Raw genomic sequence first — 56,235 nt, forward strand, 5'->3', positions numbered from 1 at the left:
GGATAGGTGGTAGGCTTTGAAACCGTGACGCCAGTCGCGGTGGAGCCATCCTTGAGATACCACCCTTGCTTTGCTTGATGTCTAACCGCGGTCCGTCATCCGGATCCGGGACCCTGTGTGGCGGGTAGTTTGACTGGGGCGGTCGCCTCCCAAACAGTAACGGAGGCGTGCGAAGGTTGGCTCAGAGCGGTCGGAAATCGCTCGTTGAGTGCAATGGCAGAAGCCAGCCTGACTGCGAGACTGACAAGTCGAGCAGAGTCGAAAGACGGCCATAGTGATCCGGTGGTCCCGCGTGGAAGGGCCATCGCTCAACGGATAAAAGGTACGCCGGGGATAACAGGCTGATGGTGCCCAAGAGTCCATATCGACGGCACCGTTTGGCACCTCGATGTCGGCTCATCTCATCCTGGGGCTGGAGCAGGTCCCAAGGGTACGGCTGTTCGCCGTTTAAAGAGGTACGTGAGCTGGGTTTAGAACGTCGTGAGACAGTTCGGTCCCTATCTGCCGTGGGTGTAGGATACTTGAGAGGAGTTGCCCCTAGTACGAGAGGACCGGGGTGAACGATCCACTGGTGGACCAGTTGTCATGCCAATGGCAGTGCTGGGTAGCTATGATCGGAAAGGATAACCGCTGAAAGCATCTAAGCGGGAAGCCCCCCTCGAAACAAGGTATCCCTGAGGACCGTGGTAGACCACCACGTCGATAGGCCGGAGATGTAAGCGCAGCAATGCGTTCAGTTGACCGGTACTAATTGTCCGATAGGCTTGATTTGATCCAGTAGTAGACATGCAAGACCATGTCACACTCGGACCAAAAGCATACACCACGTGAACTTGACTTGGAAAACTGATGTATCCGCGAGGTTTATTCGGTTTGGTGGTCACAGCACGAGCAAAACACCCGATCCCATTCCGAACTCGGCAGTTAAGTGCCGTTGCGCCAATGGTACTGCGTCTCAAGACGTGGGAGAGTAGGTCGCCGCCAAACCTAATAAGCCTCGCTCAAAAATATCTCTCAAAACGATGACAAAACGATACGAAAATTGCCGCGGGATGGAGCAGTCCGGTAGCTCGTCAGGCTCATAACCTGAAGGTCGTAGGTTCAAATCCTACTCCCGCAACCAACTTTAGCGAAGACGCCGCTCCCGAAAGGGCAGCGGCGTTTTTGCTGTCCGCCAAGCTTAACAATCCCAACAGCTTGCCACGGATTCCCAGCATGTGGAGGACCGCCTCCGCGTCCCACGAGACGATGACCTGCTCTCCTTGGAGTCCGCGCTTATAGGTTAGCCCTGTTCAGAGTTTCGCGTTCTCGGCTTCCAGCGCCTTCCGCCGCCGCGCATCCGACACCTCCATGCCGTCGTATCTCGAGCGCCACTTGCAGATGGTCGCGTCACTGATGCCGTGCTTGCGCCACAGCTCTCTCGCGCCCAGCCCGGCCCGGTGCTCCTTCAGACTGCCAATGATCCGCTCTTCGCCGAACCCGCTTCTTTCCATCGTCTGTCTCCTCGTTCGGAGAACAGGCTGACCTCAAAACAAGGACGCTTCAGGGGAGCAGGGCGCCGATGCGCCAGGCCAACGACGCGGGGGCGGTCTACGCCATTTGTAGGCCGCCGGCGCAGTTTCGGATGGCGGCCAGAGCAGGCATTGAAAATATGGGCTCTCAATCTACCCGAGGTCAGGCTTGGATAATTTCAGCGCAATACGAGCGATGGAAAATCCGTCTAGCGCCAGTGTGTCCGATCCGTCCATGAGTTGGTCGAAGTAGGTTGGGCGGCTGGCCGCAGATTGAAACGTTGCCGCATCAAGGACCGCAACCTCGGCGCCAGCGGTAAGGCCGATCTCCGCGGGCTCCGGCCCCATATTGGCGATCCAGAATTCCACTCCGTCTTGCGTCGTCGCGCAGAGCCCGCTGATGGGCGCGGCCGGAGCCAAGTCCAGCGGGGCCAGCTCGGCGCCTTTCAGCCGCGCGAGACCGCGCAGCACGTGAAAGACAGGGAACAACCCGCCGTGCTCATCGAACCAGGGTTGCGGAAAATCGGCCGGCGCATGGATTGCCCCAAAGGGCCCAGTCGCTCCGCCAAGAGCGATGGATGATGCGCCGCCGGTCGCGAAATCAGCGAAGTAGGACAGCGCCCAGGCGGCGCCGAAGAGGCCGCGCTGACGCGGATCGTTCCAGTTCATCGCTTGCCGTATATTTCGAGGATTGTCTTTCGCCGCCTCGCCGTAGGGATTGTCGCGCACGCCGATGGCCGAGGGACCGACGGCCCAGGGTGTGCCGTCCGCGATCTGCGTCACCGATCTGACGATGGCCGGATGGGCCTCGCGCGTCTCCATCACCGACCGGTCGTCGCCCGCATGGACCATGGGCGAGGTGGTGAAGCTGACGAGATCCAGCGCATCGACCGGCGGACGCTTGCGATTGAGTTCGGTGAAGTAGCTGAACATGCCACCACCGATGCGCGCGCCCGGGAAAGCCTCGCGCGTGGCTCTGTAGAGAGCGGCGGCATCCGGCGTCTCGGGCCATTCAGACCCGGGAAGCGTGCATTTCAGATCCGGCGCGGGCGAGACGAGGACGATCTTGAACGGCTGCCCGAACCGCGCGGCGATGTCACCCAAGGCCGCGATCTCGTCCGCTGCGGCCACATCCGTGACCGAGGCGATCACAGCCTCCAGCCAGGGCGCGGCGCCTACGTCTTCCGCGATAGCCAGCATGGCGCGCAAGGTGTCCGCATCGTGGCCCGCGCGGGCGTCGTGGTGCAGCACCAAATAGGCGGGCCCGAGCTGGCGAAGCGCGTCGAACCGGTCACGTGTCCGGTCGATATCCTCTGGGCGTAGGCCGAGGCCCAGCGGAGGGACTTGTCCCGTTGGGCGCCCGGGCGACAGAGCGATGTCACCCGCGTCGCGCGCGCCCGTCGTCTCTCCCGTGATCGTCACCGTGATGGTCTGGTCGATAACCTCTCCCGGCTCGATCCGATAGGGCCAGGGCAGGGCCAGAGGGCGGACATAGGTCTTGTAGGAAGCATCGGTCCAGTTGCGCTGATCCTCCATCTCGAACGTGTCGCCCTGCATCAGGGTCTTTACCGTCAGCCCGCCGGGCGTCCGGTGGGTCAGAGCGCGGAGATCCATCATTGGTTGCAGCGGGTCGATGATGACCGGGAAGGTGCCGTCCACCTCGCTGCCGTCGGTATGCTCAATGGTGACCGGCTCGCCCGCGACCCCGTCGATCGGGTGCAGAATGACGAAACCGGTGCGATTGGTCAGGAAGCCTCCCGCGCTTTCGCCGCGGCCCTGGAAGATCAGCGTGCCGTCGGCTCGGCCTTCGATGCTGGCGGCATAGGCGAAGCTCTGGTCACCGTCGCCCGCCACCGCGGTCAGGGACACGCGAAAGCTGTTGTCGTCTTCGTGCACCTCGAGGTCCGATATCTCGGGATTGTAGGTGCCCCAATCCTTATCGCGCACGATGAAAGACACCGCGCGCAGCACCTCTTCACCGTCCCAGCGAAGGTAGCGCAGATTGCCGGCCTCGAGTTCGGCTGAAAGCTTGCCTGCCCGCAGCACGCGGGGCGGAGGGACCTCTTCGTCGGTTCCGTAAAGGGCGATGGCACGGCTGGGATCGGACATGGGAACCTCAATCAATTACGGTTGGAACGCCAGTTGATCAGGCGCTCGGCCAAAAGGGCGATGATGATGATCGAGCCGATGGCAGTTCCCTGCCAGAAGGGCGACACGCCCATCAGGTTCAATCCGTTTCGGATCATCACCATGATGAGCACGCCCAGAAGCGTGCCGATGATCGAGCCGCGACCGCCGTAGAGGCTGGCTCCTCCGATCACCACAGCGGCGATGGCGTCGAGCTCCATCTGGTTGCCGGCCAGGGGATCGGCCGACATGATCTGCGCCAGGCTGAAGGTGACGGCGACGGCGCTGAGCGCGCCCGCAACCACGTAGGGCAGGATCGAGTAGAACATGGTCGACAGGCCCGCCGCGCGGGCCGCCTCCTTGTTCGACCCGATGGCGTAGATCGTCCGCCCGCCCTTGGTGTAGGTCAGGTAGACCCAGGCCAGCAGATAGAGGCCCAGCAGGAACAGCACGTTGGCGGGAATGCCGAGGAAGGTGGAATAGACAATGGCATCCAGCTCGGGTGGCAGTCCCGAAATGCTGCGCTGCCCCGACAGGATGAAGGAGAGACTTCGGCCAATTGCCATCACGCCCAATGTCACGACGAAGGGCGCGAGACCGAAGACGGCGATCAACAGTCCCGAAAACAGCCCGATCCCGGCGCCTGTCGCCACTGCCGCCGGGATCGCCAGCGGGATCGGCATGACTTGCAGCGCCTGCGCCAGGATAATGCCGGTCAGCCCGAAGACCGCGCCAACGGATAGGTCGATACCGCCTGTCAGGATGACGAAGGTCATGCCGACGGCAACGATGCCGATGACCACCGACTGGTCGAGAATGTTGAAGATGTTGCGTTCAGTCAGGAAGAAGGGCGACAGCAGCGACAGGATCACCGCCAGGAGCAGCGCAAGGCCCAGCATCCGGATTTCAAGCGATCGCAGGATGCGGCCAACAAGGCCGATGCTGCCGGACGCGCGCTGATCTGTCGCCGCGGCGTCGCGGTCTTCGGGGGCGCCCTGCACGGTGTCGGTCATGTCATGGTTCCTTGGTCTCGTCGGTCAGGGCTTGCAGCTCGACTCGGATATCGCCGGGATCGGGAGGGACCGCATCGCCCGCGATGGTCAGCCCGATCCAGCCCATGTCGTGACCGCGCTTGTCCGTCATCTGGACCAGAAGGGTCTGGCGGCTGCCATCGGGCTCGGCAACGAAGCTCGGTTCTCGAGTGCGCAGTGCCTGTTCAATCATTGTCTGCGAAAAATCCATCGCCTCCCCCGCCGCAAGGCCTGATTTCGGCGCATCGGGATGGCCCGCATGCGCCAGACAAATCAGCCCATCGTCGTCGAGAAGGGTCCAGAACGCGTCCGCCCGATGAAGCCGCGACAGATCGGCCAGCAACGCCTGATTGCGGGCGGTCGAAGTGCGTGGGGCGGCGAGCAGGGTCAGTTTTTCCTCGTCCAGCCGATCGGCGGGAAGATCGGCGATGGTCACGCCGTCGCTGATGACGACCACGCGTTCGGCGAGGCCCAGCAGTTCCTCGAAATCCGAGCTGATGACGATCACCGCCAGACCGTCGTCGGCGGCGGCCTGCAACATCCGGTAGATCGAAGAACGGGTGCCAATATCGACGCCCTTGGTCGGCTCATCCATGATCAGGATGTCGGGCTCGGTCAGCAGCCAGCGGGCTATGATGATCTTTTGCTGCATCCCGCCGGAATAGTTCAGCAGGCTGGTGTCCAGCCGGTCGGCGGGCAGGCCAAGGTCGCTGATCAGGCGGGCGACACGATCGGCGCGCTTGCCATAGCCGCGGCCGAACCCGCGATGCTGCCCCATCTGCGCGACCATCAGGTTCTCGCGCACCGACAGGTCGGGAATGATGTTCTGAGCCCGGCGGTCCTCGGCAACAAATCCAAGGCCGGCCCGCACCGCATCGGCGGGTTGGCGCAGCTTGGCCGGCTTTCCTCCCACCAGGATCTCCCCGCCCTGACGCGGGCGCAGGCCCCAGATCGCCTCGGCCGCCTCGGACCGGCCCGCGCCGACCAGGCCCCCGAGGCCCAGGATCTCGCCCCGGCGGACCGAGAAGCTTATGTCGCCCACCCATGGCAGGGCGCGCAGATGGCGCACTTCGAAAATCCGGTCGCCGATATCGTCCGATGCGACCTCGCGCTTGGCATAGATCGCGCCGATGTCGCGACCCACCATATGCTGAATGATGTCTCCCTGGCTGAGGGACGATGTTTTCACATCCTCGGCGACGACACGTCCTTCGCGCAGAATCGTGACCCGGTCGGTGATGGCGAAGACCTCTTCCAGACGATGGGACACGAAGGCCAGCGCGCGGCCGCCGTCGCGAAGCCGGGACATGACGTCGAAGAGCAGATTCACCTCGGTCGTCGAGAGCGATGCCGTCGGTTCGTCGAAGATGATCAGCTGTGCGTCCAGCGCCAGCGCCTTGGCAATCTCGACAAGCTGGCGCTGTGCGGCTGAAAGCGTTCGCACCTCGGCATCCAGCGGAAGTGCATGGTCGTGGCCAAGTTCAGACAGGATCTCGCGCGCTCTGACGCGCATCCCGCCGTAGGACAGACGACCCGGCGTAGCGAGGTCCGGCAGAAAGATGTTTTCCAGCACGCTCATGTCGGGGGCGAGCGACGTCTCCTGGGCCACCAGGGCGATCCCCCGGCGCAACGCGTCGCGGGTCGATGTCAGACGCAGGGGTGCATCGCGAAACCGCACCTCTCCGCCCGAGGGTTGAATGTGACCCGAAACGATACGCGAGAGGGTCGACTTGCCGGCCCCGTTAGCACCCAGCAGCCCGACGATCTCGCCCGGGCGCAGGGTCAGCGCCGCGTCGACAAGCGCCTGTGTGCTGCCAAAGGATTTCGACACGCCCTGGGCGTCCAGAAGCGGCGCAGCGCGGCTGTCGCGATGTGTGTCCAGCATGATCCCGAGCCTCCCCGATCGCGAACCGGGACGCGCAACCGCGCGCCCCGGCCTCAGAGCTTACTCGATCTCGTTGGCGAAGACCGTTTCCTTGATCGTTGGAAGCATATCCTCGATGTTCTCCGAGGTAACGATCAGGATCGGGACGGTGATCTCCTTCTCGGGGGTCGCGCCATCCAGATGCGCGACCATCGCCTCGGCGGACCGCACACCCATGAGGTATGGCTGCTGCATGCCCGACACGACCAGGTCGCCCGATTGCAGCAGCGGGACGAATTCCGGAATGCCGTCGAAAGCCGCGACAAGCACGTCACCGTCCATTCGCGCTGCCTTGATCGCGCGGAGAGCACCCAGTGTGGGCGCGTCGGTCTGGACGAACATCCCGCCCATATCGGGGTTCGAGGTGATCATGTCCTGGGTGAAGCGGAAGGTCTCGTCGGCGGTGTAAGCCTGCATCTGCTGCATGCCGGCGTCGCCCTCGACCCCGCCCTCGGCCATGGCGTCCTTGAACCCTTTGGTCCGGGCCTGGCCGTTCAGACGGGATTGGCTGATTGCGACGATGCCGACGCTGGCATCCTCTTTGCCCGCATCGACCATGGCCGCGGACAGCGCTTCGCCCACGCCATGGGCGCCTTCGTAGTTATTGGACCCGATCACGGAGACGAACTCGCCGCTGTCGGTGCCGATATCGGCGATGACGACGGGAATGTCGTTCTCCTGCGCAAGACTCAGGACGGCGGGGGCGGTGGAACTGTCGGTGGGCGACAGCACGATGCCGGCCACGCCCCGGGCGACCGCATCCTGCGCGTTCTGCAATTGGGTCTGCGGGTCATTGGTGCTGTCGAGCGCTGCGAAGCCGTAGCCATTCTCCTCGGCTACCGATTTCACGCCCTCTGAGACATACCGCCAAAAGGCCAGGTCGAGGCCGGGGGTCATATAGACAAGCTCGCCCTTGTCCTGGGCCGTGGCAGTGCCCCAGCCGGTGGTGGCCGCAACTGAGGCGGCAAGCGCCAGTTTGATGAATGGTCTGCGCATGGTCATTAAAGGTCTCCTCCCTAAAATGCGACGTGTCCGACTTCGCGGCTCGCGTCGAGTGGTCTGGAAATCAGACCATGTTCCACGGTATAAGGCCCACTGGTCTTGTCAATAGACCACTGTAAAATGGCGTTTCGTGCCTGTATGGATGATCGTGTGAAGGTGCAGGTGCGCAAGGGATGGCGATCATGACGGATCAGACTCAGCCAATCGCGGCCACGCAATTGATCGGGGACCTTCCGCGGCGAACGGTCCGCGATCTGGTCGCCGAGAAGATCGCGACTCTGATTTCTTCAGGCGTTCTGGCTCCTGGGGATGAACTGCCAGGAGAGCGCGAATTGGCGGCGTCTCTGTCGGTCAGCCGCGAGACCGTGCGTGGCGCCATCGGCATCCTCGCCGGGCACGGCATTCTGCGCGTGACCCATGGCGCACGCACCGCTGTCGCGAGTGCGGATACGGGCGCCTTCGCGGCGGGGCGAACTGTTCCAGCGATCGGGATGCATAACGATCTGAGCAGCGTCTACGAGGCCCGTTTGCTGATAGAAAGATATCTGGCCCGTCGCGCGGCAAATCTGGTAGACGCGGCGCTTCTGAATGAACTCCAGGGATCGCTGGATGCACAGCGCGCCTGCGGGGGCGATGCGGTCCGGTTTCTGCTATGCGACCGGGATTTTCATTCCCTGATTTACCAAGCAGGCGGCAATGAGATCCTCTCTGACACGGCCATGATCCTCTACAATCACCTGCTGGAGTTTCGTCGTCGCATCGTCTCGTCGCCCGGCGCTATCCAGCAGAGCATAGCCGAGCATACAGCCATCGTGGATGCCTTGGGCCAGCGCGATGCCGACGCGGTCGAACGCGCCGTCACTGCGCATACCAATCGCATCCATGAGACGACCAGGGCGTTTCTGAAAGCGAAGATGACCTGAGGATCATAACCGAATTTAGATGCCGCTTTTCACAGATGGCACCAGAAGGCTCGCCCGCTTTGAGGTCGCTTCCCGCAGTCTGTACCACCTGACAGGCTTGGGAAGTGGGCTGGCTGCGCGAGAATAGACCCGAATATCGGCGTGCGGGTCGGAGTAGTCTTCGGAAGACTGGACCCCCGTCGTCATATCCATGACCTCGCGCACCGTGTCGGTGGCGAAAGCGCTGTCGCCGATCTCGGGGATGACATCTGCGACCGTCGGGGTATCGTCCAGCACGCCTTCTGCCACCAGAATTTTACCGAGCCGGCCCGTGATCGACGTGGTCATCGACCCGATGGCGTGCTTGCCGTCCTTTTCGAGGCAGCCGGAATAGCACGCGTAGACGACTGCGCCCGCGTGGCTGATCAGCATCTCGTCGGTGCAGTTGGCCCAGAGCGAGTCCTCCCAGGTCATCTCCGCCTCGCTGTCCCTCGGCATGAATGTCAATGCGTCGATCTCGCGGGCAAGCTCGGCAAGCCTGCCGCACCGCCATAAGTCAGCTCCGAGCCTCTTCTGCTCATTGGCCGACAGCGCAGCATTAGACACGAAGGGCGGGATGCGGTCATTCGCTGCGCACCGTCTGCGGACTGCACTGGCCCGCCACGGTCTCAAGCAACGAGCACGCATCAGACCTCATTATGGTCCGTCAATGGCCCTATGAGCTTTTCCAGTAGCGGATGCGGAAAGGTTCGGGGCGCGGTGACAGCGTAGAAGCTTTCGACGATGTCGAGCGGAAAAGGTGCGCTCGCAAGCAGGCCCTGCTCCAGTTCGTCCGCGAGCACAACGGCCGGCGTGATCGCGAGGCCAAGATCGCTGCGTGCGAGAAGCCTGACCATCGCCATGTCATCCACGGTCGCGGCGATCCGCGGCACCACGCCAAGCCGCGTGACGAGACTGTCAAACCCCGTGCGAATTGAGCTCTCGGTCGGCAGGATGACTGGCTCGGATGCGAGAAGGTCCGCGGGCGTGGCATGCCCCAGGCGGTGGGCGGTGCCGTGGATGCCGACCGGCTGCTCGGCGATCCGGTGCGCGACGAGGCCGGGAAAGCTGTCCCTCGGCGGCGGATCGGTCAAGAGCACCACGTCGAGCGCGAGATCCTCCAGCGCCCGCAGCAGGGAGAGACTGTTGCCCGAGGACAGGACCAGCTCGGCATCGGCCGCCAGCGCTGGGTGCAGGAACCGAAGCTGGAAGTTGCGCGACAGCGTCGAGAGCGCGCCGACCCGCAGTGGCGACTGCGCTGCGCCGCCCCCGGTGAGCGTGGCCACGAGGTCGTCGCCGACGGCGAAGATGCGCTCGGCATGATCGAGCGCGATCCGTCCTGCCTCGGTCAGCAGCATAGCCCGGCCGGTGCGATCGAACAGCGCATGGCCCAGCCGATCCTCCAGCAGGCGGATTTGCGTCGACAGGGCGGATTGGGACAGATTCAGCCCGGCCGCCGCGCGGGTGAGGTTCCCCTCCCGGGCAACCTCCTGGAAATAGCGCAGGTGGTGATAGTTGAGCCGCATACCGTTCTGATAAACAGAACGTTTTGATCCATACAATGTATTTTTATTTAGGTCCTTGGCGCTTTACCCCGACCGAAATTCCACCGTGGAGGATTTCTATGAGTTTCCTGCTCCTGCTGCCCCCACTCGCGTTGGCCGCCGCTGCCCTCGCGATGAGACGTTCCTCACCCCCCCGTGGGAGCTGGCGCCTGCGCCTGCCCGAGACCGCCGCCCTCGTCGCGCTGGCGGTGGCGGTCCTCGCCGCGATTCAGCTCGCAGTGGCGGGCCAGTCGACCAGCCCGGTTGTCGGCATTGCCGCGATCGGCCTCTCGGCGCGCAGCGATATCGTCAGCGTGGCAATGACGCTGACGGTCGCCTTCGTCGGGTGGGCCGTGCTGCGCTTCTCGCGTGTGGCGCTCGATGGTGAGGCGCGGCAGACGGCGTTCATGGGCTGGATGGCCGCAACCGTTGCCTGCGTCCTGTTGCTGGTCGGCGCGGGAAATATCGTGCAGCTGGCCATCGGTTGGGTCGCCACCGGCTTCGCCCTGCACCGATTGCTCCTGTTCTACCCCGAGCGGCCGAGGGCGCGCCGGGCGGCGCGGAAGAAGGCGCTGAGCGGGATCGTGGCGAGCGCGGCGCTGCTGCTCGCCTGCGGTATCCTCGTCGCGGGTTACGGCACCTCCGACATCGCCGCGATCAATGCCGCCGCGCAGGCGGGCAAAGGTCCGTCCCTGCTGTGGCTGGCCGCGTTGCTGATCGCGTTGGCGGCGATCTTCAAATCGGCGCTGGTGCCGACCCATGGCTGGCTGACCGAGGTCATGGAGGCGCCCACCCCCGTCTCGGCCCTTCTGCACGCAGGCGTGGTGAACGCGGGTGGCTTCCTCCTGATCCGCTTCGCGGATGTGCTGGTCGCCGCGCCGGGGGTGCTGGCGATGCTGGCGCTGGTGGGCGGCTTTAGCGCGCTTATGGGCGCGGCGGTGGCGCTGACGCAGCCGGCGGTGAAGACCTCGCTGGCCTGGTCCACCTGCGCGCAAATGGGGTTCATGGTGCTGCAATGCGGGCTGGCGCTGTTCCCGCTGGCCCTGCTGCACATCGGGGCGCATTCACTCTACAAGGCGCATGCCTTCCTCGCCTCCGGCGGGGCGGTGGCCGAAGTAGTGGCCAGCCGACGGCCCGGCCCGGTCGCGGTACCCGACCTCGCCGCCGTGGTGCGGGCCTTCGGCCTCGCCCTCGCGCTCTATCTCGTTGTTGGGCTGGCCTTCGGCATCACCGACAAGCCGCCACAGACCGTGGCTCTTGGCGCGATCCTGATCTTCGGCGTGGTCTATCTGGTCGCGCAAGGCCTGGCCGACCGGGCGCCCCGTGCGCTGACCTGGCGGACTGTCGGTCTGTCAGTGCTCGCTACGGTTGCCTATTTCGCCCTGCAACAGGGGGCAAGCTGGGTTGCCGTAGGCACCCTGCCAGCCCCGCCGCCGCCCGACGGGCTGATCTGGGCGGCGATCACCCTTACGCTGGCGAGCTTCGCCGTCTCCGCAGTGGCGCAGACGACCTTCCCGCTCTGGGCCGGGCACCCCGCAGCTGCCGGTTTCCGCGTGCACCTGATGAACGGCCTCTATCTTAACGCCATCCTCGAGCGGCTGTCCGGCCGCTGGACCTTCAAGACCGGAGCGACGCAATGAACGCGCCTATGAACTGGCCCGGCCAGACCCTCGAACTCTTCGCCTCTGCGGAAGAGGCCATGCGGCAGATCCCCCCGGCCTTCCCGCTCGATGCAACGGTCGCGGTCAATCCCTGGCTGGGCCAGGCAGGCGAGGATCGTCGCTTGGCAGCCGTCCGGCTGGCCCGCGTCGGCGGAGGCCGCATGTTCCTGCCGCGCGAGGCCGTGGCCGCGATGATCGCGGCGGGCGACATTACGGCCGAGGACATCGGCGCAGCCGCCACGGCGCATCGTCTCGCGCCCGATGATCTGCGCCGCGCCGCGACCGCCCGGGCGCCAGCCCCCAGGGTGTTGGCCACAGTGGCGGACCTTGCGCAAAGGGCCGACGGTGTCGACTGGCCGGCGCTGGTGGAGGAGCGGATCGGCCTCTGGGCCGCGGCGCAGTTCGACCAAGGCCAGGCTTTCTGGCCAGCCCCCGACTGCGGCGCCTGGGCGGGCTGGCGCGCATTTGCCAGCCGCGACCTGACGCCTGAGATCGCGGGGCTGCCGGGCTTCGCGGCGCGGGTAGCAGCGATGCCATCCGATCCGCGCGCGGCCTTTGCCGAAGCCTGCGCGTCATTGGGCCTCACAGCGGAGGCCGCGCCGCTCTACTTCCACCGGCTGCTCGTCACGCTCTCCGGCTGGGCGCAATATGCCCGTCATCTTCACTGGACGGCAGAGCGCGACGGTAACCGCGACAACACGCTGTTCGAGCTTCTGACCGTCCGCCTGACTTGGGAGGCCCTGCTGCTGGAGACGGGCAAGGCCCCCTTGGAGGAATGGGAGCAGGCCCGCGCCGAATGCGTCCTGCCAGTGACACTCGACCGGGAAATGGCCCTCGATGCCGCGCTTCAGGAGGCTTATGACCGCAGCGTGGAGCGTCGGCTCTCCTGCCAACTCTCGCGGGAGGCAGAGAGGGGCCCTGAGACCTCCCCGGCGGTTCAGGCGGCATTCTGTATCGACGTGCGCTCCGAGCGGCTGCGCCGCGCGCTCGAAGCGTCCGATCCGCAGATCCGCACCATCGGCTTCGCTGGCTTCTTCGGCCTCCCACTCGGCCATCGCGGCCACGCCTCGGACATCGTCGAAGCGCGCGCCCCGGTGCTATTGAGCCCCGGAATCGAGACCCGCGCCGCAGACGAGGCGGGGCGCGACGCCGGTGACCGTGTCAGGCTGCGGACCAGCCGCGCCTGGGGCCGGTTCAAGCGCGCCGCAGTCTCGGCCTTCGCCTTCGTGGAGGCGGCGGGGCCGCTTTACGTGGCCAAGCTCGTGCGCGACAGCCTTTGCCTCGCGATGCCCTCGCGACCCGATCCGGCGCCGGTGCTGGACCTGCCGCTGTCGGAGCGTGTCGCGGCCACCGAAGGCGCGCTTCGGGCGATGTCGCTGACCGAAGGCTTCTCTCCTCTGGTGCTGGTCTGCGGTCACGGCGCGACGGTGACCAACGCTCCCCATGCCAGCGCGCTGCAATGCGGCGCTTGTGGGGGCCATGCCGGTGACGTCAATGCGCGGCTTCTGGCGGCTTTGCTGAACGAGACCGACGTGCGGGCCGGGCTACGGGCAAAGGGGATCACGATCCCCGAGGAAACATATTTCCTCGCCGGTCTGCACGACACGGTGTCCGACACGGTGCGGCTGTTCGACGAGGCGCTGCCGGCGCGCCGCCGGGCCGAGGTGGAGCGGCTGCGCACCGCTCTGGCTAAAGCAGGCCTCCTGACCCGGACGGAGCGCGCTCAGAGCTTGCCCCACGGGTCGGAAGCGGGTCTGGTCAGCCGGGGTCGGGACTGGTCCGAGGTGCGGCCGGAATGGGGGCTGGCCGGTTGTCGCGGCTTTGTCGCCGCGCCGCGGGCGCGGACGGCCGGGCAGGATCTCGGCGGCACCGTCTTTCTGCATGATTACGACTGGCGGCAGGACGAGGGCGCCGCGACGGTGGAGCTGATCCTCAGCGCCCCGGTCGTCGTCGCGAGCTGGATCGCCCTGCAATACCACGGCTCGGCCATTGCGCCCGAGACCTTCGGCGCCGGCAACAAGCTTCTGCATAACGTTGTTGGGGGCATCGGGGTGCTGGAAGGCAACAATGGGCCGCTGCGCGCGGGACTACCCTGGCAATCGGTGCACGATGGGCAGGCTTTGCGGCACGTGCCGAGCCGGCTTGTGGTGGCGGTGGAGGCACCTGAAGAAATGATCTCGTGCGTGCTCGACCGTCGGCCTGACGTCCGGGCGCTCTTCGACAACGGCTGGCTGACATTGCTGTCTCTGAACACCGCCGGGTCCGGCGTTCGCCGCTACCAGGATGGGGCCTGGGTGGCCAAGCCGCTGGACGAGGCGACGCTTCGGGCCGCGGCATGAGAGCGGCGGGTTTTTCAGGACGATCTGTCGTCCTGGCGACCATGAATGACAGGGGCGCTTCTTCGGCACGGTCGTGAGTGACCTTTTTCAGCAACGTCGGATTAAAGACGATGTGGTAGACGCGCAGGCGCAGCAACCTCAAGCAATTCTGCGCTCAGCGCGGCCAGCTCATTCAGGAGCGGACGCTCGCCGCGGGTGCTACGAATGGCCGATATGGGATAGAAGCGTTCGACCATCAGCAGGCACCATGCCTGGGCGCCCATAAATTGCCGTTCGGGTGTCTGAAAGTCTCGACAGCCAAGACCTTGGGGGTGTCAGGCTCCCGCAACCAGATTACCACTCGTCATTAATCTCTTGATCGCCGCCTTACCGGGCGGCGCTCGTGTTTGCGCGACCCGTGTCCGCACGATGCCTTGGGAGGAGGACCGAAAATTTTGACGGTCTTGGAAATGGCTGGTCTCGCCCTGTGTTACCGCACACGGCTGAGTACGACCTGCCAACAATCCTTGATCCGGCGGCGACCGGATGGCCGCGTTGCCCGGCAGACCACAGCGATCAATCCGGCTGGGTCCGCTCCGTGACGCGATGGGGGAAACGATGACGCTGCGACGGCTTCAGGCCCTTTCCGGACTGTCAGCAGCACTGCATGGGACGGCCCGGCAGGAGTGCGATCGCGCTGGGTTCCACATCCCACCCACCGCAGCGGGCTGGTCGTGAAGAGCGTCAGGCGCTCAAACAGCTGTCGCTATTCATCGAGGCTGATATCGCTGAGCTGCAAGGGCTCAAGTCGTTGCGTGCTGTCGACGATCTTCTCCATGGCCGTGCTGAAGGTGCTGGCCAGGCCCAGGAACAGGATACCAGCGGCAACCTTGGCGAGCGCCCGCAAACGACCGGTGGTCGGTCGCGTCGCGACGCGATCAGCCTTCAACGGCGGCTTGAGCATCAACCAGATATTCACGACGGGAACGTAGGCCAGGAAGAACCGGCCAGGATGGCCCCATCCGTCACGTGAGCGGCGCATCGCAACGATGCCGAAAACATACCCGATCCCGATCGGAGAGATCAGGTCCCAGATCACAAGGGCTTCGATCACGCCAGAGGACGCAGAAGAGTCCACCAGGAACCACGGCAGCTGCGCCGCAACGACCGCGATGAAGAACAGGCCCGTACAAGCAATGTAGTACGAGCGGCCGATGGCTGCGCTTGTCTTGCTTTCACGGGGAAGCGCGATGAGACCGCCGACATAGGCAAGGCCCAGGGCCAGGAATCACGTCCCTTCCCTCGGCAAATCCAGATACCACCAAGCCAATTCTTCGAACACGTCGGGTCCTTGCTGTTATTCCTCGAAACGCCAACACAAATTGGCGATCGAATTGGGTCCAATCGTTCACGTCGCCGCCGACCCGCGCATACCTCGATGCAGCGTCCGGTGCGGGTTTCGAGACTTCGTCACGCCGGAGCGTCGCACCGGATTGTTGCAAGTCGGCGGCGCAAACGGGGCATCAAAGCGGTAATGCAGGCATCCCGCCATGCGTCCCGGCCCTTGCAACACGGGATGGCGAGGCGTCTCGCGGACGGTTTTGCCGCAAAGACGCCCATTCTTCGCATTGCCGTGTGAAAGGGCGGCGTCGCGTGGAACCGCATCGCGGGGTTACGCGCTGTTTTGTCGCACGTCCTGTTTATGAGGAGGCACGCGATGACCAATCGTTTCTCAGGCCGGAGGCGCCTCGGCTCGAGCATCACCGCGATTGCGGCGCTGTCTGCCGCGCTATTCGCCTTCAATCTTTACGTGACGCCGCTGACCGGTGTCACCGGAACATCCGGTGCGCTGCTGGTGATGCTCGGCTGTATCCTAATCGCTGTTGGGGCGCTGTTCATGGCGGTCACGGGGCGTAGAGGATGGCGCTGGCTCACTATTCTCGGCGTGCTCGGCACGGCCGTCGCCGCGTTCTTCCTACACGGCTGGTGGATCCTTCTCTTGCTGGCGGTCGCCTTCGTCGGCATCGCAATCGACGCTGTCGGCGCGGGCATGGAACGCACGGAGGTGACGGCATGACCTTTACTGGAAACTTGAACCGAGTGATGTCGCTTTCGGTGGTTTGCCTGGCGACCGCTGCCCAGGCGCAGCAGACCACGACGGACGGCTCGACGGCGCAAGATGCGGCTCCTTCCACCCAGTCGCAATCCCAGGCCGCCGAAAGGCAACCCGTTCCGCTGGTCCCGGATGAGCCGACATGGACCGGCTTCCACGGACAGCTCAACGCGCAGAAATATTCGCCGCTGGACCAGATCACGACCGAGAACGTGGGGCGGCTCGAGAAGGCGTGGGAGGTCTTCACCGGCGACGTGTCCGATGGAACGGGCGACCTGCCGGGGACCGTCTGGTCGGCCACGCCGATCTATGCCAACGGGATGCTTTATATCGGCACGCCCTTCTACCGCGTGCTGGCGCTCGACCCGGCGACGGGCGAGGAGGTCTGGAGCTTCGACTCCCAAAGCACGCTCGAGGCCCTGACGCAGCCCGCGCTGAAGAACCGGGGTGTGTCCTACTGGGAGGCCGAGAATCCGGTGGATGGCGAGGCGTGCCAGAAGATCATCTATCTCGGCACCATGGACGCCCAGCTTTTCGCGATGGACGCGGATACCGGCGCCTTGTGCGAAAGCTTCGGCGACGGCGGCGCGCTTGACGTCAACCAGTGGAACGACACCAACGATCGCTGGCCCCTGTCGCTGCTCCAGCCGCCCACCATCGTCGGCGACCATGTCGTGATCGGCTGGGCCGGCATGGATTGGGAGTGGTCCGAAGCGCCGCCCGGAACGGTCTTTTCCGTAGATCCGCAGACGGGCGAGCTGCAATGGACCGTGGACCTGTTGCCGGAAGAGGTGCGCCTGCGCACCGGCACGGCGAATGTCTGGACCGCGATGAGCGCCGACGAGGAACTGGGCCTCGTCTACCTTCCCGTCTCGTCGCCCTCGCCGAACTACTGGGGCGGCAACCGGGTCGAGGAGATCCCGCTTGCCACGTCCACAACGGCCGTCGATGTCGAGACCGGCGAAGTTGTCTGGTCCTATCAATACGTCAAGCACGACGTCTGGGACTACGACACCAACTCCGCCCCCACGCTGATGGACATCACCGTCGACGGCGAGGAGATCCCCGCGCTGCTGCAGGCCAGCAAGATGGGACTTCTCTGGGCGCTCAACCGCGAGACCGGCGAGCCGATCTGGCCCGTGGAGGAGCTGGAGGTTCCGACCGACACAGATATCGAGGGTGAGGTCCTGCCCGCGACGCAACCGGTGCCGACCCGGCCCGAGCCGGTCGTCGACCTGCGCAACCGCCCGGATGTCTGGTGGATCGCGGATCTCGTCTCACTCGGAAACTGCTCGCGCATTTTCGACAATGCCCGCTACGACGGGATCTACACACCGATGACGACCGAGGGCACCGGGACGCTGGTCTACCCGGCGACCTTCGGCGGCCAGCAATGGGGTGGCATCGGGTATGATCCTGAAAATCAGGTTGCCATCGTGAACTCGTCGCGCGCCGTGCAGATGCTCAAGATGTACCCCCGCGAGGAATACGAGCGTATCGCGGGCAGCTCGGGCAACGAGACGGGGTTCTACCCGCAGCACAACGCGCCCTACGGGTTCGAGCTCTACATCCCGCTCAACTGGCTTGGCATGCCATGTTGGGAGCCGCCTTACGGCGATATCCGCGCGATCGACATGACCACGGGCGAAACGCTGTGGTCCCGCCCCATGGGGGCATCGCAGAAATACGGGTTCTACATGCCCGAGTTCATGGGCTCGCCAACCATCGGCGGGCCGGCGGTCACGGCCGGCGGGCTGATCTTCATCGGCGCCTCCATGGACGCCAAGGTGCGCGCCTACTCGGTCGAGACGGGCGAAGAGCTGTGGGAGGATACCGTCATGGCGCCGGCCGTCTCGAACCCGGCCGTCTACGAGCACGAGGGCCGCCAATACGTGGCTTTCACCGCCGGCGGCAACTCGATCATCAAGGACCAGGTCGGTGACCACCTCGCGGTCTACGCCCTTCCCGAAGAATGAGCGTTAGCCCGGACGACCGTGCCAACGCGGGGAAGGTCGCGCTCGTCACCGGGGCGTCTCGCGGGCTCGGGGCCGAGATCGCACGGACGCTGGGTCGCGACGGCTGGTCGGTCGCCGTGAACTATCGCAGCGACGGCGCGGGCGCGGACGCCGTCGCGGCGGATATCAGGTCAGACGGCGGCAGCGCGTCGAAGGTGCAGTTCGACGTGCTCGATCCCGACGCGATCGAGACTGGCCTGGCCGAGATCGCCGGGACGCTCGGACCTGTGGACCTGCTAGTGAACAACGCGACCGGCCCGCAGCCCGAGAAACCGATCGAGGAGCAGGAGTGGTCTGACTACGAGGCGCAACTTGCCTTCTTCGTCCACGCGCCTCTGCTTTTGATGCAGGCGTGTCTGGGCGACTGGAGGCGGCGCGGCAGCGGACGCATCGTCAATATCGGGTCGGAGGCGGCGCATGTGGGCCCACCCGAGCTTGCGCATTATGCCACGGCGAAAAGCGCGATGATCGGCCTGAGCCGCTCGTGGGCCAACGCGCTCGGAGGCGACGGAATAACCGTGAACCTCGTCGAGCCGGGCTTCGCGCCGGTCGAGCGTCACGCCGATGTGTCCGAAGCCGAACGCGCGGCCCACGCCGAGCAAATTCCGCTTGGTCGGCTGGCCAAGCCCTCCGACATCGCCGGCGTGGTCGCGTTCCTCGCCTCGCCCCGCGCGGATTTCGTGACCGGCCAGCGCATCCTCGTGGATGGCGGATTGCGGTTCACATGAGGGTGCGGGGTGAGGCGCATCGCACGATGGTTCGATTTTTAGGCGCGCCTGCCAAGGACATTCCCGTGGATCCGCATCGCGGCGTCCACGACCCGGTCAGACGCGGTAGGCCGCGGCGTCAATGATGACGGGGAACCAACATTGCCCCGGGGCTGTTGGCCATCGGGTGGCCGGACCAGATCCGAGCGCTCGCGCCCGAGAGCGGAGTCATTCATGGTCGTAGCAGAGTGCTACCCTTCATCCTGCGCTGGCGCTTCGTGAAGCGGCTGTTTGCAGGCCTCGTTCCGGTCGTGGCGCTCTCGGGGTGCAGCGGCCGTCAGTCCATCCTGGACCCGGCCGGACAGGACTCCGCCTCGCTGCTGACCCTGTTCTGGGTCATGCTGGCCGGCTTGGTTGTCATCTGGTTGCTCATCAACGGGATGATGTTCTTCTTCCACCACCTGAGCCCGCGGAAATACGACGAGTCCATCGCCCGCAAACTGATCGTGGGCGGGGGCATCGTATTTCCGACGGTCGTTATCGCGGCCCTGCTTGCATGGGGCCTGTCGATGATGCCCGATCAGCGGGCGCCGGGCGACGGCCTGCGCGTCGAGATCGTCGGCGAACAATGGTGGTGGCGGGTCGCCTACTGGCCCGACGGCGCGGACGAGCCGATCGTCTCGGCCAACGAGATCAGGCTTCCCGTCGGACGCAGGTCCACCTTCGAGCTGAGCAGCGCCGCCGTCATCCACTCGCTGTGGATCCCGGCGTTGGGCGGCAAGATGGATATGTTCCCGGGCCGCGAGACCTTCCTGACGCTGGAGCCCACCGAGGCCGGGACCTTTCGCGGCCAATGCGCGGAGTTCTGCGGCGCCTCCCACGCCCTGATGGCCTTCGAGGTGGTCACCATGGACCCCGAGGAGTTCGAGACCTGGCTTGCGGAGGAGGCCGGCCCCGCGCAGTCGCCCGAGGGCGAGGCCGCCATCGAAGGCGCGGATGTCTTCTCAGCACAGGGCTGCGGCGCGTGCCACACCGTGCGCGGGACCGAAGCGGTGGGGCAGGTCGGCCCCGACCTCACCCACGTGGGCAGCCGGATGAGCCTCGGCGCGGGCATACTCGCTCCCACGGTCGATAACTTCATCGCCTGGATCGACCATACCGGCGATCTGAAACCGGAGGTCGAGATGCCGGCCTACGACGACCTGCCCGAGGACGACCTCCTGGCGCTGGCGACCTACCTTGTGGGGCTGAAATGACCGAGGATCCCTTCGCGAAATATTCCGGCACCAACCGGCCCGAACCGGAAGGCACGTTCCCCCCCACCGACGAGATGCTGGCGCGCCCGGTCGACACGGAAGAGGAAGCGCGCCGCGCCGACCGCCTGCGCAGGGCCTGGGACGAGCCAAAGGGATGGGCGTATTTCAGCGCGGTCAACAACGACAAGGTCGGCGCGTGGTATTCGCTGACGGCGCTGTTCTTCATGCTGGCCGCGGGGGTGCTGGCGCTGTTGATGCGGATCCAGCTCGCCGTGCCCGAGAACGACTTCCTCGACGCTGACCGCTTCAACCAGTTCTTTACCATGCACGGCTCGGCGATGATGTTCCTCTTCGCCGTGCCCATGTTCGAGGCCATCAGCATCCTCCTGCTTCCGGCGTTCCTGGGGGCGCGCGATCTGCCGTTCCCCCGCCTGTCGTCCTACGGCTTCTGGTGCTTCGTCATCGGCGGCTGCTTCGTCATGGGCTCGGTCCTGTTCGACGTGGCCCCGCGCGGCGGCTGGTTCATGTACCCGCCGCTCTCGACCGAGGACATGGGCATCGGGGCCGATATCTGGCTGCTCGGCCTGTCGTTCATCGAGGTGGCCAGCATCGCGGCTGCGGTCGAACTGATCGTCGGCGTGCTCAAGTGCCGCCCGCCGGGGATGCGAGTGAACCTTATGCCGCTTTACGCGTGGTACGTGCTGGTCGTGGGGGGGATGATCCTCTTCGCCTTTCCGCCCCTCATCGCGGGCGACTTCCTGTTCGAGATGGAGCGCTCGTTCGACTGGCCCTTCTTCGACCCCACACGCGGCGGCGACCCGATGCTGTGGCAGCACCTGTTCTGGATCTTCGGTCACCCCGAGGTCTACATCGTCTTCCTGCCCTCCATCGCCATCGCCGCGATGGTCATCCCGACCGTCGCCCAGCGGCCGATCGTCGGCTATTCCTGGATCGTGCTGAGCGCGGTGGGCGTCGGCTTCCTGTCCTTCGGCCTGTGGGTCCACCACATGTTCACCACGGGACTGCCGAACATATCGCTGGGCTTCTTTTCCGCCGCGTCCGAAGCGGTCGTCATCCCGACCGGCATTCAGCTTTTCGTCTTCGCCGCCACGCTGATGGTGGGCAAGGTGAAGCGATCGCTGCCGATGCTCTGGATCGCGGGGGCGCTGGCGATCTTCGTGCTGGGCGGATTGACCGGGGTGATGCTGGCCATCGCGCCCTTCAACTGGGCGGTGCACGACACCTATTTCATCGTCGCGCACCTGCACTACACGCTGTTCGGAGGGATGATCTTTCCGGTGATGGCGGGGGTCTACTACTTCTACCCGTTCTTCCGCAAAGGCCGGATGATGTCCGAGACGCTGGGGCGCTGGTCCTTCTGGCTGATTTTCATCGGCTTCAACCTGACCTTCCTGCCGATGCACTACACAGGCCTGATCGGCATGCCGCGCCGCGTCTTCACCTACGGCGAGGAGATGGGCTGGGGCTGGCTGAACATGCTCTCCACGGTCGCCAGCTTCGTGATCGCCGCCGGCTTCGCGGTCTTCGTGTGGGACCTGCTGCGGCCCAAGCGCAACGAGGGCGCATCCCGGCGCAACCCGTGGAATGCCGGCACGCTCGAGTGGTCGCACAATGTCCCCGAAGAGCAATGGGGCGTGCGGTCGATCCCGTTCATCACCTCGCGCTACCCGCTCTGGGACCAGCCGAAGATCGTCGAGCGAATGGATGCGGGCCGCTTCTACCTGAGCGACACGAAATACGGCTATCGCGAGACGATCGTCACCTCGGTGCTGGACGCCCGGCCCCAGCATGTCCAGCGGGTCACCGGACCCGCCTGGATCACGATGATGGCGGCCGCGTTCACCGGCGGGGCGTTCATCTTTCCCACCTTCTCGATGTACGTGCCCGCCATCATCTCGGGGGCCTTCGCTATCGTCTGCGTCCTATACTGGCTTTGGACGGCAACCGCGCAGGTCCCGGAAGAGCCGACCAGCGACGTGGGGCTCGGCCTGCGCTTGCCGCGCTATGCGTCGGGGCCCAACGCGCCGGGATGGTGGGCGGTCTGGATCACCATGCTGGGTGATGCGACGGCGTTCACCAGCCTCGTCTTCGGCTTCTTCTTCTACTGGACGGCCAGCCCGGACTTCCCGCCCATGGGCGCGGACCACGCCGGCGGCGCGGCGTTGCTGGCCGCCGCCGTGCTTCTGAGCCTGTCGTGGCTGGCGACGCGCAGCGCGAAGGCCACCAACCGGCACGGCAACGTGCGGCAGGCACGGATCCTCCTCGCGGTGGGGATGGCCTGCACCGTCGCGGGGGGCGCGGGGCTCTATTTGGCCGTGGCCGACCTCGCGCCCACCAGCCACGCTTACCCCGCGATCGTCTGTGCGCTCGCGGTCTGGCTGGGCGCGCATCTCGGCCTCGGGCTGATCGCCCAGGGCTATTCTCTCGCGCGCAGCCTCGCGGGGCACACGACGCCGATCTATGACGCCGACCTGACGAACACGACGCTGCTGTGGCACTTCATCGTGGTGCAGGCCCTCATCACCTCGGCCGTCATCGGCCTGCTGCCGGGGTGGATGACATGACCGAGCCCAACGAATTCGGCGTCGGCGTCGGTATCCTGCTGAAGATCACCATCGCGCCGTGGATCTGGGCGTTCCACTTCGTCATCTCGTACGGGGCGGCAGCGGTTTGGTGCGCGAAGATCGCGCCGGATGCCGATCCCCGCGCGCTGCAACTCGCGCTGATCGCCCTCACGGTCCTTGCGCTGGTCGGGATCGGGCTCAGCGGCTGGCTGGGCTGGCGCAACTGGACCAAGGGCGGCTACGGCGAGGACGGCGCGGTCCCGGGCATCGACGACGTGGAAAGCCGCGACCGTTTCCTGGGGCATGTCTCCGTGCTTCTCGCGGTCGTCTCGGCCATTGGCGTGGTCTATGTCGTCCTGCCGGTGCTGCTGGCCGGGTCGTGCCGATGAATGTCGCGGCCATCCTCTCCTGCGCGCTTCTGCTGGCGATCTGGGGCCTGCCATGGTCCGACTGGCTGGGCCATTTCCCGGCGCACATGATCCGGCACATGGGGCTTGTCGCCGTCGTGGCCCCGCTGATCGTTTTGGGGTTTCCACGGCTGGCGGACCCGCTGGCCCTGTCTCCGCTCGCGGGGGCCGTCCTGGAATTTCTCGTGGTGTGGGGCTTCCACCTTCCCGTCCTGCACGAGGCCGCCATGGCGAGCCCCGTCGCCTTCCTCATCGAACAGGCGCTGTTCCTGATCGTCGGGGTCGTCGTCTGGGCGGGATGCGTGCGGACCGGCGGACTGGCCGGGGCGGGCGGGCTGCTGCTTACCTCCATGCACATGACGTTGCTGGGCGCGCTGCTGACGCTGTCGCCGCGCGTGATCTATGCGTTGGACCACGCCGGCGCGCTGCAGGAACAACAACTCGGCGGCATGCTGATGCTGGCCATCGGCACGCCGATCTACCTGATCGCGGGGCTGTGGCTGGTCGCCCGATCCCTTGAAGACACGAAGGACGAGATGGCATGAAACGCGTCCTCCAGACCCTCGCGACCCTGGCGGTCCTGGCCGCCATTGCCGGAGCCGCGATCGTCTTCGGCGGCCTGTTCAACGTCTCGGCGCGCGCGGGGCACTGGGCGATCACGCCGTGGCTGCTGCACACCACGTTTCGCAACTCGGTCGAGCTGCGCGCGCCGGCGCAAAGCGAGGTGCCCGACCTGTCGCGGGACGGCATGGTCGCCCTTGGCGCCGGGCATTTCGACGAGGGCTGCCGGACCTGCCACGCGGCACCGGGACACCGGCAATCGGCGGTCGCCGCCGCTATGGTGCCGCGGCCGCCCCACGTGTCCGAGATAGACCCGTCGTGGAAGCCGAACGAGCTGCACTGGATCGTCGACGAGGGCGTGAAGATGTCGGGCATGCCGCACTGGCCCGCCACGCGCACGGACGATGTCTGGCCGGTCGTGGCGTTCCTGATCGAGGTTCGCGACATGACCGGCGCGGAATACGACGATCTCACCGCGCGCCCCGAAGTCCCCGACGATGCGCCCGATGGCCTCGCCTATTGCGCGATGTGCCACGGACTGGACGGCCGGAGCGGCAATCAATGGATCCCCCGGCTGGACATCCAGCCGCGGGCCTACCTTGAACGGACGTTGCTGGCCTATGCCGACGGCGCGCGCAGCAGCGGCATCATGCACATGGCGGCGTCCCGGTTTCCCGAGACCGACCTCGTGGAACTGGCCGCGTGGTTCGCCGATCGCGACCCCGTGGCCGACCCGGCGACGCGAAACCTCGACGCGGCCCTGGTCGAGAAGGGCGCGGACCTGGCGTCGCGGGGCACGCGGGATGTTCCCGCCTGCACGTCGTGTCACGGTCCGAAAGCCGGTCCACGCGCCGAAGATTTCCCCCGGCTCGCCGGCCAGAGCGAGCGCTACCTCGCCCAGCAACTGCGCCTTTGGCGTGACGGGGATCGGGGTGGTGCCGCGCGGGCGAACCTGATGGCAAAGTCCGCACAGGATCTGTCCGACGCCGATATTGCGGCCCTCGCTGCCTACTTCGCCTCTCTATCCGCAGGGGGGGCTGAGGCGGAAGGCGATTGAGCGCTGCGGTTTGCTGCGACGCGAGAACCGGACTGGCGCATGAGGATCAGGTCCTGCGCGACGCGCGCTCAGACCTGGTGGTAATCGCGATACCATTCGACGAAGCGGGCGACGCCCTCGCGCACCGTGGTGCGCGGCTGGTAGCCGGTCAGCCGGTGCAGCAGCGACGCGTCCGCCCATGTGGCGGGCACGTCGCCGGGCTGCATGGGCATCATGTTCCGCTCTGCCTTGCGGCAGGTGGCGTCCTCGATCGCCTCGATGAAATCGATCAGCTGGACGGCCTGTGAATTGCCGATATTGACGACCCGGAAGGGCGCGACCGGCGACAGGCTGTCGCCCTCCGGGATCTGGTCCCGCTCGGCGCGCTGCGGCACGGCATCCATCAGCAGGCGGATGCCCTGCACCAGATCCTCGATATAGGTAAAGTCGCGCCGCATGTTGCCGTGGTTGTAGACCTCGATCGGCTCCCCGGCGAGGATCGCGCGGGTGAACTTGAACAGCGCCATGTCGGGCCGCCCCCACGGCCCGTAGACCGTGAAGAAGCGGAACATGGTGGTCGGGATATCGTAGAGATGCGCATAGCTGTGGGCCATCGCCTCGTTCGCCTTCTTGGTCGCGGCGTAGAACGACATCTGGTGGTCGGCGCGGTCGGTCTCGACATACGGCATCCTGTCGTTGGCCCCGAACGCGGACGAGGTCGAGGCCATGAGCAGATGATCGGGCGGGAACGCCCGCGCGGCCTCGAGCAGTTCGAAGCTGCCGACAAGGTTGCTTTCAAGATAGGAACGGGGATTTTCGATCGAGTATCGGACCCCGGCCTGGGCGGCGAGGTGGATCACGGCGGACGGCCGACGCTCGCGCATCAGGTCCATCAGAACGCCGGGCGTCTCGAGCCGCTCGATGACCGGGGTAAAGCTGTCGAAACGAGACAGGATGCCATGGCGATCCCGCTTTAGCCCGACATCGTAATAATCCGACAGAGCATCCAGTCCGACGACGGTCCAGCCTTCCTCCAGAAGGCGCTGCGCCAAGTGGAAGCCGATGAACCCGGCCGAGCCGGTGACCAAGGCCGTGCGCGGCTTGCTCATGACGTCGTCTTTCCTTTCATCGCGCGTCCGGCAATTCGAACATCCCAACGCGGATCGCGCGGGCGCTGGTCAGAATGCACGAAGACCCTGCCGCCGGTGCGCGGCCATCCGAAACCTCCGGATCGGTATACAGGCTGCGGACGAATTTCAACAAATTAGGGACATTGGTCGGGCCTTGAGATCGTTCTCTCTGCTCGCACGGTTGTTGTCATGCGCGTTCAATCCGTCGGCGAACAGATCCGGCTCCCGGCTCCCGGCTTCGGGGCAGAATCCGACCGGCGCGAGTATTTGGAAGTGACGGCTCAGTTGCCCTCGACCGGCTTGCGCGCGTCGTCCTGTGGAGTGTCGTAGGTGGCCCACCGGCCGCCCGTCGGCGGGGGCGGGGGGCTCTTCTGCGAGCTCCGTCCATGGAGGTGGACCTTGGCGATGAAGTTCGCCGTGATCGGTGCGGTGACGAACAGGAACGCCAGGATCAGCACCTGGTGCAGCGATCCCTCGCCCCGCGCGAAGGCCGCCAGCATGGAGCCGAGCAGAAGCGACCCGACCCCCAGCGTGCTGGCCTTGGTGGGCGCGTGCAGGCGCGACATGGGCGTGTCCACCTTCAGCAGGCCGATGGACCCGACCAGCGTGAAGAATCCGCCGATGAACAGGCTGATCGCGGCGGCGATTTCCAGATACTCGGTCATTCGATGATGTCCCCGCGCAGCACGAACCGCGCCAGCGCCACGGTCGAGATGAAGCCCAGCATGGCGATGATCATGCCGCTTTCGAAATACATCTGCGTGCCCCACTGCACGCCGATCAGCACGATCAGCGCGATGGCGTTGATCACCATGGTGTCCAGCGCGAGGATGCGGTCGCCGATATGGGGGCCGCGCATCAGCCGGATCATGGCCATGACCTGCGCGGCGCCCACGGTGACGAAGGCGAAGACAAGGGCGATGTCGATCATTCGAAGATCTCCTTCAGCCGGGATTCGTATCGGGACTTGATGTCGTCGCGCACGCCGTCGGGGTCGGGCGCGTCGAGCGCATGCACCAGAAGCGACCGGCCGTCCTCGGACAGGTCGACGCTGACCGTGCCGGGCGTCAGGGTGATCGTGCCGGCCAGCACCGTGATCGCCTCGGGCGATTTCAGCTCCAGCGGGATCGGCACCCAGGCGGGCCGGCGCGCGGCATTGGACTTGAACAGGATGATCGCCGCGACGACCACGTTCGCGACGATGATGTCGTAGATCACGATCACGATGTAGACGAGCAGCTTGAACGGGTTCGAGATCTTCGGCCGGTCGGGCCAGAAGGCGGCGGTCACGAAGGGGATGATGATCCCGAGGATCGTGCCGAAGACCACGGTGCCCAGCGTGAAGGCCTGCGACAGCAGGCACCACACCAAGATCAGCGTCAGTGTCAGGAACGGGTGGGGGAACAGCCGTGTCATCTCAGTGGCCCTCCGGATCCGACGTATCGTCCGCGCTGCCGCCATGGGCACCGTCATCACCCTTGCTTTCGCCGTCGCCGTAGCCCTCGTCCCCATGGCCATAGCCCGACAGGTCCTTGCCTTCGGTGGACATCACCGTGGTGATATAAGGCTCGGGCGCGAAAAGTTGCGCCGCGGTGGCGTCCAGTGTCCGCTTGACCGGCCCCGCCGCCACAGTCAGGGCCACCAGCCCCGCGATCAGCGCGCCGATGGCCACCATGGGCAGCGCGGCGGGCGACGGCTCGGGGTCGGGGGCGTTGTCCAGGTCGGCCTCGGCGTCGCGCTCGGTCCCGTCGGCGCGGGTCGCGGCGACCTGGTGGGCCTTCCAGAACACCTGGCTGCCCGCGCGGCCGAAGCCCACGATCGCCACCAGCGATGTCGACAGCACCACCGCCCAGACCCAGACGGCCAGCGCGTTGTCCCGCGCCGCGTCCAGCACCAGCAGCTTGCCCACGAAGCCCGACAGCGGAGGCAGCCCGCACATGGCGATGGCCGCGGCGAAGAACAGGCCTGCGACCAGCGGCCCGCCCATGATCGGTGTGGCGTCCTGCAGGCGCGCGCCGATGCCGCCGCGCCGCTCGCGCACCGTGTCGACCAGCAGGAACAGCGCCGCGGTCGCCAGGGTCGAATGCAGGGCATAGTAGAGCGCCGCCGAAATGCCGGTCTCGGTGAAGACCGACACCGCGATCAGCAGCATCCCCATGGAGCCGATGACCGAGAACGCCACCAGCCGGTCCAGCCGCCGCGCGCCCAGCACGCCCACCATGCCCACGGTCAGGGTCAGCAGAGCGGCGGGCAGAAGCCACGTGCCGAACAGGCCCTGCGTGATCTCGAGGTCGGGCGGGAAAACCAGCGTGTAGAAGCGGATGATCGAATAGGCGCCAACCTTCGTCATGATGGCAAACAGTGCCGCCACCGGACCCGGCGCCTCGGAATAGCTGGCCGGCAGCCAGAAATGCAGCGGCAGCACCGCCGCCTTCACCGCGAAGACCAGGATCAGCAGAACCGATGCCACCCGGATCCCGGCCGTGGCGTCGGGGCCCATCATCGACACCCGTTCGGCCAGGTCGGCCATGTTCAGCGTGCCGGTCTCGGCGTAGAGCGTGCCCAGCGCGAACAGGAACAGGGTCGAGCCCAGCAGGTTGTAGAGAACGTACTGCACGCCCGCGCGCAACCGCTCGGCCCCGCCCGCGTGGATCATCAGGCCATAGCTGGCGATCAGCAGCACCTCGAAGAACACGAACAGGTTGAACGCGTCGCCGGTCAGGAAGGCGCCGTTGATGCCCATCAGCTGGAACTGGAACAGCGCGTGGAAGTGCCAACCGCGTTTGTCCCAGCCCGACCCGATGGCGTACAGCAGGACCGGCAGCGCCAGCAGCGATGTGAGCAGCAGCATCAGCGTCGATAGCCGGTCGGTCACCAGCACGATGCCGAAGGGTGCCGTCCAATTGCCCAAAGCGTAGACGTCGATGGTCCCGTCGCTCGCCCGCCAGAACAGCCCGGCGGCCACCAGGGTCAGCGCGACGGTTCCCGCGACCGAGAACGTCCGTGCCAAATTCATGTGGAATCGGGCGGACAGCACGATGATCGCCGCCAGCATGGCGGGCAGCACGACGGGCAGGGTCATCCAGTGGCTCATGCCGCGTCCTGTCCGCGCGGGGCCCGATCGGCGCTTTTGGTGCGCGGATCATGCTGCTCCACCGCCTCGACGAAATCGTCGTCACAGGCCAGCCACGATCCCAGAGCGATGATGACCACGACGGCCGTCATCCCGAACGAGATCACGATTGCCGTCAGCACCAGCGCCTGCGGCAGCGGATCGGTGTAGTTCTCGACCCCGTCGCGCAGGATCGGCGGCATGTCCATGGCCAGCCGTCCGCTGGCGAACAGGAACACGTTCACCGCGTAGGTCAGAAGCGATACGCCGATGATCACAGGGAAGGTGCGCAGGCGCAGCACGAGGTAGATCCCCGCCGCGGTCATCACCCCCACGGCCGATGCGACCAGAAGCTCCATGTCAGTGGCCCTTTCCGTCGGTCTTGTCGTCGTCGTCATCCCGCGACGGGTCAATGTCCATGGCGTGCTCGGGCGCGTCCTCGCCCGACCGGCGTCCCAGCCGAGAGAAGCTTTCCAGCGACAGCATCACCGCGCCCACGACCGCCAGGAAGACGCCCAGGTCGAAGCCCATGGCGGTGGCCAGCTCGAACTCGTTCATCGGCGGGATGCGGAAGTAGCCGAAGGCCGAGGTCAGGAACGGCTGGCCGAAGAACCACGCCCCGATCCCGGTCAGCCCTGCGATCAGCACGCCCGCCCCGATGATCCCGTGATAGGGATATCGCTGTCGCTTGGCCGCCCAGGCAAAGCCCGACGCCATGTATTGCATCACCACCGCGATCGCCACGACCAGGCCGGCGATGAAGCCGCCGCCCGGCTCGTTGTGGCCGCGCAGGAAGATGTAGAACCCGACCATCAGCGCGATGGGCAGCAGCACCCGGGTCAGCACGACCATCATCACCGGGTGGGCGTCGCCCGCGCGGCGTTCCTCGTAGCCGCGGTTCAGCAGCCGCGCGCGCACCGACGACGACAGCAGCGCCTCGGTCAGCGCGTAGATGACCAGCGCGGCGATCCCCAGAACGATGATCTCGCCGAAGGTGTCGAAGCCCCGGAAGTCGACGAGGATCACGTTCACCACGTTGTCGCCGCCGCCGCCCTTGTAGGAGTTGTCCAGGTGGTACTGCGAGATGCTTTCGGCCGCGAAATCGGTGCGCAGCATGGAATAGATCAGCGCTGTCACGGCACCGCCGCCCGCCAGCGCGATCACCGCGTCGCGGGTCTTGCGCAGGCCGCTGGTCTCGCGCGGCGTGCGGTTGGGCAGGAAGTTCAGCGCCAGAAGCAGCAGGATGATCGTCACCACCTCGACGCTGATCTGCGTCAAAGCCAGGTCGGGCGCCGAGAAGAAGTTGAATCCCACCGACACCATAAGCCCAACGATCCCCATCAGGATCAGCGCGGCCAGCCGGTTGCGGTGCACGATGACCAGCGTAATCGTCGCGGCCACCAGCATGCCCCACCCGGCAACCGCATTCGCGGTCATGTCCAGCGCGGCGCGGGTATACCCCGCGAAAGCGCCGGTCATCCAGGCGTGGGCGCCCAGGGCGATGATCGTGACGATCATGATCGCGGCGTAGCGGGTGAAGCTGCCGTTGTGCAGCCCGTGGGTGATCCGCCCGGCCAGCGCCACGGCCGCGGCGATGACCGCGTCGAACATGGGCTTGGCCTCGGGGCGCGGGACGGCATTCCAGCCACGCGCCAGCGGGGAATAGAGCGCCAGCAGGATCAAGCCGCCGACCACCGCGATGATCGACATGTACAGCGCGGGGGTCAGGCCGTGCCAAAGCTTCAGGTGCGCGTCCGGCATCTCGACCGCGTCGCCGATGACGGCATAGGTCACCGTCTTGACGAAGGGCTCGGCCAGGAAGGGCAGAATGCCGATCAGCAGGACGGGCACGATCAGGATCGCAGGCGGCAGCCACATGCCGGTGGGCGGATCATGCGGCTTGGCCGGGTAATCGTCGCGCACCGGGCCCAGGAAGGTGTGCACGATGAACCGGAACGAGTACGCGGCCGAGAACAGCGCGCCCACCGTCGCGATCACCGGCACGGCGTAGTAGCTGCCGAAGAGCTTGGTATGCGCGGCCTCCTCCAGGAACATCTCCTTGGACAGGAAGCCGTTGAAGAACGGTATGCCGGCCATGGACAGCGCGGCCAGCGTGCCGATGGCGAAGGTGATCGGCATGAGCTTGCGCAGCCCGCCCAGGCGCGGAATGTCGCGGGTATGCGCCTCGTGATCGACGATGCCCGCGGTCATGAAAAGTGCGGCCTTGAAGCTCGCGTGGTTGAGAATGTGGAACACCGCGGCCATGGCGGCATAGCCGGTGCCGGTGCCCAGCAGGAAGGTGATCAGGCCCAGCTGGCTGACGGTCGAGAAGGCCAGCAGCGCCTTCAGGTCGTCCTTGAACAGCGCGATGATCGCGGCCAGCGCCATGGTGATGATGCCCGCGCCCGAGACCAGCCAGAACCACGCGTCGGTGCCCGACAGGACCGGCCACATGCGCGCCAGGATGAACAGGCCCGCCTTCACCATGGTGGCCGAGTGCAGGTAGGCCGACACCGGCGTCGGCGCCGCCATGGCGTGGGGCAGCCAGAAATGGAACGGGAACTGCGCCGACTTGGTGAAGCAGCCCAGCAGGATCAGGATCAGCGCGGGCAGGTACATCGGGTCGGCCTGGATCGCCTCGCGGTTCTCGAGGATCACGGTCAGGTCGTAGCTGCCCACGATGTTGCCCAGGATCAGCATGCCGCCGATCAGGGCGAGCCCGCCCATGCCGGTGACGGTCAGCGCCATGCGCGCGCCCTGGCGGCCCGCGGGCAGGTGCTTCCAGAAGCCGATCAGCAGAAAGGACGACAGCGACGTGAGCTCCCAGAAGATCAGGAGCATCAGGATGTTGTCGCACAGCACGATCCCCACCATCGCGCCCTGGAACAGCAGCAGGTAGGTGAAGAATTCGCCCATGTTGTCGTCGCGCGACAGGTACTTGCGGGCGTAGGCGATGATCAGCAGGCCGATCCCCAGGATCAGCCCCGCGAACATCAGGCCCAGGGGGTCGAGGAAGAAGTTGGCGTTCATCCCCAGCCCCGGCAGCCATTCGGCCTGCGCGGTGATCACTTCGCCCGACAGGACCGCCGGCGCGTGGACGGCGACGCCCACGGCGGTCAGAAGGGTCACCAGGAAGGTGGCCATGAAACACGCCTGTCGACCCGCTTGGATCATCAGGCCCGGCAGCAGCGCACCGAGGAACGGCAAGGCAACGATCAGAAACAAGGACATGGTGCAGTTATGGCACGCCCAGCCCGGGGGGCAATGCCAGCACGTCATTTGTTAACCGATTTCTGATCGTTTCACCCCGGTCTGCGGCCGCCTGACCGGGCCGGGCGGGCCGGGCACAGGGATTGCAACGCCAACTCCTCCCGACGTTGCAATCCCAGGCCCCGGCGGATCGGCGCCCCGCGCATCGCGCGCGGCGGATCACACCGGAATCACGTTCGTGATCCCTTGCCCGCGCACATTAGCGAGGCGTTCACAAAGTGCAAATAAATCAGGCAGTGGCGTATGGGAAAGCCGGTGAGAACGGGCTTTGCTGCAGGAAATGCTGGGCTTGCAGCGGTCCGAAGGCCGCCCCCTTGACCCGGGCATTGGGGCCCACCTTGCCCGCGTGGACCTTCGGCACGATCAGGCCGCGCGAATCGAGCTTCGCCAGCTCCGCCGCGACCCGGTCAACCAGCGCGGCGCGCACCGTGCGGGGGAACGCCCCGTCGATCACCACGTGCGGAAAGTCGATGATCGCGCAGGCCGACAGGACGGCCGCCCCGATCTCGGCGCCCGCTCGGTCCACCCAGGCGTCGACCTCGGCGGCGTGCTCGCTCCAGTCATTCAGGTCGCGATAAAGCGCCCTGGGATCCGCGCCCTTGGCCGCGATCTCCTTCTCCAGAAGGAACAGCGATGCCGTGTGCAGCAGCTGGCGGCTCTCGCCGTCGGCCCCCATGCTGGGGATCGAGCCAAGCGCCCCCGCGTTGCCGAAGCTGCCCTCATAGACCGCGCGGTTCAGCACGATGCCGCCGCCGATGAACGTGCCCACGAAGAAATGCACGAAGTCCGACAGGTCGCGCCCCGCGCCGACAGCGTTCTCGGCGTGGCAGGCGGCGGTCGCATCGTTGACGACGTGAACGGGCAGGTGGCTGAAGCGTTCGATCTCAGTCGCGAAGTCCAGGTCGATCCAGGCCTCGAACTCCTTGGCAGGGGCATCCAGCGATTCGCGCCATTCCCAGATCTGGAACGGGGTCGCCACGCCGATCCCGCCGATGCGGTCGATCTGGGCGGGCGCCATGTCTGCCGTCATCTGGGCGATGCAGTCCTTCAGGAAACCGAAGATCCGGTCGGGCAGGGGATAGGGATATTTCAGCCGCTCCTGCGCGCGGATGTTGCCCATCAGGTCGACCAGCGCCACCTCGGAACTGCGCCGCCCGATCTTGAGTCCGAAGGAATACGCGCCGTCGGGGTTCAGGGCGATGGGCACCGACGGCTTGCCCACGCGGCCGCGCATGGGTTCGCCCTTGCGCACCAGCCCTTCCTGTTCCAGCCCGCGCAGGATCACCGAGACCGTCTGGGCCGACAGATTCGCCTGGCGCGCCAGCTCGCTGCCGGGCCGCGGACCCAGCTTCTGGATCATGGTCAACAGCAGCCGTTCGTTGAAATCGCGCAGCCCGCTTTGATTGACGCCGGCGCCCACGTTCAACTTCATGTCCTTCATCGTCCCCACTTTCCCAGAAACTCAACCCTAAAGTGATTGCCCAAAAAACCGACACGCGCAACGGGAACGTCAGGTTAAGTGAATTATTCCGTTGGCGAGCGTCGCGAATTCTGAAAGGTTTGAAAAATTGTGTAAACTTGGTACGGATTGAGCGTTGTTCAAGGTTCGTTACAGGCTTGCATAACACAACCGGGAGGAAAGAGATGAAGAAGATACTTACCGCAACGGCTTTCATGACCGTGGCCGTGTCCGGCGCGGCACAGGCCGCCGAACATGGCGACGTCTCGGCGTGCCTGATCACCAAGACCGACACCAACCCGTTCTTCGTGAAGATGCGCGAAGGGGCACAGGCCAAGGCCGAGGAACTGGGCATCGAGCTCAAGACCTTCGCGGGCCGCATCGACGGCGACACCGAAACCCAGATCGCCGCGATCGAGACCTGCATCGCCGACGGCGCCAGCGGGATCCTGATCACCGCGTCCGACACCGCGGCCATCGTGCCGTCGGTCGAGCAGGCCAAGGAGGCGGGCCTGCTGGTCATCGCGCTCGACACGCCGCTGAATCCCATCGACGCCGCCCACGCCACCTTTGCCACGGACAACTTCCTGGCCGGTGAACTGATCGGCCGCTGGGCCGCCGCGACCATGGGCGACGAGGCCGAGAACGCCAAGATCGCCATGCTGGACCTGGCCATCAGCCAGCCCACCGTGGGCGTCCTGCGCGACCAGGGCTTCCTGACGGGCTTCGGCATCGACATCGGCAACCCCGACGAATGGGGTGACGAGGACGATCCCCGCATCGTCGGCCACGACGTGACCGCCGGCAACGAGGAAGGCGGCCGCACCGCGATGGAGAACCTGCTGGTGCAGGATCCCGACATCAACGTGGTCTACACCATCAACGAACCCGCCGCCGCCGGTGCCTATCAGGCGTTGCAGCAGATGGGCTCGACCGAAGGCGTCATCATCACCTCGGTCGATGGCGGCTGCCCGGGTGTGCAGAACGTGGCCGACGGCGTGATCGGCGCGACCTCGCAGCAGTACCCGCTACGCATGGCGTCGCTGGGGATCGAGGCCATTGCCCAGTACGCAAAGGACGGCACCGTCCCCGAGCCCACCGAAGGCAAGGACTTCTACGACACGGGCGTCGCCCTGGTCACCGACGCGCCGGTGGAAGGGGTCGATTCGATCTCGGTCGAGGAAGGGCTCGAGCTCTGCTGGGGCTGATGTGACACCTGGCTGAAACACATGACGGGCGGCCCGGTCGGGGCCGCCCGTACCGGCATGCCATAGGGGGGAGAGCCATGAGCGACGCCGACAACTACGAGGCAAGCACGCGGGGCGGCAAGTCAGACTCGCAGGCTGAATTCGAGTACGAGGAAAAGGGCCTGCTGGGCCGGATCCACAGTATCCTTCACCATTCGCCTGCGCTGGTGCCGCTGATCGTGCTGGTTCTGGCGGTCATCGTCTTCGGGCTTCTCAACGCGAATTTCTGGCGGGTCTCGACCCTTTCGCTGATCTTCCAGCAGATCGGCATCGTCGGCATCCTGGGGATCGCGCAGTCGCTGGTGATCCTGACCGCCGGCATCGACCTGTCCGTGGGCGCCATGGCGGTGCTCAGCTCGGTCATCATGGGCCAGTTCACCTTCCGCTACGGCATCCCGCCCTCGGCCGCGATCGTCATCGGCCTCGCTGCCGGGACGGCCATGGGCGCGCTGAACGGGGTGCTGGTGGCGAAACTCCGAATACCGCCCTTCATCACAACGCTGGGCACCTGGCAGATCTTCCTCGCCGCGAACTACATCTACTCGGCGAACGAGACGATCCGCAGCCAGGAGCTCGACGCCGAGGCGCCGGTGCTGAAATTCTGGGGCTCGACCTTCGAGGTCTTCGACGCCCGGGTGACCTACGGGGTGGTTCTTCTGCTCGTGCTGGTGGCGATCATGGCCTACGTTCTGCGCCACACCGCCTGGGGCCGACACGTCTATGCCGTGGGCGACGACGAGGAGGCCGCGCAGCTGTCGGGCGTGAACCGCTCGCGCCAGCTGATCCAGGTCTACGCGCTGGCGGGGTTCTTCTGCGCCATCGCCGGCTGGGTCATGATCGGGCGTTTCGGGTCCGTCTCGCCCTCGGCCTCCACCGGGCAGCTCGGCAACATCCAGGCCATCACCGCCGTGGTGATCGGGGGCATCTCGCTCTTCGGCGGACGCGGCACCATCGTGGGCATGTTCCTCGGTGCGCTGATCGTCGGCGCGTTCGAGATGGGTCTGCGCCTGGCCGGGGCCGACGCGCAGTGGACCTACCTGCTGATCGGCGTGCTCATCATCGCCGCCGTGGCCGTGGACCAATGGATCAGAAAGGCATCGGCATGAGCGATCAGGAACCCATCCTCAAGGCACGCAACCTGGTCAAGCGCTATGGCCGGGTCACCGCCATCGACCACGCGGATTTCGACCTCTACCCGGGCGAGATCCTCGCGGTCATCGGCGACAACGGCGCGGGCAAGTCCAGCCTCATCAAGGCCGTGTCGGGGGCCGTGGTCCCCGATTCGGGCGAAATCTGGCTCGAGGGGAAGAAGGTCACCTTCTACAACCCCATCGAGGCGCGCGAGGCGGGGATCGAGACGGTCTACCAGACCCTTGCCATGTCGCCCGCGCTGTCCATCGCCGACAACATGTTCATGGGCCGCGAGATCCGGCGCGAGGGTTTCCTCGGCAAGTATCTCCGGATGCTCGACAAGAAGAAGATGGAGGACTTCGCCCGGCAGAAGCTGAGCGACCTCGGCTTGATGACGATCCAGAACATCAACCAGGCGGTCGAGACGCTCTCGGGCGGCCAGCGGCAGGGCGTCGCCGTGGCCCGCGCCGCGGCCTTCGGCTCCAAGGTCATCATCCTGGACGAGCCGACGGCCGCGCTGGGCGTGAAGGAAAGCCGCCGCGTGCTCGAGCTGATCATGGACGTGAAATCCCGCGGCATCCCGATCATCCTGATCAGCCACAACATGCCCCACGTGTTCGAGGTCGCCGACCGCATCCACGTGCACCGGCTGGGCAAGCGGCTGACGGTCGTGGACCCCAGGAAGTGCACCATGTCCGACGCGGTGGCCTACATGACCGGCGCCAAGGAACCCGACCCGTCACAACAGGCCGCCTGAGCCGCGGTCCGGATTGAAACCTTCGCGCGGGCGGTCCTGCCTGGGGCGGCCCGCGCCGTATCGGGGCCCGCGCCATGGACAGCTACGCCGGCGGATGCCTTTGTGGCGATATCCGGTTCACCGCCACCGGACAGCCCGACCGCGTCGGGCTCTGCCACTGCCTCGACTGCCGCAAGCACCACGGCGCCGTCTTCTACGCCGCCGCCATCTTCCCGCTTGACCGTGTTCGCGTTACCGGCGCGCCCGCCAGCTACCAGGGCCGCGCGTTCTGCCCGCGCTGCGGCGCGTCGGTCTTCGCCGAGTCCGGGAACGAGATCGAGTTGCACCTGGGCGCCATGGACGCGCCCGACCTCTTTCGCCCGGATTACGAACTCTGGTGCGACCGGCGCGAGTCGTGGCTTCCGCCGATCCCCGGCATCGCCTCGCACCCCCGGAACCGCGCTGACGAGGCCGACTGATCCCGGCTACCAGATGTCGGGCCGGTCGAAGGCGGGCACGGTCTTCAGCGGACCCGACATCGGCCGCACCGCGCCACCATCCAGCGCCTGCCCGATCCATCCCACCGGCTGGCTCAGCGGATGGGGCGGCGGCACGGCGTCGGGGTCCAGCGCGGCGAACCCCAGCCGTCCGTAGAAGGAGGGGTCACCGTAGGTGACGACCGTGTCGGCGCCGTCCTGCCGCAGACGCTCCAGCCCGAAGGCGATCAGCCCGCTGCCCACGCCCTGGCCCTGCGCGTCGGTCGCCACGGCCACGGGCGACAGCAGGAACACGCTGCGCCCCGATTCGGCCGGGTGCATCCGCGTGAACAGGATCACCGCCCGCCGCGCGCCGTCCGAGAGGGCCGAACACACCTTCAGGTCCGACGCGGGCGTGGTGGCGATAATGCTGCGCGCCAGGTCGGACACGATCCGCGCCTCGTCCGAATCCGCCGCGTCACGGAAACTCGCCTCGACCAGCGCCACCAGCGCGTCGACCCGCTCGGGCCGCGCGCCCTCGTCCAGGTGCTCCATGGTGCTGTCCCCGTTCGCTACAACTTGCGGCCATCTACGCCCATGGCCCGCGCGATGGCCAGCATGTCGTCCTTTGTCACCTCGAACAGCGAGCGGTGGAAATGCACCCCCCAATGCGACCGGTCGGTAACGAACGAGAACGCGTCCAGCAGGTCGTAGATGTCGGCATCATGGTCGTGGTGATAGGTCGCCCGGCGCGACATGGCTTGCCCGCCATCGCTGACCGGGCGGCTTTCGGGCGTGTCGTCGTCGATCCGCGCCATGGCGACGAAGCGGCGCACGGGCGTGTCGCGGTCCATGGTCTCGGCGGGCGCGTAGCTGGCCACCCAGTCGCCCCGCGCCGGGCGCGCGGCCGCGCTGTCGCGGCCCGGCCCGAAGACCACCAGCGCCGACTCCACCGCGGCGTCCAGGTGGTCCTTCGACGCCACCGAGATCCAGTATTGCCTTTCGGTCATGCCGACCCAAGCCCCGGTCGCCGCGCCCGGTTCCCGCGCTTGATCCCGGGGGCCGCCGCCGCAAGTCCAAGTCCATGAGCGATCCCATCTGCCCTCTCTGCGGGCGCCCGATCCCGCCCGACGTGCCGCAAAGCGCGCACCACCTGGTCCCCAAGCTGCGCGGCGGCAAGGGCGGGCCCACGGTGCTGCTGCACCAGATCTGCCACAACGAGATCCACGCCACGCTCTCCGAAGCCGAGCTCGCCCGCAACTTCGCCAGCATCGAGGCGCTGCGCGCTCATCCCCGGATCGAACGGTTCATCGCCTGGGTGTCGAAGCGCCCGCCCGGCTTCCGCTCGAAGACGCCGGGCGGCCGGCGGGCGGGGCGCAACCGGCGGTAAGGGGGCGGCCCGCGTCGGGTGGTCCTTCGATCAAGCCCGGGGCGGATGCGGCCCACTTCGCTGCTGCCCGCGGCCGGGCGCGGCCCTTTGCACCGATCTTAAATCCTTCGGTCTGGTGAACCCTCGCTCGGACCTCCTGCGCGGTGAAGACCGGCTTGACCGCTGACCATGGGCCGCGGCCCGATCTCGCCAACCTATGCCACCAGGGGACCCGCCCGGCGGCCACGCCGGGCAGCGCCCGACCGCCCCCATGGGCGGGCGCTTCGCTTCCGCCCGCGGCCGGGCGCGGCCCTTTGCGCTAAATTCATACCTTTAGGGCTGGCGATCCCTTCCTTGGACCTCCCGCGCGGGGAAGACCGGCTGGACGGCTGACCATGGGTCACGACCCGATCTCGCCGACCTTTGCCAGCAGAAGACCCGCCCGGCGGCCACGCCGGGCAGCGCCCGACCGCCCCCCTGGGCGGGCGCTTCGCTCCCGCCCGCGGCCGGGCGCGGCCCTCCGGGCTAACGGCAAAACTCGGGAAGGGGGCCGACCGGGTCAGGCTCGCGCCGGAACGCGCAGTCAGTCTTCCCTCACCCGAGCATGGCCTTGATCGCCGCCGCGTGGCCCTCCCGCGCCGCCATCGCGTCGGCCGACAGCGCATCGACCTCGGCCCCCAGATCCTCGGCGATCCGGTCCACCAGCCCCATGGCCAGCGCCTCGTCCGCCGTGACCCGCGCGCCGCCCATGAGGATCAGCTTGGCGCGCGCCGGCCCCACCAGCGCGCGCAGACGCCCGGGGTCCGAGGGCTGCGGCAGGAACCCCAGCTTCATCACCGGGTAGAAGAACCGTGCGCCGGGCACCGCGACGCGCAGGTCGCAGGCCAGCATCATCCCCATGGCGCCGCCCGCGCACGGACCGTTCAGCGCCGCGATGCTGAGACCGGGGAAGGCGGCGATGGCGCCCGACGCGCGTTCCCACGCGGCCGATGTCGCCAGCCCCGCGCGCGCGGCCTCCAGGTCGGCGCCCGCGCTGAACACGCCCCCCGCGCCGGTGATCACCAGCACCGGGGCGTCCGCCGTCCCGGCGGCGCGGGCCACGGCGTCCAGCATCTCCTCGGTCAGGGCGTTGGCCTTGCCCGGCCGGTCCAGCGTGATCGTCACGCGGCCCGCGGCGTGCGTCACGCGCACGTGGTCGCTCATCCGGTCAGGCCGACGCGGGCGCGGATCCCTTCGTCACGCAGCGAGATCTCCTCGCCCAGGAAGTCGTCGCCCTCGGGGCCAGCCATCCAGACCAGCGCCTTGGCGGGCCATTCGGGGGGGATGTGCTCGGACCAGTCCAGCTGGCTGACCGGGTTGACGCCCGACGCCTTGATCTCGCGCTGCATGTCGGTGGCCACGGTGCCGGGCGACAGGCCCATGACGCGCACGCCGCTCTCGCGGGCCTCCTTGTCGGCGCAGCGTGTCAGCATCGCCGCGCCGGCCTTGGACGCACAGTAATGCGACCACCCCTCGACCGGGCCATGCGCCGCGCCGGACGAGATCGTGATGATCGTCCCGCCGCCCGCCGAGATCATGGTGGGCATCGCAGCGCGCATCCCGTTGAAGACCCCCTTGAGATTGATGTCGATGACTTGCCCCCAAGCTTCGGGGTCGGCCTGCGACAGGTGCGAGATCGGCTCGATCACGCCCGCGTTGTTGATCAGCACGTCCAGCTGCCCGAAGGTCCCCACGCAGGCATCCACGGCGGCGCGCATTTCCCAGTAGCGGCTGATGTCGCAGGGGATCGCCAGCGCGTTGTCGGCCCCCAGTTCGCCCGCGATGGCGCCGATCTCGTCGCCGGAACGCGCCAGAAGGGCCACCTTGGCGCCCTCGGCCACGAATTCCCGCGCCGCCGCCGCGCCGATGCCGCGGCTGGCCCCCGTCACCATCACGACCTTGCCGTCCATCTTGCCCATCACCGTGCTCCTTCGACCTTGCCTCTGCGCGCGTCGCGCCTCGGGTCAAAGGCTAGGGCACGCGGCCCGGCCCGTCCAACGGGAACGCGATCCCTCCGCCGGATCGCCGCGGCGACAGCCGCACCACGCGACCCCGCGCTTGACCGCGCGCCGCGCCGCGCCCATCGTGGACCACGCCCTGCAGCCTATCCGAAAGTCCGCCATGTTTTCCACGCGCGCCCTTCTGCCCGCCGCCTGCCTGATCCTGCCCCACGCCGCCCTCGCCCAGGTCACCGCCGACGAGATCTGGGCGGCCTGGCAGGATGGCGGCCCGGGCGTGACCACCACGGCCAAGGTCGACCGCGACGGCTCGGACCTGTCGCTCGCGGACCTTTCGGTCGAGATCGCGGATGACGACGGCGGCCGGACGGTCTTGGCCATCGACCGGGTCGAGATGACGGACCGGTCCGATGGTACGGTGGCGATCCGGGTGCCCGGATCGGCCACGATTTCGCGGGACGACATGCCCGATGTCGCGGTGATCCTCGATCTCGAGACGACCGAGGTCACGGTCAGCCGCGCGGACGGGACGCTGAGCTACGACGCGCTGTCGCCCACGCTGCCGCTCCGGGTCGAGGGGCCGGAGCTGCCCGCCCCGATCGAGGCGCTGGTCAACGGCGCCGAGACCACGCTCGAGCTCGCGCCCGACGCGCTGACCGTGTCCAGCCGGTCCGAAGGCGTCGGCGTCACCGGCCTTTTCCCGGGCGACTCGGGGACCGTCAATTTCCAGCTGGTCACCGGCCCGTCCGAAGGAACCACGCGCGCCGAAACCGTGGCCGGGCTGTTCGCCAGCGGCGGAGAAAGCGGCGCCGGAGCGTTCGAGGCCGAGCAGTCCACGCAGGATATCCTGGTGCGGCTGACCGGCGGGCTGGGCGGCGGTGCCGAAGCGGTCGAGCTGGCGATCGCCGAAACCTCGATCGCCACGCGCTCCGCGCCGGCGCGGCAGGGCACCGAGGGCACGCTCGGCGGCGTGGAGCTGTCCGCTGCCCTGGCCCCGGGCGCGCCGGTCCAGGTGCTGGGCACGCTCGACCGTCTCGAATGGTCGGGCACGATCCCCGGGGTGGCAGCCGAGGATGAACAGACCGAGCTTGGCCTGTCGCTGTCGGTCGACGCACTGGCCCCGTCCGAGACGGCCTGGGAGACGTTCGATCCCTCCGGGTTTCTCGCCCGCACGCCGCTGAACCTGACCGCCGAGATCAGCGGCACGGGTCAGCTGGTGCATCCGGGACTGCCGGTGCCCCTGGCCTACGAGCTGTCCGAACTGACGCTCGAGACGCTGAGCCTGTCGGCGCTGGGCGCAAGCATCACCGGCGGCGGCAGCGTCACCGCGCCGCTGGACCCCCCGGCGCGCAGCGGGCAGCTCAGCTTCATCGGCACCGGCCTGCTGGAGCTGATCGGCGACCTGGGCCAGACCGGCCTGCTGCCGCCGGGCCAGGACGTGGGCGCGCGCATGGGGCTGATGTTCCTCACCGAACCCGAGCCCGACGGCGAGGGCCTGCGCAGCGACGTGACCTTCGGCCCCGACGGCGCGATCTCGGTCAACGGCACCCGCCTGCGCTGACCGGGCGCGGGCGGCGGTCTTGCGGCAGGGCGCCGGGCGGGCTACCTGCGGTGGATCCCGACGCAAAGGACCGACGATGCCCGCTCCGCTCGACCAGCTGACCGCCCGCCTGCTCGACGCCGCCCTGAAGGCCGGGGCCGAAGCCGCCGATGCCATCGCGGTGCGCGAGGCGTCCATCGGCATCGACGTGCGCGGCGGCGCGCTGGAACAGGCCGAACGCTCGGAGGGCACCGATATCGGGCTGCGCGTGCTGATCGGGCGGCGGCAGTCCTGCGTGTCGGCCTCGGACCTGACCGACGCCACCATCGCCGAGATGGCCGAACGTGCGGTCACCATGGCCCGCCTCGCGCCCGAGGATCCGGGCGCGGGCCTGGCCGACCCCTCGCAGCTTGCCACCGACTGGGACGCCGCCGCGCTCGACCTTGTCGACCCGGCGGACGAGCCCGCCCCCGCCGCGCTTCAGGACGCCGCGCTGGCGCTCGAATCCGGGGCCGCCTCCATCGACGGGGTGACGCAGGTGCAATCGGCCTCGGCCGGGCACGGCTGGGCCGAGATCCACCTGGCCGCCACCAACGGCTTCTCGGGCGGATACCGCCGCAGCTCGACCTCGTATTCCGCCGTCGCCATCAGCGGCGATGGCACGGGGATGGAGCGGGACTACAACGGCGAATCCCGCGTCTACGCGGCCGACCTGCCCGACCCGCACGGCATCGGCGTCATCGCGGGCGAACGGGCCGTAGCGCTCCAGGGCGCGCGGCGCGCCAAGACGGGCGCCTACCCGGTGATCTTCGATGAACGGATCGCGTCGTCGCTGATCGGCAACCTCGTCATGGCCATCAACGGCACCGCCATCGCGCGCGGCTCAAGCTGGGCGCGCGACCTGCTGGGCCAGCAGATCCTGCCCAGGGGCATCGACCTGGTCGAGGATCCGTTCCGCCCCCGCGTGTCGGGGTCGCGTCCCTTCGACGGCGAGGGCCTGCCGCGCCAGCGTCGCGCCATCGTCGAGGATGGCATCCTCACCGGCTGGACGCTGGACCTGGCCACGGGCCGCAAGCTGGGGCTGCCCAGCACCGGCAACGCCGCGCGCGGCACCGGCGCCCCGCCGCAGCCGTCGGTCACCAACCTCGCGCTGACGCAGGGCACCCAGTCCCGGGCGGACCTGATGGCCGAGATCGGCACAGGCCTGCTCGTCACCTCGATGATCGGCTCGACCATCAACCCCAACACCGGCGATTACAGCCGGGGGGCGTCGGGCTTCTGGGTCGAAGGGGGCGAGATCGCCTACCCGGTGAACGAGATCACGCTGGCGGGCAACCTGCGCGACATGCTGCCCCGGATCCGGCCCGCGAACGACGCGCGCACGCATCTCAGCCGGGTGGTGCCGTCGCTTCTGGTCGAAGGCCTGACACTTGCCGGCGACTGACCTCGACCTTCTGCTGGCGGCCGCGCGCGACGCGGGCGAGATCGCCATGTCGCACTGGCGGGAAGACCCCGAGACCGAGACCAAGTCCGACGGCACGCCCGTGTCCGAGGCCGATATCGAGGTCGACACCGACCTGCGCCGCACCCTGACCGCCGCGCGCCCCGGCTACGGCTGGCTCAGCGAGGAAACCCCAGACGACGCTGCGCGGCTGGAGCGCGAGCGCTGTTTCATCGTCGATCCCATCGACGGCACCCGCGCGTATCTGTCGGGGCAGGAGAACTGGGCGCTCAGCCTCGCCGTGGCCAGCGGCGGCACGGTTACCGACGCGGTGATCCACATGCCGGCCAAGGGCCTGACCTACGTGGCGGGGCAGGGACAGGGCGCACGCCTGATCGTCGCGGGCGACGCGAATTCCGCGCTGTCGGTCACCGCCACGGCGGGGGCCGAGGGCGCGCGGCTGATCACGTCCAAGGGCACCTATGCCGACCGCCACTGGCGCGACGGCGTGCCGGGGTTCTCGAAGCATTTCCGCCCCTCGATGGCCTATCGGCTGGCGGTGGTGGCGCAAGGCCGGTTCGACGCGATGATCACCCTGCGCGACGCGTGGGAATGGGACATCGCCGCCGGCGTGCTGATCGCGGCCGAGGCCGGGGCCACGGTCACCGACCGCCGCGGGGCCGCGCTGCGGTTCAACTCGCCCGGGCGGCAGACCGACGGCGTCCTGGCCGCGAACCCGGCGCTGCACGGCGAGATCCTGTCGCGGCTGGCCTAGGGTCGTGGGCCATCGGATGCGCGATCCCCGGACGGCGCGAACGTCGGGCAGCCCGAGCCTTCGGTCAGCCAGCCGTCACGCATGACGGCCCGCGATAAGCGCTTTGAGGAAATCGCCGATCGGACGTGCACCATATGTCCGACCCACTGTGCACGGGAGGTGCACAAAGGGCATCGGGACGCCGACCCCGTCTGCACGGCCCGTGCCGAACGGCGCACGGTTGCGGCACGCGTGGCGCACGGGCGGGGGACGGTTGCGGCACCGGCGGTGCACACGGGCGGGACACCGGGCGGTCACTTGACCCGGCGGGCCGCTGGCGTACCCTCGCGCCCCAACCGCAGGAGCCCGCCCATGGATCAGCGCCCCCCGACCCGCATCGCCGCCCGGCCGCGCTGAACCGGCCCATGGCGTTCTCGCTTTCCCTCCTGCGCCATCGCCTGGCCGTCCGCCGCGCCACGCCCGCGCCGCTCGCCCCGACGCCCGATTCTGGCCAGCGGCCCGAAGGTCCTCTGCTTTGGGCGCAATTCTGCGACGGCGGCCCGCGCCCCGGCGTGACACTGGTGATCGACGCCCTGTCGCGCCGCTTCCCCGAGCTCAACATCCTCGTCACCGGCGACCAGGAGCCGTGGCGCCCCGACCTCGTGCTTGGCTCGCAACCCGTCGACACGCGCGGCGGCGCGCTGGCCTTTCTCAATCACTGGGATCCTGATATTGCTTTATTTTCCGGACCCGACCCATGGCCCATCACGTGGGAGGAATGTCACTTCCGCGGGATCGCGCAAGTGGCCATCGACGCCGATCCGGGACGCCACGCCATCGCATTGGTGCGGCCGCTGGATCACTTCGTTCTGGTGCATGCCACCCGCGACGATCCCCGGCTGTCGGACGTGGTGCGCCCACTCGGGCCACTGGCGACCACGCCCGTGCCACCGCCGGTCATCGCCAGTGATCTCGACGACATGACCCGGCTGCTGGCGTCGCGGCCTGTGTGGCTTTCGGCCGCCACGCCCCCGGCCGAGGTCGACGCCGTGCTCGCCGCCCATCGCGCGGCCGCGCAGCTGTCGCACCGGCTGTTGCTGATCCTCGAGCTTGCCGATCCCGTGGCGGGCCTGGCCCTCGCGGATCGCCTGCAAAACATGGGGATGCGTGTCGCCCTGCGGTCGGTCGGCGACGAACCCGCCCCCGACTGCCAGGTGCTGATCGCCGACGACCCGGGCGAGATCGGGCTCTGGGCGCGGCTCGCCTCGATCACCTACATGGGCGGCACGCTCAGCGGCGGCGGTGATTGCGACCCGGCTATTCCCGCGGCGCTGGGGTCGGTCGTGATCCACGGCCCCATGGGCGGCGACTACCAGCGCACGCTGTCGGCGCTGGACCAGGCGCAGGCGGCGCAGATCGTCCTGAGATCGGACGCGCTGGGCCAGGCGGTCGAACAGATGCTGGTGCCCGACCGTGCCGCCGCCTTCGCCCACCGCGCCTGGGACGTCCTGACGCGCGGGGCCGAGGCGTCCCACACGGTGCTGGCCGCGCTGGATCGCGCCGTGCGCGCCCTGAAGGAGCCCGCCTGATGCGTCCGCCCGCCTTCTGGAACCGCCCGCCCGACAGCCCCGGCTGGCAGGCCCGGGTGCTGGCGCCGCTGGGCGCGCTCTACGCCAGCGCCACCGCGCGCCGGGTGGCCCGCCCCGGTGCGCGCGTCGAGGCGCCGGTGATCTGCATCGGCAACATCAACGCGGGCGGCACCGGCAAGACACCCACGGTCATCCATGTCGTGCAGCGGCTTCAGTCCATGGGGCGGGCGCCGCATGTCGTCTCGCGCGGCTACGGCGGACGGCAGCGCGAGACGTTGCGCGTGGATCCCGCCATTCACGACGCCGCCGCCGTGGGGGACGAGCCGCTGCTGCTGTCGGCCTTCTGCCCGGTCTGGGTGGGCCGCGACCGCGCCGCCGCCGCCCGCGCGGCGGTTTCCGCGGGCGCCGACGTGGTGGTGATGGATGACGGGCTGCAGAACCCGGGTCTGGACAAGGACCTGTCCATTGTCGTGGTGGACGCCGCCACCGGCTTCGGCAACGGCCGTGTCCTGCCCGCGGGCCCCCTGCGTGAGCCGGTGGCCGCCGGGCTCGCCCGCGCCGACCTGGTGCTGGCCATCGGCGACGAAGACGCGCAGCGGGACTTCGCCCTTCGGTGGGGGCAGGGCGTGGATTTGCCGGTGGTCGCCGCGCGGCTGGCCCCGTTGCCGACAGGCATGCCATGGCAGGGGTTGCGCGCCCTTGCCTTCGCCGGGATCGGCCGGCCGCAGAAATTCTTCGATACGCTGCGGGGGCTCGGCGCCGAGTTGATCCACGCCGAGCCGCTGGAGGATCATCAGGCCTTGTCGCCCGCGCTGATGGCCCGGCTGGAACGCGACGCGCGCGAGATGAACGCCCAGCTGGTCACGACCGAGAAGGACGCCGTGCGCCTGCCGCAAAGCTTTCGCACCAAGGTTCTGACCCTGCCGGTGCGGCTCGAGATCGCCGCGCCGGAACCGTTCGATACGGCCCTGGCGCGGCTGTTCGAGGCTTAGTCGGCCAGCTTCTCGTCCAGGATCGCCGAGAAGTCGGCGTAGTTCATGTTCGAGTAGTTCTCGCCGTCGATCACGAAGCTCGGCGTCGCGCGGATATTGTCCGCGGCGGCGTTCTGCTCGTAGGTGGCGACCAGGGCCTGGGCCTTGGCGGCGTCGTTCAGGCAGGCGTCCAGCTGATCATCGCCGAGTCCGGCCGTCTCGCCGATCTGGCGCAGGTTCTGCGCGATCTGCGCGGGCTCGCCCTGGGCCCATTCGCTCTGCCGTTCGTAGATCAGGTCGGCGATCCCGAAATAGCGATCGGGCCCGGCACAGCGGGCCACCATCCCGGCCCACAGGCCGTAGCGGTCGAAATAGACCTCGCGGTAGATGAAGTTGATCTTGCCCGGGTCGATGTAGTTTTCCTTCAGGTCGTCGAAGACGTTGTCGTGGAAGGTGCGGCAATGGGGGCAGGTGAAGGACGCGTACTCGATGACGGTCACGTCGGCGTCGGGGTTGCCCATCGACATTTCCTGCACCAGCGACAGATCGGCCTCGCTGCTTTCCTGGGCCTCGACCTGGAAGGACGTGGCGCCGGGCGCGCCGCCGGGGGTGGTCGAGAAATACCAAGCGCCGGCGCCCAGTACGGCGGCGGCTGCGATGGCGGGGACGATCTTGTTCATTATTTGGGTCCTTTCGGGGTAGGTGTCGTGTCCAGCACGTGGCTGCCCAACCGTTCCAGCGCGGCGCGCAGGCCCGGATCGGTCACGTCGGACGTGCTGGCGCGGGCCGCGGTGACGGCCTGCGGTGTGGGTTGACGTGGCGCCTGCTTCGGCGCCGGGGTGAATTCAACCGCGCCGTCGGAAAATCCGGTGGGCGCGGTCTGGGTGATGCGGATGCGGCTGATGGCGTTGTAGCCGTAGCAGGCATTGACCCGCTCGCGCAGCTTGTCCTTCTGCATTTCCAGCATCGGGGCCTGCGCGCCGGTGGTCAGCACGGTCAGGGTCGCGCCCATGCTGCCGCGACCGTAGCGCACGTTGACGGGCCGCGCGATCGCGGCGATGTCGGGGCCGGCGATTTCGGGCCAGTGGGTCAGCAGGCGGCTGACGGCAAAGCCCCGGCTTTCGCCCACGCGGCGGATCTGCTGCTCGAGCAGGGTCGAGGCGCGCTGCGCGCTGCGACGGTAGGGTCGCCGATGGGGTGTCGTTGCCATATGCCGTATCTATGGGCGGGGCCGGATTCGGACCAGCCGGGAATGCGTTGGGAGAGCATAAAACTTGCGTGACGACAGCGCCATGAACCTCAGTACCGAGCTTTTGGACTGGTACGACCGCCACGCGCGGACCATGCCGTGGCGCGTGTCGCCCGCCGATCGCGCCCGTGGTGTACGCCCCGACCCCTACGCGGTGTGGCTGAGCGAGATCATGCTGCAGCAGACCACCGTGGCGGCGGTGCGGGATTACTTCCTCAAGTTCACGCGGATCTGGCCCAAGGTGACCGACCTCGCGGCGGCCGAGGATGCCGATGTCATGGCCGCCTGGGCGGGGCTGGGATACTACGCCCGCGCCCGGAACCTGCTGAAATGTGCCCGCGTCGTCGCGTCCGAGCATGCCGGGCGGTTTCCTGACACCTACGAAGCGCTTCTGAAACTTCCGGGGATCGGCCCATACACCGCTGCTGCCGTGTCGGCGATCGCCTTCGACCGGTCGTCGGTCGTGGTGGATGGCAATGTCGAACGGGTGATAGCCCGGCTCCATGCCGTCGAGACGCCCTTGCCCGATGCCAAGCCCGAGCTGACCGCGCTGGCCGCGGACCTGACGCCAGAAGCGCGGCCCGGGGATTACGCGCAGGCGGTGATGGACCTCGGCGCGACGATCTGCACGCCGCGCAGCCCGGCCTGCGGAATCTGCCCGTGGTCGGGCCCGTGCCGCGCGCGGGCGATGGGCCTCCAGTCGGAGCTGCCGCGCAAGCGACCCAAGGCCGCCAGGCCGGTGCGCCAGGGCGTTGCCTACCTCGCGCGGCGGCGCGACGGGGCGTGGCTCTTGGAAACGCGGCCCGAGAAGGGGCTGCTGGGCGGCATGCTGGGCTGGCCGGGCAGCGATTGGGCCGAAGCGGTGCCGGACCACGCGCCACCCCTGGCCGCCGACTGGACCGACCCGGGCGCCGAGGTGCGCCATACCTTCACCCACTTCCACCTGTCGCTGTCGCTCCGCGTCGCTCAGGTCGGTGACGTCACGCCCGACCGCGGCCGTTTCGTCCCGCGCGACAGCTTCCGCCCGGCCGACCTGCCCACGGTGATGCGCAAAGCCTACGATCTGGCTGCCGCGACACTGCCGCCGATTGAGTGACGGCGCGGGCGGGGGCATATTGCGCGCAAGCTGTTCCCCGCACGGATGTCCGAGATGTCGCGAGTAACCAAGGCACTGCCCTTCTGGCTGTCGGTGGCGCTGATCCCCATCGCGGTGTTCATCACCGTCGAGGGCGGATGGTGGGTCCTGCTCATGCCCGCCGTCACCTGGTACCTGTTCTCGATCATCGACAGCTTTGCCGGCCTGAACGAGGCGAACGAGGACCCCGAGACCCCGGATGCGCAACTGTTCTGGTACCGGCTGATCACGCTGATCTGGTTCCCGCTGCAATTCATCCTGATCTTCGGCGCGATCTACCTCGTCACCCGCGACCCCACACTGAGCGGGTGGGAGAAGTTCGGCATCTTCTTCGGGCTCGGCATCGTGTCCGGGACCGTCGGCATCAACTACAGTCACGAGCTGATGCACCAGCGCTCGCGGCTGGAGCGTTGGATGGCGGACCTGCTGCTGGCGATGGTGTTCTACTCGCATTTCCGGTCCGAGCACCTGCTGGTCCATCACCGTTATGTCGGCACGCCGCGCGACCCGGTCTCGGCCCGCTACAACGAGGGCTTTCACCGCTACTATCCGCGCGTCTTGTGGCAGTGCTTCCGCTCTGCCTTCCGCGCCGAGGCGGCCATGCAGGCCCGGCGGGGCCGCCCGTGGTGGGACGCGCGCAACCCCTTCTGGCGCTACTGGGCGCTTCAGGCCGGGTTCGCGTCGCTGGCGCTGCTGCTGGGCGGGTTCGAGGGGGTTCTGTGGCTGCTGGTGCAGGCGGGCGTGGCGATCTGGCAGCTGGAGCTCGTGAACTACGTCGAGCACTACGGGCTGACGCGGAAACACCTGGGCGGCGGGAAATACGAGCACGTGCAGCCGCGCCATTCGTGGAACGCGGCGCAGCGGGCGTCGAACTGGCTGCTCATCAACCTGCAACGCCACTCGGACCACCATTTCAAGCCCGACCGGCCCTATCCGCTGCTTCAGAACTATTCGGCGGACGAGGCGCCGCAGCTGCCGGCGGGCTACCCGGTGATGACGATGGTGGCGATGATCCCGCCCCTGTGGCGGAGGATGATGAACCCGCGGGTGCGGGCGTGGCGGCGGCAGAACTATCCCGAGATCGAGGATTGGAGCGCCTATAACAAGGCCGCCACGCCGATGCCGCGCTAGGCGGCGTCCCGCACAAGATCCGAAGATGATGTGCGGAAGACTATCTTGGATAGTCCCTTACTCGGCGTCGCGCGTTTCGAACCGCAGGCCCACCGCCGTGCGCTCGGGGAAGCCTTCCCAGTAGGTGTGGTCGTCCTGTTCGGTCCCGTCGTCGTTCACCGACCAGACGCCGTCCGACGCGTTCTCGACCAGGTCGAGGTAGTCCGCCTTGGCGCTGTCGCCCTTCAGGTGCAGGTCCATGAAGGCCGTCGCGAAATGTTGGGCGATGTTGTTCATGCGGCGATTGTCCCAGACCGCGTCGCCGTAGTGGCTGAAGATGCCCAGGTCGGGATCCATCGCCTCGGGGGGCGCGGGCATGGGCGCGGCGGCGTTGTGGTTCGCGTCCTCGAAGGTCAGCAGGTGACGGCGGGTGCCGGTGGTCTCTTCGAAGATCGTGCGCATGTCGTCGTAGACCGATACGTCGTCGACGCTCCCCGCCATGATCATCAGCGGCAGGTCGATCTGCGACAGGCCCTCGGCGCTCCAGAAATCGCGGTTGCGCCCCCAGGGGCCGATGGCGATCACGGCCTTCAGCCGCTCGTCGGACAGGCTTTCGTGCCGGTCTGCACCAACTTGCAGCTCTTCCAGCAGGCCACCCGGTGGGGCGTAGGCCAGGTCCAGCGGCGCGGCGTCCAGACCCGCGCCTGCGAAGATCAGCGCCCCGTAGCCGCCCATGGAATATCCGATCAGCCCGGCGGTGTCGCCGTCGATGATCGCGCCGAGCTCACCCTCCAGCCCTGCCATCTGGTCCAGCACGAAGGCCTGGTCCTGCGGGCGGTTGTAGAGGGTCGAGCCGAACGCGGCCATGTCGGAATAGGTGCTGTCGGTGTGGTCGATCGACGCCGTGACATATCCCTTGGACGCCAGGTTCTCGCCCAGGTGGCTCATGAGGAAGCGGTTGCCGGGATAGCCATGCGAGATCAGGACCAGGGGGAAGGTCTCGCCACTGGCCGGCGCAGCGTCGCGGGCCGCGCGGCCCGTGAGGGTGGTCGTCGTTTCGCCGTCGCGCAGCGTGGCCTCGTAGGTGCCGCCGGGCTCGGTCCCTTCGGCGGCGGGGTACCATATCTCGACGGTCAGGTCGCGGTCATAGGTCGGCTGCGCGTCCTCGGTCGCGTTCAGCACGTCGACCACGCCCTCGCGCGTGAAGGTCATGGTGCGCACGCCGATCACTCGGTCGCCGAAGGCGGCAAGGGCGGGCGCGTCGGGGCGGACCACGTCGATCGGGTGGTCCGCCCACGCCGGAAGGGCCGCGACGGCGGCGGTAAATGTCAGTTTTTTCAGCATTTTGTCCTCCTGTCGCCGCAGCATGGGACGCGCGGCGACAGGATACAACCCGAGGTTTAGGGGTCGGCGCCGACCCGCACCAGCGTCTTGCCGAAATTGCCGCCCTTCAGCATGTCGAGGAAGGCCTTGGGCGCGTATTCCAGCCCCTCGGTCACGCTCTCGCGGTAGCTCACGCGGCCATCGGCGACCATCGGTGCGACCTCGTCCAGGAAGTCGGGGAAGCGGTGCCAGTGGTCGAAGATGATGAACCCGCGCGCGGTCAGCTTGCGGGTCAGCATGTTGCGCCACAGCACCGGGCCCATCGGCCCCTGGTCCAGGTTCTGACCGCCGTACCACGCGACCATGCCGCAGATGGCGATGCGGCCGAAATCGTTCATGTTCTGGATGGCCCCGGCCAGAGTCTTGCCGCCGACATTCTCGAAATAGCCGTCCACGCCGTCCGGCGCGACCTTGGCGATGGCCTCGGCCATGGCGCGGCCATCGGCGTGGGCATGGTGGTCGATGCAGGCGTCGTAGCCCAGCTCGGACGTGGCGAAGTCGCATTTCTCGGGGCCGCCGGCGACGCCGACGACGCGGCAGCCCTTGGCCTTGGCAACCTGTCCCGCGACCGTGCCCACGGCGCCCGTGGCGGCCGAGATCAGCAAGGTCTGGCCCGATTGCGCCTCGAGGATGTCGTTGACGCCGACCCAGGCCGTCAGGCCCGGCATGCCCAGCACACCCAGCGCCGCCTGCACGGGCGCGCGGGACGGGTCCAGCTTGCGCAGCTCGTCGCCGGGCATCACCGCGTGGCTGGTCCAGCCGGTCATGCCCGTGGCGATGTCACCGGGGGCGAAGTCGGGGTGATTGGACGCCGTCACCTCGCCCACGGTCTGGCCGGTCATCACCTCGCCAAGGCTGACCGGCTTGGCGTAGCTTTTCGCGTCGTCCATGCGGCCGCGCATGTAGGGGTCCAGCGACAGCCAGATGGTGCGCAGCGCGACCTCGCCGTCGCCGGGGGCGGGCGGGTCGAACGCCTCGTGCCGCAGGTCGTCCAGCGTCGCCTCACCCTGGGGACGGGCGGCCAAAACGACTCGATGTGCCTGATCGGTCATGCTCGATCATTCCTTTCCTTGGATCGCGATTTCAGGAGGGCCCGAGGGCGGCTCAGTCGTCGTTGCGCGCCAGCAGGCCGTATTTCCGCAACTTCACGTAGAGCGACTGGCGCGAGAGGCCCAGCATTTCGGCGGCCGCAACGCGGTTGTTGCCGGTCAGCTCGACCGCGGTCTCGATGCACATCTTCTCGACCACGTCCGAGGTTTCGCCCACCAGCTCCTTCAGCGAAGCGGTGCCCACCAGTTCGCGGATCGAGCGCATGGTGTCGTCGTCCACCCCACCGGGCGCGGCGCGGGGGGCTTCGTTGCGGGTGCCGTCGCGCAGGATGAATCCCAGCATCGGGCTTTCTGCGTCGTCGAGATAGCTGACCGAGATCTCGACCGGCAGTTCGACGCCCACGTCGGTCCGGAACCGGGTCGCGTAAAGCTTGATCTGGCCGTTGCGCACCGCGTTGTCGGACATCACCTTCAGGTCGACGCCGCCCCGCACCAGGAAATCCGACAGGTTCCGGCCCAGGGCCAGCCCGGAATTGTCCAGGTCCGCCAAATCGAGGAAGCCGTCATTGGCCGACACGATCTGTCCCGACCGGTCGGTGACCACGATGCCTTCCGCGCAGCTGTCATACAGCCGCGCCAGGTTGTCGTTCAGGGCCTGGGTCCCGGCGGCGGCATGGTCGGCGCGGTCCATCCGGCAGACCAGCATCCGCTCGCCGGCCGCGCGGAACAGCGTGACGCCGACCATCAGCGGCGTGCGCGTGCGCCGCGCCGTCAGTTCGGTCCGCGCGGCGCCATCGCTGCGCCCCGCGCGCGCCAGCTGGTCCAGCACGTCGGTGCCCGCGCCGCCCGTCAGCTCGTCGGCGAAGGCGGCGCCTTTCAGGTCCTCGACCGATCCCCCCAGGATCTGCGCGGCCGATCCGTTCAGGTCGGTGATACGCCCGGTGTTCAGCGCGACGAAGGCGATGGCGTCGCGGCTGATATCCAGCAGCACGCGCATCCGCGTGGCGATGTCGCGGTTCAGCTCGTAGTCCCGCTCCAGCGCCAGCTGGGCTTCGACCAGCTGCTGCTGCATCTCGGCGATGGGGCGCAGGTCGCGGCCCAGAAGCAGGATGGCGCCGTCCGGCCCGACCTGGTGAAAGCTGTAGCGGATGGGAAATTGCAGCCCGGACGAACCGCGGTGGTTCAGCTCCAGCGGTTTGTCGTTCTCGACCCCGCTGGCGAACTCGGCCAGGCGGCGCTCCAGCTTGGTGGCCGACTCGGGCGTCAGCACCTCGCGCATGTCGAGCCCGTTCCAGTCCTCCTGGACGTCGAGCCCCTTCTGCTGCGGGTTCACCAGCACCGAAAGGATCTGTCCCATGTCCGAGACGACCACGGCGATGTCCGAGGCCGACGAGATGATCGACCCCAGCAGATCGGGAGCGATCAGCGGAATGGTCCCGGTGGACCAGTATTTCGCACCGCGCGAGGTCATGGCGTCTTTGGTACTGTTGAGGCTCTGCGGATCATGGCGCAGTGCCTCGATCGTCTGTCTGACAGCACATCGACAGAGCGATTGTCAAATCGTTCGTGGCGTGCGCGGCGCCAGTCAGCCGCGTCACCGTCTCGGGGCCCGCGCCCAGGATGGCGCCGCCGACGATCAGCGGCACCCGCGCGGGCAGGACGGCGGACAGCCTTTGCACCAGGTCGCGGACCGGGGTCAGGTCGTCGCTTTCGGCGACCGACATCATGATGCCGTCGAAACGCCCGGCGCGCACGGTTTCGACCACCTCGCTCGCGGGGCGGCCCAGCATCAGCCGCACCGAAACGCCCACGCGGCGCATCTGGCCGGTCAGGACCATGGCGCCCAGGGTGTGATACTCGTTTGCCAGCACCAGGACCGAGATGTCGCGTCCTTCGGCATCGGTTCTCTCGCCCTTCTCCGGCACCAGGTCGCGCACCATGGCTTGCAGCCGGGCCGCGCCGATCGAAACGTCGGCGAAGCTCATCTCGTCGTCGCACCAGTCGTCGCCCATGCGCCGCGCCACCTGCGGCACGTAAAGGTCGCAGATGTCGTCGCGGCTGATCCCGGCCTCTTCCATGCGGTGGATCAGGTCCCAGCGGCGGGATTTGTCGGGCGATGCGATGGCGGCGCGCATTTCGGACAGGAACGTCTCGGATAGGGGCGGGCGGCTGGCCCGGCGCGCGGCAAGGACCGCCAATGCCTTTCGCGCCAGCGCATTGACGCCGGGTCCGCTTTCGCGCTGCGGGGGCGATGCCGGTTTCAGGTTTCGGGCCGTCATAGGGATGCGAGCCTTTCGCGACCGTCCGTTACGTGTCCAGGGGCGCGAACGATCCCCTTCACTGTCTGCCCTCGACTGTAAAATGTCAAAGCCAATTGACAGAAGGGCCGCGGACAGTCCCGCAAATTGTGTTGAAAAGCCGGCCGGTCAAGGCTGCATGGGATTTCACAGCCTGACAGGCGTCAGTTTTCAAAGTGTAAGTTTGAGTTGACACTTTTGGGGTCGAATGCTCATGGTAAGGCATGACCGATGCCCAGATTCCCGCGGCCGGGGCGGGCTCGACCCACCCGCCGCTTTACACGCCTGCCGAGCGCGCCCGCCGTGACGCAAGCCCCTGGACGTTGGTCCAGGGCGTTCTGGCGCCGCTGCAATTCGCGGTCTTCCTGGTCTCGCTGGCGCTGGTGCTGCGCTATCTCGCCACCGGCGAGGGCTACGCCGTGGCCACCGCGTCGATCGTGGTGAAGACCGGCGTGCTCTACCTGATCATGGTGACCGGCGCGATCTGGGAGAAAGCCGTGTTCGGCCAGTACCTGCTGGCCCCGGCCTTCTTCTGGGAAGACATGTTCAGCTTCGCCGTGATCGCGGTGCACACGCTGTATCTCGTGGCTCTGTTCGGTGGCTGGTTCACGCCGCAGGCGCTGATGCTGACGGCGTTGCTGGCCTACGCGCTCTACGTGGTGAACGCCGCGCAATTCCTGCTCAAGCTGCGCCGCGCGCGCCTGGACGGCGCGCTGTGACCCAGATGCCCAAGCCCCCCGCCACCGGCTGTGGCGCTGCGCCCGTCCTGAAGGAGCGCGGCCAGCGCGAGGTCTTCTGCGGCCTGACCGGCATCATCTGGCTGCACCGCAAGATGCAGGACGCCTTCTTCCTGGTCGTGGGCTCGCGCACCTGCGCGCACCTGCTGCAATCCGCCGCCGGCGTGATGATCTTCGCCGAGCCGCGATTCGCCACAGCCATCCTCGAGGAGACGGACCTGGCGGGCCTCGCCGACGCGCAGGACGAACTCGACAACCAGGTGGCGCAGCTCCTTGCGCGCCGTCCCGATATCCGGCAGCTGTTTCTCGTGGGC

General features: G+C 67.3%; 50 protein-coding genes, 1 tRNA gene, 2 rRNA genes and 1 pseudogene (2 of these 54 running past the window's edge). 28 read left to right on the forward strand and 26 right to left on the reverse strand.

The window, feature by feature from the left end:
- The 3 genes from BMX96_RS16290 to BMX96_RS16300 all read left to right on the forward strand — a co-directional run.
- Window positions 1-772 (forward strand): 23S ribosomal RNA (locus BMX96_RS16290); it begins 2,062 nt to the left of the window's first position.
- A gap of 100 nt (window positions 773-872) precedes the next feature.
- Window positions 873-987, forward strand: a 5S ribosomal RNA gene (rrf, locus tag BMX96_RS16295).
- 59 nt (window positions 988-1,046) lie between these two features.
- Window positions 1,047-1,123: transfer RNA gene (locus tag BMX96_RS16300), tRNA-Met, on the forward strand.
- Window positions 1,124-1,295: 172 nt separating this feature from the next.
- Here BMX96_RS16300 and BMX96_RS16305 read toward each other — a convergent pair.
- From BMX96_RS16305 to BMX96_RS16330, 5 genes and pseudogenes are all read right to left on the reverse strand, one after another.
- Window positions 1,296-1,493: pseudogene (locus BMX96_RS16305) on the reverse strand (transposase); the annotation flags it as partial.
- A gap of 171 nt (window positions 1,494-1,664) precedes the next feature.
- Window positions 1,665-3,557, reverse strand: a complete 1,893-nt coding sequence (locus BMX96_RS16315) for a D-apionate lactonase family protein (RefSeq protein ID WP_139210124.1) — start codon at window positions 3,555-3,557, stop codon at window positions 1,665-1,667.
- A gap of 74 nt (window positions 3,558-3,631) precedes the next feature.
- Entirely contained in the window at window positions 3,632-4,651 is a 1,020-nt protein-coding gene (locus BMX96_RS16320; RefSeq protein WP_091846450.1) for an ABC transporter permease, read from the reverse strand.
- A gap of 1 nt (window position 4,652) precedes the next feature.
- Window positions 4,653-6,554 carry a sugar ABC transporter ATP-binding protein gene (locus BMX96_RS16325; protein WP_091846451.1) on the reverse strand — a complete coding sequence of 634 codons (1,902 nt, stop codon included), beginning with the start codon at window positions 6,552-6,554 and terminating at the stop codon, window positions 4,653-4,655.
- Between the two features lie 60 nt (window positions 6,555-6,614).
- On the reverse strand, window positions 6,615-7,595 hold the full coding sequence (locus BMX96_RS16330; RefSeq protein ID WP_214606864.1) for a substrate-binding domain-containing protein: 981 nt from the start codon (window positions 7,593-7,595) through the stop codon (window positions 6,615-6,617).
- Between the two features lie 173 nt (window positions 7,596-7,768).
- On the opposite strand from BMX96_RS16330, the gene BMX96_RS16335 reads away from it, so the two are divergent.
- A complete protein-coding gene (locus BMX96_RS16335) occupies window positions 7,769-8,518 on the forward strand; it encodes a FadR/GntR family transcriptional regulator (protein WP_091846452.1) in 750 nt (249 codons plus the stop codon).
- Window positions 8,519-8,533: 15 nt separating this feature from the next.
- Here the strand turns inward: BMX96_RS16335 and BMX96_RS19405 are convergent, their stop codons facing one another.
- Both BMX96_RS19405 and BMX96_RS16345 read right to left on the reverse strand, forming a co-directional pair.
- A complete protein-coding gene (locus BMX96_RS19405; protein WP_236737103.1) occupies window positions 8,534-8,971 on the reverse strand; it encodes a serine hydrolase in 438 nt (145 codons plus the stop codon).
- Between the two features lie 212 nt (window positions 8,972-9,183).
- On the reverse strand, window positions 9,184-10,062 hold the full coding sequence (locus BMX96_RS16345) for a LysR family transcriptional regulator (protein ID WP_091846453.1): 879 nt from the start codon (window positions 10,060-10,062) through the stop codon (window positions 9,184-9,186).
- A 98-nt stretch (window positions 10,063-10,160) separates the two neighbouring features.
- Between BMX96_RS16345 and BMX96_RS16350 the strand changes: the two genes are divergently transcribed.
- Window positions 10,161-11,720 carry a proton-conducting transporter transmembrane domain-containing protein gene (locus BMX96_RS16350; RefSeq protein ID WP_214606865.1) on the forward strand — a complete coding sequence of 520 codons (1,560 nt, stop codon included), beginning with the start codon at window positions 10,161-10,163 and terminating at the stop codon, window positions 11,718-11,720.
- An 8-nt stretch (window positions 11,721-11,728) separates the two neighbouring features.
- Window positions 11,729-14,080, forward strand: a complete 2,352-nt coding sequence (locus BMX96_RS16355) for a YbcC family protein (RefSeq protein WP_236737104.1) — start codon at window positions 11,729-11,731, stop codon at window positions 14,078-14,080.
- A gap of 745 nt (window positions 14,081-14,825) precedes the next feature.
- Here the strand turns inward: BMX96_RS16355 and BMX96_RS16360 are convergent.
- A complete protein-coding gene (locus tag BMX96_RS16360) occupies window positions 14,826-15,173 on the reverse strand; it encodes a hypothetical protein (protein ID WP_091846455.1) in 348 nt (115 codons plus the stop codon).
- Between the two features lie 603 nt (window positions 15,174-15,776).
- Between BMX96_RS16360 and BMX96_RS16365 the strand changes: the two genes are divergently transcribed.
- The 8 genes from BMX96_RS16365 (at window position 15,777) to BMX96_RS16400 (ending at window position 24,760) form a co-directional block, all read left to right on the forward strand.
- Window positions 15,777-16,136: a hypothetical protein gene (locus BMX96_RS16365; protein ID WP_091846456.1), complete on the forward strand. Its 360-nt coding sequence runs from the start codon at window positions 15,777-15,779 to the stop codon at window positions 16,134-16,136.
- 26 nt (window positions 16,137-16,162) lie between these two features.
- The gene (locus BMX96_RS16370) at window positions 16,163-18,148 is read left to right on the forward strand and encodes a pyrroloquinoline quinone-dependent dehydrogenase (protein ID WP_091846457.1); all 1,986 of its coding nucleotides are present in this window, start codon (window positions 16,163-16,165) and stop codon (window positions 18,146-18,148) included.
- On the forward strand, window positions 18,145-18,915 hold the full coding sequence (locus BMX96_RS16375; protein ID WP_091846458.1) for an SDR family oxidoreductase: 771 nt from the start codon (window positions 18,145-18,147) through the stop codon (window positions 18,913-18,915). Before BMX96_RS16370 ends, BMX96_RS16375 begins: the two co-directional genes overlap by 4 nt.
- 242 nt (window positions 18,916-19,157) lie before the next feature.
- Window positions 19,158-20,150, forward strand: a complete 993-nt coding sequence (locus BMX96_RS16380; RefSeq protein ID WP_407944678.1) for a cytochrome c oxidase subunit II — start codon at window positions 19,158-19,160, stop codon at window positions 20,148-20,150.
- Window positions 20,147-22,735 carry a cbb3-type cytochrome c oxidase subunit I gene (locus BMX96_RS16385; protein WP_091846459.1) on the forward strand — a complete coding sequence of 863 codons (2,589 nt, stop codon included), beginning with the start codon at window positions 20,147-20,149 and terminating at the stop codon, window positions 22,733-22,735. The genes BMX96_RS16380 and BMX96_RS16385 overlap by 4 nt, the downstream gene beginning before the upstream one ends.
- On the forward strand, window positions 22,732-23,124 hold the full coding sequence (locus BMX96_RS16390) for a hypothetical protein (RefSeq protein ID WP_091846460.1): 393 nt from the start codon (window positions 22,732-22,734) through the stop codon (window positions 23,122-23,124). Before BMX96_RS16385 ends, BMX96_RS16390 begins: the two co-directional genes overlap by 4 nt.
- The gene (locus tag BMX96_RS16395) at window positions 23,121-23,687 is read left to right on the forward strand and encodes a cytochrome c oxidase assembly protein (protein WP_091846461.1); all 567 of its coding nucleotides are present in this window, start codon (window positions 23,121-23,123) and stop codon (window positions 23,685-23,687) included. The genes BMX96_RS16390 and BMX96_RS16395 overlap by 4 nt, the downstream gene beginning before the upstream one ends.
- Window positions 23,684-24,760: a c-type cytochrome gene (locus BMX96_RS16400; RefSeq protein ID WP_091846462.1), complete on the forward strand. Its 1,077-nt coding sequence runs from the start codon at window positions 23,684-23,686 to the stop codon at window positions 24,758-24,760. Before BMX96_RS16395 ends, BMX96_RS16400 begins: the two co-directional genes overlap by 4 nt.
- 68 nt (window positions 24,761-24,828) lie before the next feature.
- Here the strand turns inward: BMX96_RS16400 and BMX96_RS16405 are convergent, their stop codons facing one another.
- The 8 genes from BMX96_RS16405 to BMX96_RS16440 form a co-directional block, all read right to left on the reverse strand.
- A complete protein-coding gene (locus BMX96_RS16405) occupies window positions 24,829-25,848 on the reverse strand; it encodes an NAD-dependent epimerase/dehydratase family protein (protein WP_091846463.1) in 1,020 nt (339 codons plus the stop codon).
- Window positions 25,849-26,150: 302 nt separating this feature from the next.
- Window positions 26,151-26,534 carry a monovalent cation/H(+) antiporter subunit G gene (gene mnhG / locus BMX96_RS16410; protein WP_091846464.1) on the reverse strand — a complete coding sequence of 128 codons (384 nt, stop codon included), beginning with the start codon at window positions 26,532-26,534 and terminating at the stop codon, window positions 26,151-26,153.
- Window positions 26,531-26,800: a K+/H+ antiporter subunit F gene (locus BMX96_RS16415; RefSeq protein ID WP_073127584.1), complete on the reverse strand. Its 270-nt coding sequence runs from the start codon at window positions 26,798-26,800 to the stop codon at window positions 26,531-26,533. The genes mnhG and BMX96_RS16415 overlap by 4 nt, the downstream gene beginning before the upstream one ends.
- Window positions 26,797-27,285: a Na+/H+ antiporter subunit E gene (locus BMX96_RS16420; RefSeq protein WP_091846465.1), complete on the reverse strand. Its 489-nt coding sequence runs from the start codon at window positions 27,283-27,285 to the stop codon at window positions 26,797-26,799. Before BMX96_RS16420 ends, BMX96_RS16415 begins: the two co-directional genes overlap by 4 nt.
- A gap of 1 nt (window position 27,286) precedes the next feature.
- The gene (locus BMX96_RS16425) at window positions 27,287-28,963 is read right to left on the reverse strand and encodes a monovalent cation/H+ antiporter subunit D (RefSeq protein ID WP_091846466.1); all 1,677 of its coding nucleotides are present in this window, start codon (window positions 28,961-28,963) and stop codon (window positions 27,287-27,289) included.
- Entirely contained in the window at window positions 28,960-29,340 is a 381-nt protein-coding gene (locus tag BMX96_RS16430) for a Na+/H+ antiporter subunit C (RefSeq protein WP_091846467.1), read from the reverse strand. The genes BMX96_RS16425 and BMX96_RS16430 overlap by 4 nt, the downstream gene beginning before the upstream one ends.
- A 1-nt stretch (window position 29,341) precedes the next feature.
- Window positions 29,342-32,212 (reverse strand): monovalent cation/H+ antiporter subunit A, encoded by a 2,871-nt coding sequence (locus tag BMX96_RS16435; RefSeq protein ID WP_091846468.1) that lies wholly within the window; start codon window positions 32,210-32,212, stop codon window positions 29,342-29,344.
- A gap of 268 nt (window positions 32,213-32,480) precedes the next feature.
- A complete protein-coding gene (locus BMX96_RS16440; RefSeq protein ID WP_091846469.1) occupies window positions 32,481-33,692 on the reverse strand; it encodes an ROK family transcriptional regulator in 1,212 nt (403 codons plus the stop codon).
- Window positions 33,693-33,895: 203 nt separating this feature from the next.
- On the opposite strand from BMX96_RS16440, the gene BMX96_RS16445 reads away from it, so the two are divergent.
- The 4 genes from BMX96_RS16445 to BMX96_RS16460 all read left to right on the forward strand — a co-directional run bounded on the left by BMX96_RS16445 (window position 33,896) and on the right by BMX96_RS16460 (window position 37,303).
- Window positions 33,896-34,918, forward strand: a complete 1,023-nt coding sequence (locus tag BMX96_RS16445) for a sugar ABC transporter substrate-binding protein (protein WP_091846470.1) — start codon at window positions 33,896-33,898, stop codon at window positions 34,916-34,918.
- 77 nt (window positions 34,919-34,995) lie between these two features.
- On the forward strand, window positions 34,996-36,063 hold the full coding sequence (locus BMX96_RS16450; protein ID WP_091846471.1) for an ABC transporter permease: 1,068 nt from the start codon (window positions 34,996-34,998) through the stop codon (window positions 36,061-36,063).
- Window positions 36,060-36,845, forward strand: coding sequence for an ATP-binding cassette domain-containing protein (locus BMX96_RS16455; RefSeq protein ID WP_214606866.1), 786 nt, complete (start codon window positions 36,060-36,062; stop codon window positions 36,843-36,845). The genes BMX96_RS16450 and BMX96_RS16455 overlap by 4 nt, the downstream gene beginning before the upstream one ends.
- Window positions 36,846-36,919: 74 nt before the next feature.
- The gene (locus BMX96_RS16460; protein ID WP_091846473.1) at window positions 36,920-37,303 is read left to right on the forward strand and encodes a GFA family protein; all 384 of its coding nucleotides are present in this window, start codon (window positions 36,920-36,922) and stop codon (window positions 37,301-37,303) included.
- Between the two features lie 6 nt (window positions 37,304-37,309).
- Here BMX96_RS16460 and BMX96_RS16465 read toward each other — a convergent pair whose 3' ends face one another.
- A complete protein-coding gene (locus tag BMX96_RS16465) occupies window positions 37,310-37,855 on the reverse strand; it encodes a GNAT family N-acetyltransferase (protein WP_091846474.1) in 546 nt (181 codons plus the stop codon).
- 17 nt (window positions 37,856-37,872) lie between these two features.
- The gene (locus BMX96_RS16470; protein WP_091846475.1) at window positions 37,873-38,310 is read right to left on the reverse strand and encodes an EVE domain-containing protein; all 438 of its coding nucleotides are present in this window, start codon (window positions 38,308-38,310) and stop codon (window positions 37,873-37,875) included.
- A gap of 74 nt (window positions 38,311-38,384) precedes the next feature.
- Here BMX96_RS16470 and BMX96_RS16475 point away from each other — a divergent pair, with 74 nt between their 5' ends.
- Window positions 38,385-38,690 (forward strand): HNH endonuclease family protein, encoded by a 306-nt coding sequence (locus BMX96_RS16475; protein ID WP_073127607.1) that lies wholly within the window; start codon window positions 38,385-38,387, stop codon window positions 38,688-38,690.
- A 573-nt stretch (window positions 38,691-39,263) separates the two neighbouring features.
- Here the strand turns inward: BMX96_RS16475 and BMX96_RS16480 are convergent.
- Both BMX96_RS16480 and BMX96_RS16485 read right to left on the reverse strand, forming a co-directional pair.
- Window positions 39,264-39,872, reverse strand: a complete 609-nt coding sequence (locus BMX96_RS16480; RefSeq protein WP_091846476.1) for an enoyl-CoA hydratase/isomerase family protein — start codon at window positions 39,870-39,872, stop codon at window positions 39,264-39,266.
- Window positions 39,869-40,627: an SDR family oxidoreductase gene (locus BMX96_RS16485; RefSeq protein WP_407944676.1), complete on the reverse strand. Its 759-nt coding sequence runs from the start codon at window positions 40,625-40,627 to the stop codon at window positions 39,869-39,871. Before BMX96_RS16485 ends, BMX96_RS16480 begins: the two co-directional genes overlap by 4 nt.
- Before the next feature lie 139 nt (window positions 40,628-40,766).
- On the opposite strand from BMX96_RS16485, the gene BMX96_RS16490 reads away from it, so the two are divergent.
- The 5 genes from BMX96_RS16490 to lpxK all read left to right on the forward strand — a co-directional run bounded on the left by BMX96_RS16490 (window position 40,767) and on the right by lpxK (window position 46,982).
- The gene (locus tag BMX96_RS16490; protein WP_091846477.1) at window positions 40,767-42,227 is read left to right on the forward strand and encodes a hypothetical protein; all 1,461 of its coding nucleotides are present in this window, start codon (window positions 40,767-40,769) and stop codon (window positions 42,225-42,227) included.
- 76 nt (window positions 42,228-42,303) lie between these two features.
- Window positions 42,304-43,650 (forward strand): TldD/PmbA family protein, encoded by a 1,347-nt coding sequence (locus BMX96_RS16495; RefSeq protein ID WP_091846478.1) that lies wholly within the window; start codon window positions 42,304-42,306, stop codon window positions 43,648-43,650.
- Window positions 43,637-44,422, forward strand: coding sequence for a 3'(2'),5'-bisphosphate nucleotidase CysQ (locus tag BMX96_RS16500; protein ID WP_091846479.1), 786 nt, complete (start codon window positions 43,637-43,639; stop codon window positions 44,420-44,422). Before BMX96_RS16495 ends, BMX96_RS16500 begins: the two co-directional genes overlap by 14 nt.
- Before the next feature lie 404 nt (window positions 44,423-44,826).
- On the forward strand, window positions 44,827-45,990 hold the full coding sequence (locus BMX96_RS16505; protein ID WP_091846480.1) for a 3-deoxy-D-manno-octulosonic acid transferase: 1,164 nt from the start codon (window positions 44,827-44,829) through the stop codon (window positions 45,988-45,990).
- A complete protein-coding gene (gene lpxK / locus BMX96_RS16510; RefSeq protein ID WP_091846481.1) occupies window positions 45,990-46,982 on the forward strand; it encodes a tetraacyldisaccharide 4'-kinase in 993 nt (330 codons plus the stop codon). Before BMX96_RS16505 ends, lpxK begins: the two co-directional genes overlap by 1 nt.
- Here the strand turns inward: lpxK and BMX96_RS16515 are convergent.
- Both BMX96_RS16515 and BMX96_RS16520 read right to left on the reverse strand, forming a co-directional pair.
- Window positions 46,979-47,641, reverse strand: coding sequence for a DsbA family protein (locus BMX96_RS16515; RefSeq protein ID WP_091846482.1), 663 nt, complete (start codon window positions 47,639-47,641; stop codon window positions 46,979-46,981). The genes lpxK and BMX96_RS16515 overlap by 4 nt on opposite strands.
- Window positions 47,641-48,171: a DUF721 domain-containing protein gene (locus tag BMX96_RS16520; protein WP_091846483.1), complete on the reverse strand. Its 531-nt coding sequence runs from the start codon at window positions 48,169-48,171 to the stop codon at window positions 47,641-47,643. Before BMX96_RS16520 ends, BMX96_RS16515 begins: the two co-directional genes overlap by 1 nt.
- Before the next feature lie 82 nt (window positions 48,172-48,253).
- Here BMX96_RS16520 and mutY point away from each other — a divergent pair, with 82 nt between their 5' ends.
- Together mutY and BMX96_RS16530 are read left to right on the forward strand one after the other, a co-directional pair.
- A complete protein-coding gene (mutY, locus tag BMX96_RS16525) occupies window positions 48,254-49,306 on the forward strand; it encodes an A/G-specific adenine glycosylase (protein WP_091846484.1) in 1,053 nt (350 codons plus the stop codon).
- A 54-nt stretch (window positions 49,307-49,360) separates the two neighbouring features.
- Window positions 49,361-50,476 (forward strand): alkane 1-monooxygenase, encoded by a 1,116-nt coding sequence (locus BMX96_RS16530; RefSeq protein WP_236737106.1) that lies wholly within the window; start codon window positions 49,361-49,363, stop codon window positions 50,474-50,476.
- A 57-nt stretch (window positions 50,477-50,533) separates the two neighbouring features.
- On the opposite strand, the gene BMX96_RS16535 is transcribed toward BMX96_RS16530, so the two are convergent.
- The 4 genes from BMX96_RS16535 to BMX96_RS16550 are packed head-to-tail and all read right to left on the reverse strand — an operon-like array spanning window position 50,534 to window position 55,166.
- Window positions 50,534-51,799, reverse strand: a complete 1,266-nt coding sequence (locus tag BMX96_RS16535) for an alpha/beta hydrolase family protein (protein ID WP_091846486.1) — start codon at window positions 51,797-51,799, stop codon at window positions 50,534-50,536.
- Between the two features lie 56 nt (window positions 51,800-51,855).
- Complete coding sequence (locus tag BMX96_RS16540; RefSeq protein ID WP_091846487.1) at window positions 51,856-52,890, reverse strand: NADP-dependent oxidoreductase; 1,035 nt, start codon at window positions 52,888-52,890, stop codon at window positions 51,856-51,858.
- A 52-nt stretch (window positions 52,891-52,942) separates the two neighbouring features.
- Entirely contained in the window at window positions 52,943-54,358 is a 1,416-nt protein-coding gene (gene ppsR / locus BMX96_RS16545) for a transcriptional regulator PpsR (protein ID WP_091846488.1), read from the reverse strand.
- A 31-nt stretch (window positions 54,359-54,389) separates the two neighbouring features.
- Window positions 54,390-55,166 carry a cobalamin B12-binding domain-containing protein gene (locus tag BMX96_RS16550; protein WP_091846489.1) on the reverse strand — a complete coding sequence of 259 codons (777 nt, stop codon included), beginning with the start codon at window positions 55,164-55,166 and terminating at the stop codon, window positions 54,390-54,392.
- A gap of 242 nt (window positions 55,167-55,408) precedes the next feature.
- Between BMX96_RS16550 and bchF the strand changes: the two genes are divergently transcribed.
- Both bchF and BMX96_RS16560 read left to right on the forward strand, forming a co-directional pair.
- Entirely contained in the window at window positions 55,409-55,903 is a 495-nt protein-coding gene (gene bchF, locus BMX96_RS16555; RefSeq protein ID WP_091846490.1) for a 2-vinyl bacteriochlorophyllide hydratase, read from the forward strand.
- Between the two features lie 5 nt (window positions 55,904-55,908).
- On the forward strand, window positions 55,909-56,235 hold the beginning of the coding sequence (locus BMX96_RS16560; protein ID WP_091846548.1) for a ferredoxin:protochlorophyllide reductase (ATP-dependent) subunit N. The gene runs 948 nt beyond the window's last position; the window shows 327 of its 1,275 coding nt (coding positions 1-327); it begins with the start codon at window positions 55,909-55,911; its stop codon lies off the right edge, out of view.

Source organism: Palleronia pelagia (genome assembly GCF_900110115.1).
Taxonomy (GTDB): domain Bacteria; phylum Pseudomonadota; class Alphaproteobacteria; order Rhodobacterales; family Rhodobacteraceae; genus Palleronia; species Palleronia pelagia.

Bases quoted from the DNA above. Each gene is read 5' to 3' on its own strand.
- BMX96_RS16320 (WP_091846450.1), bottom strand. From the start codon at position 4,651: ATGACCGACACCGTGCAGGGCGCCCCCGAAGACCGCGACGCCGCGGCG.
- BMX96_RS16325 (WP_091846451.1), bottom strand. From the start codon at position 6,554: ATGCTGGACACACATCGCGACAGCCGCGCTGCGCCGCTTCTGGACGCC.
- BMX96_RS16330 (WP_214606864.1), bottom strand. From the start codon at position 7,595: ATGACCATGCGCAGACCATTCATCAAACTGGCGCTTGCCGCCTCAGTT.
- BMX96_RS16335 (WP_091846452.1), top strand. From the start codon at position 7,769: ATGGCGATCATGACGGATCAGACTCAGCCAATCGCGGCCACGCAATTG.
- BMX96_RS19405 (WP_236737103.1), bottom strand. From the start codon at position 8,971: ATGACCTGGGAGGACTCGCTCTGGGCCAACTGCACCGACGAGATGCTG.
- BMX96_RS16345 (WP_091846453.1), bottom strand. From the start codon at position 10,062: ATGCGGCTCAACTATCACCACCTGCGCTATTTCCAGGAGGTTGCCCGG.
- BMX96_RS16350 (WP_214606865.1), top strand. From the start codon at position 10,161: ATGAGTTTCCTGCTCCTGCTGCCCCCACTCGCGTTGGCCGCCGCTGCC.
- BMX96_RS16355 (WP_236737104.1), top strand. From the start codon at position 11,729: ATGAACTGGCCCGGCCAGACCCTCGAACTCTTCGCCTCTGCGGAAGAG.
- BMX96_RS16365 (WP_091846456.1), top strand. From the start codon at position 15,777: ATGACCAATCGTTTCTCAGGCCGGAGGCGCCTCGGCTCGAGCATCACC.
- BMX96_RS16370 (WP_091846457.1), top strand. From the start codon at position 16,163: ATGTCGCTTTCGGTGGTTTGCCTGGCGACCGCTGCCCAGGCGCAGCAG.
- BMX96_RS16375 (WP_091846458.1), top strand. From the start codon at position 18,145: ATGAGCGTTAGCCCGGACGACCGTGCCAACGCGGGGAAGGTCGCGCTC.
- BMX96_RS16385 (WP_091846459.1), top strand. From the start codon at position 20,147: ATGACCGAGGATCCCTTCGCGAAATATTCCGGCACCAACCGGCCCGAA.
- BMX96_RS16390 (WP_091846460.1), top strand. From the start codon at position 22,732: ATGACCGAGCCCAACGAATTCGGCGTCGGCGTCGGTATCCTGCTGAAG.
- BMX96_RS16395 (WP_091846461.1), top strand. From the start codon at position 23,121: ATGAATGTCGCGGCCATCCTCTCCTGCGCGCTTCTGCTGGCGATCTGG.
- BMX96_RS16400 (WP_091846462.1), top strand. From the start codon at position 23,684: ATGAAACGCGTCCTCCAGACCCTCGCGACCCTGGCGGTCCTGGCCGCC.
- BMX96_RS16405 (WP_091846463.1), bottom strand. From the start codon at position 25,848: ATGAGCAAGCCGCGCACGGCCTTGGTCACCGGCTCGGCCGGGTTCATC.
- mnhG (WP_091846464.1), bottom strand. From the start codon at position 26,534: ATGACCGAGTATCTGGAAATCGCCGCCGCGATCAGCCTGTTCATCGGC.
- BMX96_RS16415 (WP_073127584.1), bottom strand. From the start codon at position 26,800: ATGATCGACATCGCCCTTGTCTTCGCCTTCGTCACCGTGGGCGCCGCG.
- BMX96_RS16420 (WP_091846465.1), bottom strand. From the start codon at position 27,285: ATGACACGGCTGTTCCCCCACCCGTTCCTGACACTGACGCTGATCTTG.
- BMX96_RS16425 (WP_091846466.1), bottom strand. From the start codon at position 28,963: ATGAGCCACTGGATGACCCTGCCCGTCGTGCTGCCCGCCATGCTGGCG.
- BMX96_RS16430 (WP_091846467.1), bottom strand. From the start codon at position 29,340: ATGGAGCTTCTGGTCGCATCGGCCGTGGGGGTGATGACCGCGGCGGGG.
- BMX96_RS16435 (WP_091846468.1), bottom strand. From the start codon at position 32,212: ATGTCCTTGTTTCTGATCGTTGCCTTGCCGTTCCTCGGTGCGCTGCTG.
- BMX96_RS16440 (WP_091846469.1), bottom strand. From the start codon at position 33,692: ATGAAGGACATGAAGTTGAACGTGGGCGCCGGCGTCAATCAAAGCGGG.
- BMX96_RS16445 (WP_091846470.1), top strand. From the start codon at position 33,896: ATGAAGAAGATACTTACCGCAACGGCTTTCATGACCGTGGCCGTGTCC.
- BMX96_RS16450 (WP_091846471.1), top strand. From the start codon at position 34,996: ATGAGCGACGCCGACAACTACGAGGCAAGCACGCGGGGCGGCAAGTCA.
- BMX96_RS16455 (WP_214606866.1), top strand. From the start codon at position 36,060: ATGAGCGATCAGGAACCCATCCTCAAGGCACGCAACCTGGTCAAGCGC.
- BMX96_RS16460 (WP_091846473.1), top strand. From the start codon at position 36,920: ATGGACAGCTACGCCGGCGGATGCCTTTGTGGCGATATCCGGTTCACC.
- BMX96_RS16465 (WP_091846474.1), bottom strand. From the start codon at position 37,855: ATGGAGCACCTGGACGAGGGCGCGCGGCCCGAGCGGGTCGACGCGCTG.
- BMX96_RS16470 (WP_091846475.1), bottom strand. From the start codon at position 38,310: ATGACCGAAAGGCAATACTGGATCTCGGTGGCGTCGAAGGACCACCTG.
- BMX96_RS16475 (WP_073127607.1), top strand. From the start codon at position 38,385: ATGAGCGATCCCATCTGCCCTCTCTGCGGGCGCCCGATCCCGCCCGAC.
- BMX96_RS16480 (WP_091846476.1), bottom strand. From the start codon at position 39,872: ATGAGCGACCACGTGCGCGTGACGCACGCCGCGGGCCGCGTGACGATC.
- BMX96_RS16485 (WP_407944676.1), bottom strand. From the start codon at position 40,627: ATGGGCAAGATGGACGGCAAGGTCGTGATGGTGACGGGGGCCAGCCGC.
- BMX96_RS16495 (WP_091846478.1), top strand. From the start codon at position 42,304: ATGCCCGCTCCGCTCGACCAGCTGACCGCCCGCCTGCTCGACGCCGCC.
- BMX96_RS16505 (WP_091846480.1), top strand. From the start codon at position 44,827: ATGGCGTTCTCGCTTTCCCTCCTGCGCCATCGCCTGGCCGTCCGCCGC.
- lpxK (WP_091846481.1), top strand. From the start codon at position 45,990: ATGCGTCCGCCCGCCTTCTGGAACCGCCCGCCCGACAGCCCCGGCTGG.
- BMX96_RS16515 (WP_091846482.1), bottom strand. From the start codon at position 47,641: ATGAACAAGATCGTCCCCGCCATCGCAGCCGCCGCCGTACTGGGCGCC.
- BMX96_RS16520 (WP_091846483.1), bottom strand. From the start codon at position 48,171: ATGGCAACGACACCCCATCGGCGACCCTACCGTCGCAGCGCGCAGCGC.
- mutY (WP_091846484.1), top strand. From the start codon at position 48,254: ATGAACCTCAGTACCGAGCTTTTGGACTGGTACGACCGCCACGCGCGG.
- BMX96_RS16530 (WP_236737106.1), top strand. From the start codon at position 49,361: ATGTCGCGAGTAACCAAGGCACTGCCCTTCTGGCTGTCGGTGGCGCTG.
- BMX96_RS16535 (WP_091846486.1), bottom strand. From the start codon at position 51,799: ATGCTGAAAAAACTGACATTTACCGCCGCCGTCGCGGCCCTTCCGGCG.
- BMX96_RS16540 (WP_091846487.1), bottom strand. From the start codon at position 52,890: ATGACCGATCAGGCACATCGAGTCGTTTTGGCCGCCCGTCCCCAGGGT.
- ppsR (WP_091846488.1), bottom strand. From the start codon at position 54,358: ATGACCTCGCGCGGTGCGAAATACTGGTCCACCGGGACCATTCCGCTG.
- BMX96_RS16550 (WP_091846489.1), bottom strand. From the start codon at position 55,166: ATGACGGCCCGAAACCTGAAACCGGCATCGCCCCCGCAGCGCGAAAGC.
- bchF (WP_091846490.1), top strand. From the start codon at position 55,409: ATGACCGATGCCCAGATTCCCGCGGCCGGGGCGGGCTCGACCCACCCG.